This window comes from Streptomyces sp. 2P-4 (assembly GCF_030167965.1).
Classification (GTDB): domain Bacteria; phylum Actinomycetota; class Actinomycetes; order Streptomycetales; family Streptomycetaceae; genus Streptomyces; species Streptomyces globosus_A.
Genome location: NZ_CP095011.1, coordinates 3,711,003 through 3,766,749, shown reverse-complemented (window position 1 = coordinate 3,766,749; position 55,747 = coordinate 3,711,003). Strand labels below are relative to the sequence as shown.

Below are 55,747 nucleotides of genomic sequence, written 5' to 3'. Positions count from 1 at the left end.
GCGAAGCCGCCCAGCAGGTCCGCCGCGATCCTGTCGTCGAGCCCGGTGAAGGCGCGGACGGCACCGGCGATGACGACGAGCATGGCCGGGAGCGCGAAGAGGACCAGAGCGCGGCGGCGGCCGAGGAGGGCCCGGTAGGTGAGCCGGGCCACGGTGGGGTTGTACATGGGTGCCAGCTCCTTCAGGCCGCGACGAGGTAGGAGAAGACCGATTCGAGGGACTCGTCGGAGGGCGAGACCGTCAGGAGCCGGATGCCGTGGGCGCGGGCGACCTGCGGCAGGAGCTCGGTGAAGCGGCCGAAGTCGGAGGCCTGGATGCGCAGGGCTCCTTCCTGGACGTCCACCTCGATACCGGAGGTGGAGGGATCCCCGATCAGGGCGGCGGCGAGGGCCCGGTCGTCGGAGGAGCGGACCAGGTAGCGGTGCGGGCGGTCCGTCATCAGGCGCCGGATCTTGCGGAAGTCCCCGGAGGCGGCGTGGCGTCCGGCGACGACCACCTCGATGTGGGAGGCGAGCTGCTCGACCTCCTCCAGGATGTGGGAGGAGAACAGGACGGTCCGGCCGTCGTCGCCCATGCGCCGCAACAGGTCCATCAGCTGCATGCGCTGGCGGGGGTCCATTCCGTTGAACGGCTCGTCGAGCAGCAGCACGGACGGCTCGTGGACGAGCGCCGAGGCCATCTTCACGCGCTGCCGCATGCCCTTGGAGTAAGTCGCGATCTTGCGGTCCTGGGCGTACTCCATCTCGACGGTGGCCAGCGCCCGCCGGGCAGCGGCGTCGTCGAGGCCGTGCAGCTCGGCGTTGGCGACGACGAACTCCCGGCCGGTCAGGAAGTCGTACATGGCCTCGCGCTCGGGCACGACGCCGATCTGGCGGTACACCTGCTCGTTGCCCCAGATCGGGGTGCCGTCGATGGTGACGGTGCCCGTGGAGGGGGCGAGGAAGCCGCCCATCATGTTGATGAGGGTCGACTTGCCGGCGCCGTTCGGGCCGAGCAGGCCGGTGACGCCCGGGCCGATGCGCATCGTCACGTCGTTGACGGCGACGACGTTCCCGAACCAGCGGGAGGTGTGGTCGATGTCGATGGTGGTCACAGCCCGGCCTTCCGGTAGCGGGCCATCAGGGCGGCGTACGAGCCGGCGATGAGGGCCAGGATGACGAGCAGGTAGACGAAGCCGGCGCCCGTGGAGGGGCCTTCGCCGCCCGGGAAGGCGGAGGTCGCCCCGAGGAAGGCGGTCTGCATGCCGTCGATCAGGGTGATGGGCGAGAAGAGGCCCATCCACTCGATCGGGCCGGTGCTGCCCGCGCTGTAGGCGACGCCCTGGACCGCGGTCACTGCGCCGTACGGGATCAGCAGCATGGCGATGATGGCGGCGACGCCGAAGCCGCGGCGCGGCGTGAGCGCGGCCATGACCAGGCCGAGGCCGGCGAAGAGCACCGAGAGCAGCAGCACGGAGACCAGTCCCTGGGCGAACCCCTTGGTCTGGTCCGCGAAGTCGAATTTGGCCAGCAGCGCGCCGATCCACATGATCAGCAGCGGCGTGGCGGTGAGGATGAACAGGGCGGAGGCCATCGCCGCGTACTTCGCGACGACGTAGTCGACCCGCTCGATGGGGCGCGAGAAGTACAGCGGCACCGTCTTGAAGCGGAGGTCGCGGGAGACGGACTGCGGTGCCTGCGAGGCGAGGAACAGGCCGATGATCATCTGGGTGGTCAGCGCGTACGTCGTGTACTTGATCGGCAGTTCGGTGGAGCCGGGCACGGCGATGGCGACGGCGACGATGATCAGCGCGGGGATGCACATCACCGCGAAGAGGATCATCGGGAGCACCTTGGACTTGGCCGAGCGGCCCAGTCCGTAGGCCCCGCGCAGCGACTGCGAGTACAGCGACTTGCGGGCATAGGAGCGGCCGAGCCGGGCGCCTTCGTAGGACCGGTAGCCGATGTTGTGGATCTGGGTGGAGGTGTCAGGCGCCATCGGTACCGGCTCCCTTCCGCTGGTCGTTGTCGCGGAAGACCTCCGCGATGTGGTGCCGCCGCTGTTCCATGCGGACCAGGCCGAGGCCGAGGCCCGCGACGGTGTCGCGGATGGTGTCGTAGGTGCTCTCCCCGGTGGCCTCGACGAGCAGGATGTGGCCGGCGCCGGGCAGGCCCTGCTCCTCGCCGGCGTGCAGGGCCAGGCCCGCCTCGGTGAGCGCCTTGCGCAGGGCGGCCGTGCCGTCCGGGTGCGCGTCGGAGTCGGTCACCTCGACCGCGAGGGTTGCCGTGATCTGCGTGAAGTCGCTGGTGGAGCTGGAGCGCAGGAGCTTGCCGCCGTCGACGACGACGACGTGGTCGCAGGTCCGCTCCAGCTCGCCGAGCAGGTGCGAGGTGACCAGGACCGAGATGCCGAAGTCGGTGTGGACGCGGCGGATCAGGCCGAGCATCTCGTCCCGGCCGACGGGGTCGAGGCCGTTGGTCGGCTCGTCCAGGAGGACCAGCTGCGGGTCGTGGACCAGCGCCTGGGCCAGCTTGACGCGCTGCTTCATGCCGGTGGAGTAGCCGCCGATGGGGCGGTAGCGCTCCTCGTACAGCCCGACGTGCCGAAGGGTGTCGGCCGTCCTCTCGCGGGCGGCGGCCGGCGGGAGGCCGGACATGCGCGCCATGTGGACGACGAACTCGGTGGCGGAGACGTCGGGGGGCAGGCAGTCGTGCTCGGGCATGTAGCCGACGCGCTCGCGGATGGCGCTGCCGTGCGTGGCGACGTCGAGTCCGAGTACGGCGGCGCGGCCCTCGGTGGCGGGGGACAGTCCCAGCAGGATCTTGATCAGCGTGGACTTGCCGGCTCCGTTGGCACCCACCAGGCCGGTCACGCCCGGCCCGATGTCCACGGAGAGCCGGTCGATGGCGGTCACTCGGGGGTACCGCTTGCTCAGGCTTTCGGTCGCGATGACAGTCACGGCTCCGACGTTAGCGGCGGCGTCCGTGCCGGTCGTCAGACCTGGAGGGCGGTCCGGTGTCAGCCTTCAGGACTACGGACCCTGACGCGAGGCTGATGTGAACCGGACAAGTTTGTCCACAGGCGGCACGCCCGCCCCTTGACGCGGCCTCCGGGCATTGTCACATTCATCAGTGGCAGGTTACGGGCGGTACGGCTTCTGGAGACGGGCGGCTGGCATGGCTGGGGACACCGGGAAGGGCACCACCGCGGCACCGCGCGCCGGGCGGCTCGGCTCCGACCTGCGCGGCTTCCGGGAGGTGCAGCGGCTCGCGTACGCCTGCGCCGAGGCGGTCGCGGCGCAGCTGCGGCCGGGCGTGACCGAGCGCGAGGCGGCGCGCATGCAGCGGGAGTGGCTGCGCGGGCACGGCGTGCGGGACTGGTTCCACCTGCCGTTCGCCTGGTTCGGGGACCGGACGGCCTTCGCGGGCTTCCGCGTGCCGCTCCAGTTCTTCCCGACGAACCGGGCGCTCGAGCCGGGCATGCCCTTCATCCTCGACATGGCCCCGGTGTACCGGGGGTATGCGGCGGACATCGGGTACTCCGGCAGCCTCGGCCTCAACCCGGTGCAGGACCGGCTCCTGTCGGACCTGCGCGCACACCGCGAGCTGATCCTGCGACAGGTCCGCGAGCGCCGGTCGCTGCGCGAGATCTACGAGAACGTGGACCGGCTGATGGTGCGGCAGGGCTACGCGAACCGGCACCGCGCCTATCCCTTCGGCGTCATAGCCCACAAGGTCGACCGGGTGCGGGAGCGGCGCTGGTCGCCGACCGTCTTCGGGTTCGGCGCGCAGTCCCTCAAGGGGCTCGTCGGGGACGCCCTGCACGGACACCGGGAGGGCTGGTCACCGCTCTGGAGCCCGTACCGGTTCTCCGACCACGCGCCGCAGCCCGGCATGTGGGCGGTGGAGCCCCATCTGGGATTCCGGGGGACGGGCGCCAAGTTCGAGGAGATCCTCGTCGTCACGGACTCCCGAGACCCCGAGGAGAGCGCGTTCTGGCTGGACGACGACCTGCCGCACGTGCGGCGCTGGGCCGAGGAGGGGGCAGCATGAACGAGGCGGACGGGACGACCGGCGGCCGGCCGGCGGGACAGGGCCCGGCCGGGGCGCGCGAGCGGCGCGTCAGCACGGGCGGCGTCGAGCTGTGCGTGGTGGAGCTGGGTGAGCGGGACCGGCCGACAGTGGTGCTGGTCCACGGCTACCCGGACAGCAAGGAGGTCTGGTCGGGGGTGGCCGAGCGGCTGGCGGACCGGTTCCACGTCGTGCTGTACGACGTCCGCGGGCACGGCCGCTCGACGGCGCCGGTGCCGCTGCGCGGCGGGTTCACCCTGGAGAAGCTCACCGACGACTTCCTGGCCGTGGCGGACGCGGTGAGTCCGGACCGGCCCGTCCACCTCGTCGGCCACGACTGGGGGTCGGTGCAGGGCTGGGAGTTCGTGACCACCGCCCGGACCGAGGGCCGGATCGCCTCCTTCACCTCCATGTCCGGCCCCTCCCTCGACCACTTCGGGCACTGGATCAGGGAGCGGCTGAGCCGGCCCACCCCGCGGCGGGCCGCCCAGCTCCTCGGCCAGGGCGCCAAGTCCTGGTACGTGTACCTCCTGCACACACCGCTGCTGCCGGAGCTCGCCTGGCGGGGCCCTCTCGGCAAGCGCTGGCCCGAGATCCTCCGGCGCGTCGAGCAGGTCCCGGCCGGCTCGTACCCGACCTCTTCGCTGCCGTCCGACGCCGCGCACGGCGCCTGGCTGTACCGGGACAACGTGCGGGCGCGGATGCGCCGCCCCCGGCCCGACGCGTACGCGCACGCCCCGGTCCAGCTGATCACCCCGACGGGGGACGCCTTCCTGTCCGAGCGGCTCTACGACGGGCTGGAGCGCTGGGCCCCGGACCTGGTGCGGCGCACCCTGCCCGCCAAGCACTGGATGCCCCGCACCCGGCCCGACCAGCTGGCCGCGTGGATCGCCGAGTTCGCCGCCGCCCGGGAGGAGCCCGCCGCCCGCGCCCCGGGCCCGGGGCTCAGGGCGCCCGGCAGGTACGCCGACCGGTTCGCCGGCCGCCTCGTCCTCGTCACCGGCGCCGCCAGCGGCATCGGCCGGGCCACGGCGTACGCGTTCGCCGAGGCCGGTGCCCGGGTGGTCTGCGTCGACCGGGACGCCGAGGGCGCGGCGCGCACCGCCGAGATGGCGAGGCTCGTCGGCGCCGCCGGGGCGTGGGGCGAATGCGCTGACGTCGCCGACGAGGCGGCGATGGAGAAGCTCGCCGCGAAGACCGCCGCCGAGTACGGAGTCGTCGACGTGCTCGTCAACAACGCCGGGATCGGGCTGTCGGGGCCGTTCCTCGACACCACCGCCGAGGACTGGCGGAAGGTCCTCGACGTCAACCTGTGGGGCGTCATCCACGGCTGCCGGATCTTCGGCCGGCAGATGGCCGAGCGCGGCCAGGGCGGGCACATCGTCAACACCGCCTCGGCTGCCGCCTACCTGCCGTCCAAGTCGCTGCCCGCGTACAGCACATCCAAGGCCGCGGTGCTGATGCTCTCGCAGTGCCTGCGCGCCGAACTCGCGCCCCAGTCCATCGGCGTCTCGGCGGTCTGCCCCGGCATCGTCAACACCAACATCACCTCCACCTCCCGTTTCACCGGGGTGGACGGCGCCGAGGAGAAGCGGCGACAGGTGCGCGCGGCGCGGCTGTACCGGCTGCGCAACTTCCCGCCGGAGAAGGTCGCCGACGCCATCCTGCGGGCCGTCGTGCACAACGAGGCGGTGACGCCCGTGACACCGGAGTCCAAGGGGGCGCTGTGGCTGTCGCGGTTCGCGCCCGGTGTGCTGCGGCGGCTCGCCCGGCTGGAGCCGCGCCTGTGACCGGGGCCGCGCCCGGAGTGCCCGATCAGGCGGCGGCCGAGTACCGGATCGAGGACCTGGCGCACCGCAGCGGGGCCACGGTGCGCACGATCCGGGCCTACCAGGACCGGGGCCTGCTGCCGAAGCCGGAGCGGCGCGGCCGGTCGAACGTCTACCGCGACGCGCACCTGGTGCGGCTGCGGCAGATCGCCGGCCTGCTGGACCGCGGCTACTCCCTGGCCTCCATCAAGGAGCTGCTCGAAGCGTGGGACGAGGGGCGCGGGCTCGGCGGGGTCCTGGGCCTCGTCGCCGAGGTGCAGGGACCGTGGACGGACGAGGAGGCGGGCCGGGTCAGCCGGGCCGAGCTGGACGAGCGGTTCGGCGGAACTCGGGACGACGCGGCCGTCGCCGAGGCGTGCGACTTGGGCGTACTGGAGCGGATCCCCGGGTGTCCGGACGAGTTCCTGGTGCCCTCTCCGCAGGAGCTGGCGGTGGCCGCCGAGCTGTATGCGGCGGGTGTGCCGCTGCGGGCCATCGCGGAGCACCTGCGGGAGCTGCGCGGGCAGGTGGAGCACATCGCCTCGCGGTTTCTGGAGTTCACCACCGAGCACGTCTTCGCCCGCTACCTCGGGCAGGTGCCGCCGACGGACGCGGACGCCGAGGAGGCCGCCGAGATGGTCCGCCGGCTGCGCCCGCTGGCGCAGCAGACGGTGGACGCCGAACTGGCCCGTGCGATGAGGCTGTTCGCGACCCGGCACCTCCGGCACCACCTCGGGGCAGCCGGGGGCGCACAGCCGCCCGGGACGGCGGCCGTCCCGCTGCCCGCCGAGACCGTGCGGGCAGTGCAGGAGCTCGTGGGCGCCGAGCATGTGGCGGAGTTCGTCCGCGCCGCGGCCGAGCGGGAACTGCAGGCCCGGCGGATGAACGACCTGGCACGCCGCGGAGCCGGTCGGGGGTCCGACATGGCGTGATCCACAGACTGCCGTGGTCCACAGGGCCGACCACTCGTTTACCGTCAAATCCCACCCAACCGGCTGTGGACAAGCGGGGTTTTCCTGTGGGCAAACCTGTGGACGAAGCACCTTCCCGAGGGCTTGCGCGTCAGCTGGCGATCCCGGCCGCCCTGCCTGCCGCCGGCTCCGCCGCGCCGTCCGCCCGTACGGCGGTACGCCTGCCGCGGCCTCCGTAGAGGAGCGCAGCGAGGGCCAGGCCCAGCGCTCCGCCGGCCAACTGCGCCGCCACGAAGCCGGGCAGCGACTGCGGGGCGATTCCCGTGAGGGAGTCGCTGAAGGCGCGCCCCACCGTGCCGGCGGGGTTGGCGAACGAGCCGGAGGAGGTGAACCAGATCGCGCACGCGAGGTACGCCGCCACCGCTGCGGGAACGAGCCGCGGCCGCCCGGTGCGGTCCAGGCCCCGGATCACCAGCACCAGTCCCGCGGTGGCGACGACCTCGCCGACGAGGAGGTGGCCGCCGCCGCGGACCTGGGTGGCGAAGGCACCGGGCACCCGGCCGAACATCGTCTCGGCGAGGACGGCCCCGGCGACGGCCCCCGCGGTCTGCGCGGCGGCGTAGGCGAGCGCCTCCCGGCCCGGCAGACCGGCGCCGCCGCGGCGGCGCGCCCACCACGAGGCGAGGGTGACGACGGGGTTGAGGTGCGCCCCGGAGATCGGCGCGAAGAGGGTGACGGCCAGGCCGAGGCCGATGGCCGAGGCGAGTGAGTTGACGGCCAGGGCGACACCGGTGTCGCTGCTGAGGGCCGCCGCCTGGATGCCGGATCCGACGACCACCGCGAGGAGGCCCGCGGCGCCCGCGAACTCGGCGGCCGCGCGGCGCGGCAGGGAAGCGTGGATGGTCATGGGTCCTCCCCCGGAGCAGGCAAACAATGGAAAATATATTCCGCATAACGGAACGCATCTACCCTGGGTGCCTCTCGGCCGGAGCGGCCGAAATACGGTGCGGAAGCCGGCCACGCCCCGGCAAGCTGGGCACATGGACGACAGACGCACCGTGAAGGTGTCCAAATACATGTCGAAGCACCTGCGCCACCAGCCCGAGCGCATCGGACTGCACCTCGACCCGCAGGGCTGGGCCGAGATCGGCGACCTCCTGGCCGCGGCCGCCGCCCACGGCTTCCCCGTCACACGAGCCGAACTCGACCATGTCGTCGCCGCCAACGACAAGCAGCGCTTCGCCGTCGACGGGACCCGCATCCGCGCCAACCAGGGCCACACCGTGCCCGTGGACCTGGCCCTCCCGGAGGCCGAGCCTCCGGCGCACCTCTACCACGGCACCGTCGCCGCGGCGCTGGACGCCATCCGCGCCGAGGGCCTGCGCCCGATGGCCCGCCACCACGTCCACCTGTCCCCCGACCGGGAGACCGCCACCCGCGTCGGGGCACGCCGCGGCCGCCCGGTCGTCATCGGCGTCGACGCGGCAGCGATGCGGGCCGCCGGACACGTCTTCCGGATCAGCGCCAACGGCGTCTGGCTCGTGGACGCGGTACCGCCGCGGTTCCTCCGCCTGCCGGGGCCGCACTGAATTTCCCGGCAGACTGTCAGATCATCCCCCTAACCTGTTCCCCATTCCGGGATCCGTGAGGGGGGGGCACCTCGCGATCACCGAACCACCCATGCACCAACGCGAGGTGACTTTCCATGACATCTGCATCCGCTGCCGCGCTCCCCGCCGACCCCGGGGCCAACACCTTCCAGGTGGACCTGCGCGGCCTCGTCGACCTGCTCTCCCACCACCTCTACTCCAGCCCGCGCGTCTACGTCCGCGAGCTCCTGCAGAACGCGGTCGACGCCGTCACCGCCCGGCACGCAGTGGACCCGCAGGCCGCGATCCGCATCCGCCTCGCCGCCTCCGGGGGACGCGTCACCATCGAGGACAGCGGCATCGGCCTGACCGCCGACGAGGCGCACTCCCTCCTCGCCACCATCGGCCGCAGCTCCAAGCGCGGCGGCGAACACGGCCTGGAGAACGCCCGCCGCGAGTTCCTCGGCCAGTTCGGCATCGGCCTGCTCGCCTGCTTCGTCGTCGCCCGCCGGATCCGCGTCACCACCCGCTCCGCCCGCGACCCGCAGGCCGCCCCCGTCGAATGGCTCGCCGCCGACGACGGCACCTACACCGTCCGCGAACTGCCCCACGACGCCCGCCGCGAGCCCGGCACCACCGTCGAGCTGGAGGCCCGCCCCGGCGCCGGGGAATGGATGGCGCCCGCCAAGGTCGAACAGCTGGCCCGCGACTACGGCTCCCTCCTGCCCTACGACATCACCTTCGACAACGGCACGGGCGGCGAGCCGCGGCCGGTCACCGACCGGCCCGCCGTCTGGGACCGCCCCTTCCCCACACCGGCCGCCCGCCGCGTCGCGCTCGCCGGCCACTGCTCCGGACTCTTCGGGTTCACCCCGCTCGACAGCATCGATCTCGACCTGCCGCTCGCCGGAGTCCGCGGCGTCGCGTACGTCCTGCCCGAGCCGACCAGCCCGGCCCACCGCTCCGGCCACCGCGTCCACCTCAAGGGCATGCTCCTCACGGACCGGGCCGACAACCTGCTGCCCGACTGGGCGTTCTTCGTACGCGCCGTCCTGGACACCGACACCCTCCGGCCGACCGCGTCCCGTGAGAACCTGTACGACGACGAGACCCTGGCCGCCGTCCGCGAGGCCCTCGGCGCCCGCATCCGCGCCTGGCTCGCCGAGCTTGCCGCGAGCGACCCGGAGCGCCTGGCCGCGTTCCTGGCCGTCCACCACCTCGGGGTGAAGTCCCTCGCCCGGCACGACCCCGAGCTCCTCGGCCTGATGCTGCCCTGGCTGCCGTTCGAGACCAGCGACGGATCGATGAGCCTCCAGGAGTTCACGGCCGCCCACCCCGAGATCCACTTCACCCGGTCCGTCGAGGAGTTCCGCCAGATCGCCCCGATCGCAGCCGCCCACGGGCTCGGCGTCGTCAATGCCGGATACACCTACGACGCAGACCTGCTCGCCCTGCTGCCTGCCGTACGGCCGGAGCTCAAGGTCGCCGAGCTCGACGCCGGAGCCGTCACCGAGCGGCTGGACCCCGTCCCGACCGCGGCCGAACTGGCCCTCGCCCCGTTCCTGTCCACCGCCCGCACCCGCCTCCAGGCACAGGGCTGCGACGTGGTGCTGCGCGCGTTCCAGCCCGTCTCCGTCCCCGCGCTGTACCTCGACGACCGGCAGGCCCGCCAGGAGCGCGACCGCACCGCCGCCCTCGACAGCGCCGACTCCCTGTGGACCGGCATCCTCGGCGCGCTGCGCGGGTCGGCGCCGCGGGCCCGCCTCGTCCTCAACCACAACAACCCGCTCATCCGGCGCATCGCCTCCCTGCCCGATGAAGGCCTCACCGGCACCGCCGTCGAATCCCTGTACGGGCAGGCGCTGTTGATGTCCCAGCGGCCGCTGCGCGCGGCCGACACCGCCCTGCTCAACCGGGCCTTCCTCGGGCTCCTGGAATGGGCCACCCACCCCGCCGACGCCCTGGAGGACCCGCAGTGACCACGATGACGCCCGACGAGGTCCGGCAGGCCCTCCAGGAGAACCGCAGCGCCCCCAACGGGTCCGCCCGCAACGCCCACGCCGAGGCCCTGGCCGGCGCGGCCGAGGCCACCGGCGACAAGGCGCTCTTCCGCGAGGCGCTGGACAACCTGATCACCTCCTACCTGCACAGCGCCGAGTCCTCGAAGATGCTCGTCCCCTTCGCCCGGCTGCTCCAGGAGTACGACCAGGACCCCGGCTCCTTCGGCCGGTGGGACGTCCACACGCTGTTCTGGCAGTTCAAGTGGATCGGGACGGCCATCGGCGACTCCCCCGAAATCCCCCTGGACTCCGCCCGCGGCTGGCTGGAGGAGATGGAGCGCCGCTACCGGCTCGCCGGCTACAGCGAGCGCCCCGTCCGCGAGGCCGAGATGTGGCTCGCCGACGCCACCGGAGACGACGAGCGCGCCGACCGGGCGATGCGCGCCTGGCTCGCCGCCGAGCGGGACGCCATGAGCGACTGCCACGCCTGCGAGCTCAACAGCCAAGGCCAGTACGCCGCCCTGCGCGGCGACGACGCCCGCGCCCTGGAGCTGTGGCAGCCGGTCCTCACGGGCGGCCTGACCTGCGCGGAGGAGCCGCACCGGGTGCTGGCCGCCTCCCTGCTGCCGCTGCTGCGGCTCGGCCGCCTCGACGAGGCCCGCCGCAACCACATCCGCGGCTACCGGCTGGCGCGCGGCAACGAGAGCCTCCTGCCGTCGGTCGGCCGGCACATCGAGTTCTGCGCCCTCAGCGGCAACGAGTCCCGCGGCCTGGAGATCCTGGCCGAGCACGCCGGACACCTGGGTGCCCTCGCCAACGCCGACGACCAGCTCGACTTCCACGGCGGCGTGCTCGTGCTACTGCGCCGGCTGGAGGAACTGGGACACGGCAGCAGCCCGGCCGTCCCCTACGCGGACGGCCCCCGCACGGTCTCCGCCCTGTACGCGCACCTCCACGCGAGCGCCCTCGACATCGCCCGCCGCTTCGACGCCCGCAACCGCAGCCCCCGCACCTCGGAGCGCTTCCTGGCCCGGGTCGGCCGGCAGCCGCTCGTGAGCGTACTGCCGCTGGGCGTCCGCAGCGCGCCGCTCCCGCAGACCGAAGTCGAGCCCCCGTCCGCGGTGCCGTCCCGGCGGGCCGCCGAAGCGGCGGACGCGGCCGCACCGGCGGAGGGCTTCGCCGAGCTGGTGGAGCGGGCGCGCACGGCACGCGACCAGGGCCACCCCGCAGCGGACGCGCTCTGGGCCGAGGCCGCTGCGCGGGCCGCGGCGCTGCCCGAAAGCGCCGTGGACCCGCTGACCGCAGCCGACCTTGCCGACAGCCGCGCACTCGCCGCCGCCCGCGGGGGAGCCCCGGAGGCGGCGGACCTGCTCGCGGCGGCCCGCGACGGCTACCGGGCCCTCGGACAGGCGCAGCGCGCGGCACTGGCGGAACTGCGGCTGGCCAGCGCTGCCGCGCAGGACGGGGCTGCCCCCGAGCGGATCCGCGCCCTGCTCGCGGCGGGGGCCGAGGCCGCCGAGGCGCTGGAGGCCGGCGAGCCGCTGCGCGGCCGCCGGATCGCCCTGGCGGAACTGGCCGCACTCCGGCTGGAGCCCTACCTTCGGTCCCGTGAGTCCCACGGCGGTGACGGCCCGCCGGAGGACCACGGGCACGGCGCCGAGGTTGCCGCGGAGCAGGCCGCCCGGCTCACGGCCTTCGCCGCCGCCCACCGCGGGTCGCTGCCCGACCTCGCCGCGGAGGCGGAGGAGATGCTGGGCCGCATCGCCCTGTCGCAGGGAGATCCCGAGGGCGCCGCACCGCTGCTCGACGCGGCCGCCGCGCGGGCGGCGGCCGCGGGCCGCCCCTGGCTGGCAGTCGACCCGCTCACGCTGCTCGCCGGTGTGCTGATGGCGCTGGGCCGCCCGGAGGAGGCCGAGCAGGCGGCGCGTACCGGCCTGGAGCACGCGGCGGAGGTGACCGACGCCGAAGCACAGGGCGCGGTCCGCCTCACGCTCGCGGACATCCTGCTGCGCAGGGGCGACGCGGCCTCGGAGGCGGCGGAGCACGCACTGGCTGCGGCGCACTGGTTCGACCAGGCCGGACTGGTCTCCGGCGGTGGGGCGCAGGCCCGGTTCACCCTGGCCCGGGCCCACGCGGTGCAGGGGCACCACGTCGATGCGGCGGAGGTCCTGCGGTCGGCGCTCCCCGACCTCCTGGAGCACGGGGAAGGGCAGGCGGTGGGGGCCCGCGAGTTCCTGGGCGACCTGCTGGCGGAACTGAACGAGCCGCAGGAGGCAGCGGAGCAGTACCTCCTCGCGGCGGAAACGGCCGAGCACTGGGAGGACCAGCGGCCCCACGCACACCTGGCGCACTCTGCCGCCGACCAGCTGGCCCGGACGGGCCTGCCGGAGGAGGCGGCGGCCGCCTGGGAACGCGCCCTGGAGCTGTACCGGCGAGCGGGCGGCGAGCCTGTCTCGGAGGCGCGGATCCTGCGGTCGCTGGCCTGGCAGGCCCTGCGGGAGGAGGTCACCGCTCCCGCGGCGGCGCACGCCCGGTCCCGGATGGACCAGGCCGCCGACGTGCTGCACGCGGCGCTGGCCGGCGCGCCGGAGGACCCCCACCTGCTCGCCGAGCTGGCCCAGACCTGGTACCAGCTGGCCCAGCTGGCCGACCGGCAGGTGGTCAGGTCCGAGGAGTTGGCCGAGGAGTACGACGCCGGCGGCGAGGAGGACGGCAGCGGCGGGCCGCGGCCGGCCGGCCTCCTGGACGCGCAGGAGACCGAGGCACTCAGGCGCGAGGAAGTCGACCTGTGCCGGCGCGCTGCCGCGGTCTACCGGCAGCTGGGGCCGGACCACCTCGCCGACCGCCTGCAGTGCGAGCAGTACGCCGCCTGGACCGAGCAGGAGCTCGGCCGGGAGGAGGCGGGCGCGGCGCGGATCGCCGCGCTCGTCGAGGAGTTCAAGGCCCTTCCCGAGGGGCTCGTCGGCGACCTCCTGGAGCGCGCGGAGTACACGCTCGCCCAGCTGTCCCAGGGCTGACCCGGTCCCCGCCGTCCTGCCGGCGGGGACCTCAGCGGGCCAGCTGGGCCAGTCCCTCCGTGGCGATCTCCTCGAAGACGCGCTCGTCCGAGGCGAAGTCGGAGTCGGGGATCGGCGCGTGGATCACCAGCTCCGTGAACCCGAGCTCCTGGTGGCGGCCCGCGAAGTCGACGAAGGCATCCACGGACCGCAGCAGGGTGTTGCGCTCCGGCGTGAAGCCGGTCAGCAGGATCCGCTCGATCGAGGAGGTGTCCCGGCCGGCCTCGGCAAGCGCCTTGTCGAGGCGGCTCGACTGGCCCCGCAGTGCCTCCAGCGACTGCTCGGGGGTGCCGTCCTCGTACAGCTTCGGGTCGCCGGTGGTCACCCAGGCCTGGCCGTGGGCGGCGGCGAGCTTCAGACCGCGGGGGCCGGTCGCGGCGACCGCGAACGGAAGACGGGGCCGCTGCACGCAGCCGGGGATGTTGCGCGCCTCGTCGGCGGAGTAGTACGCGCCCCGCGCGCTCACTGCCGGTTCCGTCAGCAGCCGGTCCAGCAGGGAGAGGAACTCGGCGAAACGGTCCGCGCGCTCTCGCGGAGTCCACAGGCCCTGCCCCAGCACGGTCGCGTCGAACCCGCTGGTCCCCGCCCCGATGCCGAGCGTCACCCGCCCGCCGGAGATGTCGTCCAGCGTCATGAGCTCCTTGGCGAGGGTCACCGGATGCCGGAAGTTCGGCGACGTCACGAGCGTACCCAAGCGCATACTCCGCGTTACTGACGCTGCCGCCGTCAGCGTCGGGATCGCCCCGAACCACGGACCGTCCCGGAACGACCGCCACGACAGGTGGTCGTACGTGTACGCGGCGTGGAAGCCGAGGTCTTCGGCCCGCCGCCAGATCTTCTGCCCTTCGGCCCATCGGTGGATGGGGAGGATCACCGTGCTCAGACGCATGACCTCGACGATACGCGGGCCTCCCGCTGTCACGGATATGCCGACGGAGCAGATTCGGGAAGCCACACTGACGTCGCGATGCGGGCCGCTACCGTGGCGTCATGGGCACGCTGGACAGGGTCGAGCTTGAGGCCATGATCGAAGAGGCGACTGTCGACGCCTACACCGAGGACGAGCAGCTGACCGGTCCGTTCACCATGCTTGAGGAGTACCTCGACCTGCCCTTCACTGGCGCGGTTCTCGGCGTCGAGGTGACGGTGCACGGTGTCGACCTCACGCCGGACGGGAGGATTGTCGCGTTGTGCTCTCACGGTCGCGTCCGGCAGTCGATCGGGATCCTGGATCTGCCGTTGCCCAGCCCGGCGCCCGAGGGGGCGAATGGGGTCTCCCCTGCTCGAGCGGAGCCGAGAGCTCGGGGAAGGATCGAGGCGTACCGTCACTGGGCCGGTTGAGGCCGGACCCCTCCCACTTCACGCGGAACCGGCTCGTACGAAAGGGCTGAACGTGGCTGAGGCCGCACAGGGCGCCCATCAGGGCACCCATGAACCGTCATTGGCTGATCTCATCGAGCGCAGCGCCGAATTGAAGGGGCGGCTGGTCACCTTCGCGCAGAGTGCCCGCTTCGACCGGTGGTTGACACCCCTCCTGCTGGAGGCTGCTGGGCCTGAACGGCAGTTGGACGAGGGTGAGGCGATCCGGATCACCGACCACTTCATCCTGCGGTACCGGTTGCCGGACGGGTCGACCGTGGTGGACCGGTTCGTCACCGGCCGGAAGGACTTGACCGCGGCCGACCGGGAGATGCTGCTCGGCTGGCGTGACCCGGTCGAGGGCGTCTTCGAGATCCGGCGCAAGGACGGCGATGCCGTCATCCTGCTGAACCTTGTCGACGACCTGGAGTACCGCACCTACTCGAACGTCGGGCGGGCGGCGTTCCGCGGAGTGTCCAAGGGGGGATTCCTCCACACCTGCCTGGTACCCGTCCACTCGGTCGGCGGGGCGTGGTTGGTGTCCGGGGCGATGACGAGCTACCCCAGGTCCAGCGCCACCGAGATCGCCCAAGCAGCCCTGCAACTGGCCACGCACCACCCCGAACTGGTCTTCCGCAACGCCGAGAAGATCGAGCAGGGCTGGCAGCGGATGCGGGAGGACCGGGCAGCGTTCGTCAAGTTCTGCGGTGGCGACGAACTGGTCCTTCCGCCTGCCGAAGCCGAGGACCTCCTCAACGCCTGCTACCGCCACCGCCAAGAGGCAGCCGTCGCCGCACAGCCCGGTCGTGCCCGCCGCAAGCGGCCCCCCGGCCTCGACCTGCCCTTCTTCGAGCTGCCGTCAGAACTGGCGGACTCGGACACCGTCGGCGTCGTCTACGACCAGGTCGACGGGCTCAACTTCTACGCCGACTACGGGATGCTGCGGGACCTCTTCGCAGACCCCGCCCTCACGGGCCGCAGACAGCACCAGGACCTGCTGCGCACGTACCTGCGCGAGGAGTCGATCACGCCACTGCCGATCCGCCGGCTGGCCGCCGCTCACCCGGAGACGGCGGACACCGTGTTCCGGAAACTGCTGAGGAAGCCCGGATTCACCTGGAGCGAGCACGGCGACGCGCTGCTACGCCGGCGCAAGCCCTGGTACTACGAGAGCGACCCGCGCCCCGGGGTGTCCGTGATCGGCGACCGTCTACGCGAGCTGCTCGGTGCGGGGCGGCGCTGAGCTCGTAGGTGGAGAAGCCCGAGAGATGATGCGCATACCGCAGTATGCTGGCTCCATGGCTGACACGACCCGCATCACGGTCACTCTGCCCACCGAGCAGGTGGCGGAGCTGAAGAGGCTCACGGACAACGTCTCCGGCTACGTCGCGGAGGCCGTCGCCCGCCAGATCAGACACCAGCTGCTCGGCGAGGAGCTGCGCCGCTACGAGGAGGAGCACGGCGCGTTCACCGACGAGGAGCTGGCCGCGGCCCAGGCCAGGATCTTCGGCACGGCCGAGCACGAGGAGCCGGCGAGCGCCGCGTGAACCACCGCATCGAGACCGTCGTACTGGACTCCCAAGGACTGTCCGCCTGGATCTCACAGGACCGGGCCGTGCTCGCGATGATCCGATCCTTCCACTCGATGGCTGCCGATCTCGTGGTCTGCGCCAACACCATCGTGGAGGTCATGCACGCCCGGGTGAACACCGCCCGACTGAACTGGGTGCTCTCCCAGGTCAAGGTGGAAGCGGTGACCGAGCAGGCGGCCAGAACCGCTGCCGGCCTGCTGAAAGAGGCCGGCTTGCACGGCCACAAGTATGCGATCGATGCCACCGTCGCCGAGCTCGCGCTCCGCCAGCCAGGCCCGGTGGCCATGCTCACGTCGGACGTCGACGACATGGCCAGGCTGTGCGGCAACCGCGTCCGACTCATCGCGATCTGATCCGCTTCGGGCACGGCCAAGACGCCCCTGACGTATGTTTCCCAGGTCAGGCTGCGATGGGTGAACGAGGCTTGACTGAGGTGACGAGCGTGCCCAGGCGCATGTTCTGCGTGGCTGCTGCTGCCGCCGTCAGCGTGGGGATCGCCCCGAACCACGGCCCGTCCCGGAACGACCGCCAGGACAGGTGGTCGTAGCTGTACGCGGCGTGGAAGCCGAGCTTCTCGGCCCGCCGCCACTTGGCGCGGCCTCCCTCGTGCCAGCGGTCGATCGGAAGGAGCGGAGCGATGACGGGTGCACTGCCGACGGCGTGGCACCCGTCAGTGAAGGGCGCTGCCGAGCGGTGTTCAGCGCAGGACGGTGACGGGTGCCGCGCTGCCTCCGTCCGCGTGAACGACGGCGTACCCGCCGGATTGAAGGATCCACAGGTCGGCGGGGAACCGGGTGTCGGTCTCCCGCGTCGCGACCTCGTGGGTCCGCAGGCCAGTACGGGAGGAGACGGCCGTCAGCTTGCTGCCGCCGATCGCCCAGATCTCGTCCTCATGGCGGATCACCCCCTCGACCTCGGCGTCGGTGTCGACGCTCCAGAGCCGGGTGCCGCTGGTCATGGAGAACCCGGCTATCCGGCCCCGTGTCGACTGGTATCCCGGCTTGTTGCCGCTGGATACCCACCGCCGGTCATCCGGTCGCACCTCGGCAGCCACCAAGGTGTCGCCGACCACGGCGGCTGACCGGACCGGGCGGGCCTCCAGCACATCGAGGTACGCGCTGGAGTATCCGGGCAGGATCCGGATCTCCCCCGTCGGCCCGTCGGTCGGCAACGTGGTGCGGACGTCTCCTCGCTCGTCGTAACCAAGTACTGCGCGGGTACCGCGGAGGTCGCTCTCGTGTACCCAGAGAGTCAGGGGGGCAGCTGAGAGGACCATCAGGAACCGCGGGGCGCCGACAGCAGGCACCTGGCCGCGGCTGAGTCGTCGGCCGTCGCGACCCGCGTACGTAGCCAGTGCGGGAGCGGCGCGCTCACCGCACTCGTCAACGGTGACCACGGTGCGGCCGTCGCTGTCGGAAAGAAGGGGTGAACAGCCTTCCTCGCTCGCGGCCCGCCACCGGTCCGTTCCGTCGGACAGCCCGATGGCTCGCCACCCCCGGGCCTCGGGCAGCACCACGGTCTCACCGGTGACAGCGATCAGGTCGGGCACCTGGTCTGCCAGGACACGGTCCACCGATGCCATGGCGGAGCGCCAGATCTCCCGCCCCGTGCCCAGGTCCAGGGCGATCGCGGCCGAACAGGACTTGCCGTCCGTGGTGTGTCCGAGGACACCGATGCCCCCTGACGTCCGACGGCTCAGTGTGCAGATCCTCTCCCGGCCGGGAGGGCTCCAACTCCACGCGATACCACCGTCGTCGGCTTGGAACGCGGTCGCCGTGTCTTCCCGTACCCGGACGACGACGCCGTCGTCGTACCAACTGCCCACAGCCGACACACCGGCCTGGGTGTCATGGGAGGCCGACCACACGGGCCGTACGGACTCTCCCGATGAGAGGACGGCCGTCGGCGCGACGAGGGCGGCCGCGACGAGAGTGCCGGTCCAGGCCCAGAGGCAATGGGTCCGAACGGCGCGGAGAGACGGCCACCAGGTGATCCACAGGCCGAGTGCGCCTCCGATGGTGTACGCCACCTCGCTACCGTCACCGAGGCCCAGCAACCACAGCACGCCCCCGGTCAGAATCGCTCCTGCCGCCGCCCCGCCCGGCAGGGCGATGAGGGCTGCGACCGGTCCGGCCACCGGCCAAGGGCTTATCGCCCCCGAAGGGCGGACGACGTTGCGTGTGCGTGCCACAGGCTCCCCTCCTGCCGTCGGACGGAGAGCGGCCCGAAGTGCTCTCCGCCCGCTGCCATGATCCGTCTCACGTGCCGGGCGGGGTAGGTCCGATCACGGCCGTTACGACGGCCCCGGGCTGCCGGTGTCCGGCAAACGGTGGTCTCAGGAACGGCGTGCCGGGATCGCGTGCCGGTGCGCACGCCCGGGTGAACACGGCACGACTGAACCGGGTGCTCTCCCAGGTCAAGGTCGAAGCGGTGACCGAGCAGGCGGCCAGAGCGCCGCCGGGCTGCTGAAGGAGACCGGTCTCCACGGCCACAAGTACGCGATCGATGCCACCGTCGCCGAGCCGGCGCTCCGCAGCCGGGCCCGGTGGCCGTACTCACGTCCGACGTCGACGACACGGCCAAGCTGTGTGGCAACCGCGTCCGACTTATCGCGATCTGATCGTCCTCGCGCGGGACCATAATGCCTCCGACGTACGTTTCCCCTGTTCAGGCCGCGATAGGCGAACGAGGCCTGACTGAGGTGGCGAGCGCGCCAGCCGGAGCCGCCCAGTGGCCGCTGCCACTGCCGTGAGGGTGGGAATCGCGCCAAACCAGGGAAGGTCGCGGAACGACCGCCAGGACAGGGGGTCGTACCTGTAGGCGGTGTGGAAGCCCGGTTCTTCGGGGCGCCGCCACTGGTCGCGGCCGCCTTCGTGCCACGGACGTACGGGCAGGATCACCGTGCTCAGACGCAGACTCATGCGATCGAGTGCAGGGCCGGGTGATGTTTCACGTGAAACCGAGCAGGCCGCTGTTTCACGTGAAACATCGCCACCGCGGCCGCTCCGTCAGCGGATCGGGACCTGTCACCGCAGGTGCATGGGCGAAGATGGACCCGTGACCTCGGCTCCCCAGCGCCCGGAAGGGCCCACCCCGACCCCACGGCTCATCGCCACCGACCTCGACGGCACCCTGCTGCGCGACGACAAGTCCGTCTCGCTGCGGACCGTGGCCGCTCTCGCCGCCGCCGAGGAGGCCGGGATCGAGGTCTTCTTCGTCACCGGGCGCCCTGCCCGCTGGATGGACGTGGTCAGCGACCACGTCCACGGGCACGGCCTCGCGATCTGCGCGAACGGCGCCGCTGTCGTCGACCTCCACGCGGGACGCAGCTTCGTCGAGGTGCGGGCCCTGCCCCGGGCCACCGCCCTCACAGTGGTGCAGACGCTGCGCGCCGTCGCCCCCGGTGCGTCGTTCGCGGTCGAGATGACCACCGGCATCAACTACGAGCCCCTGTACCCGCCCTTCTTCCAGGATCCGGGTGCCAACGTCGCGACCGCGGAGAAACTGCTCGACGAGGAGGGGGAGACCGCCGCCCCCGTGCTGAAGCTTCTGGCCCACCACGCCGAGCTGGCCCCGGACGAGTTCCTTGAGCTGGCCCGGACGGCTGCGGGCGGCCACGCCTCGATCACCCGGTCCAGCCCGACAGCCCTGCTGGAGATCAGCGGCCTGGGCGTGTCCAAGGCCAGCACCCTGGAGCTGTGCTGCGCCGAGCGGGGGATCTCGCCGTCCGAGGTGGTCGCCTTCGGCGACATGCCGAACGACGTGGAGATGCTCCGCTGGGCAGGCACTTCTTACGCGATGGGCAATGCACACCCCGATGTCATCGCGGCCGCTTCGGGCCGGACGGTCGCCAACAACGAGGACGGGGTCGCGGTCGTCATCGAGCGCATCCTCGCCGACCTCGCCACACAGCGGGGCTGACGCCGGCGGCACCTCCGGGCCGGCCGATCAGCGGGAGAGGCCGGCCAGCAGGCCGTCGGCCGCCTTCTCCCGCTCCAGCAGCCGGCGCAGGGGGCCGTCCACGGAGGCGAGTTCGGCGTACGGGCCGCGCTGAACGACCGCTCCACCGTCCAGGACGAGCACCTCGTCCACGGCCTCCAGGCCGGCCAGCCGGTGCGTGATCAGCAGGGTGGTCCGCCCCTCTGTCGCCGCCAGCAGGTCGGCCGTCAGCGCGTCGGCGGTCGCCAGGTCGAGGTGCTCGGCGGGCTCGTCCAGGACCAGGACCGGGAAGTCCGCAAGCAGCGCACGGGCCAGGGCCAGACGCTGCCGCTGTCCGCCCGAGATCCGCTCTCCGTGCTCGCCCACCAGGGTGTCGAGGCCGTCGGGAAGCCCCTCGGCCCAGTCCAGCATCCGGGCCCCGGCCAGAGCCCGGCGCAGGTCCTCCTCGCTCGCCGCGGGGCGGGCCAGGCGCAGGTTCTCCCGTACGGAGCTGTCGAAGATGTGGGCGTCCTGGGCACACAGGCCGACCAGGCGGCGGATGTCGTCGCCGCCGAGGGTGCGGGCGTCCGTCCCGGCGAGGGTGTAGGAACCTGCGGCCGGGTCGAGGAAGCGGAGGAGGACGTGGGCGAGCGTGGTCTTGCCGGCTCCGGAGGCGCCGACGACGGCCGTGCGCCGTCCGGCCTCCAGGACCAGGTCCAGTCCGTGCAAGGCATCGTGCTCCTGGCCCGGGTGCCGTGCGGTGAGGCCCGTGAGGCGGAGCGGGAAGGGCGAGGCGGGGGCCTCCGCCGGGCGCTCCGGTTCGGCGACCGGCTCGGGGGCGTCGAGGACCTCGTGCAGCCGCTCGGCGCTGCGGAGCACCCGCTGCCGGGACTGCACCGCCTGCGGCAGCCCGGCAACGGCCTCGAAGGCGGCCAGCGGGGTCAGGACCGCCACGGCCATGGCGACACCGGAGAGCCTGCCGTCCTGGACGGCTCCGGCGGCGAACGCCGCGGCCGCGGCGACCGTCAGCCCGCACACGAGCGCGGAAAGGCCGCTGCCGAGGCCGGTGGCGGCCGCCCCGCGGGCGGCGATGGCCGTCAGGGTCCTGTCGCTGGCCGCGACCGCGTCCTTGCGGCGGCCCAGGGCACCCGCGACGGCCAGCTCCGCGGTCCCGGTCAGCAGGTCGGCGGTCCGGGTGGCGAGCTCGCCGCGGGCGGGGGCCAGCCGGCGCTCGGCGCGACGGGCACAGGCGCCGCTGACCAGCGGCACCCCGATGCCGGCGGCGAGGAGCCCGGCAGCGAGGGCTGCGCCGGCCTCGGGCAGCAGCCAGACGGCGAAAGCGACCGACCCGCTCCCGACGAGGACGGCGGTGCCGACCGGGAGCATCCAGCGCAGCCAGTAGTCCTGGAGGGCGTCCGCGTCGGCGACGAGCCGCGCCAGCAGGTCGCCGCGCCGCTGCCCGCGCAGCCCGGCGGGGGCGATGCGCTCCAGCCGCCGGAAGACCGACACGCGCAGGTCGGCCAGCATGCGCAGGACGGCGTCGTGGGAGACGAGCCGTTCCGCGTACCGGAACACGGCGCGGCCCATACCGAAGGCGCGCGTGGCCGTGACGGCCATCATCAGGTAGAGCATGGGCGGCTGCTCGGAGGCACGGGAGATCAGCCAGCCGGAGACCGCCATCAGTCCGACGCTGCATCCGACGGCCAGTGCGCCGAGCAGCAGTCCGAGCCTGAACCGCCCCTGCCAGGCACGGGCGGCGGCCCTGACCCGGCGCAGGTGGCCTGCCCCTGCGGCGCCGACCGCTGCGGCCGCCGTCGGCTGGTCCGCCGGCTCTGCCGCGCCGGACACTGCGGCACCCCGGAAGCCGCCGTCGCCGGCGGCCCGGGCCGGGGGACCGGCGGCAGCGTCGGGGGCGGGGTCCGAGGGCGCGGCCCCGATCTCGACGACCCGGTCCGCGAGGGCGAGCAGCGCCGGCCGGTGCACGACCAGCAGGACGGTCCGGCCGGCAGCGAGGCGCCGTACCGCCTCCACGACGGCGGCCTCGGTCTCCCCGTCGAGCGCGGCGGTCGGCTCGTCGAGCAGGAGCACCGGCCGGTCGGCGAGGAAGGCGCGGGCCAGCGCGATCCGCTGGCGCTGGCCGGCCGAGAGCCCTGCCCCGCCCTCGCCGAGCACCGTTTCGGCACCCTGCGGCAGAGCAGCGACGAACTCCCGGGCTCCGGCGTCCTCCAGAGCCCGGGCCACGGCCCCGTCGGAGGCGTCGGGCCGGGCGAGGCGCACGTTCTCCGCGACCGTTCCCGCGAAGAGGTGCGGCCGCTGGGGCACCCAGGCGACGTGCCGGCGCCACTGCTCCGGATCGAGGGCGGACAGGTCGGCGCCGCCGACCCGCACCCGGCCCGCGCTCGGCGCGGTGAATCCCAGCAGCACCTGCAGCAGGGTGGACTTGCCGGCGCCGCTCGGGCCGGTGAGGGCGACGCACTCGCCGGGCCCGACGGTGAGGGAGACCGCAGAGGGCGAGTCCGTGCCCCGCCCGGGATACCGAACGGACACCCCGTCGACGTCGAGGGAGAATCCGGCCGGACCGGGTCCGGGGAGGGCGGCCGACACGGCCGGCACCGGCCGGGGCGCCGGCGTTTCGAGCACCTCGAAGACCTCCTCCGCAGCGGCCAGCCCCTCCGCGGCCGCGTGGTACTGGGCACCGACCTGGCGCAGCGGCAGGTATGCCTCCGGCGCCAGGATCAGCACCACGAGCCCGGTGTAGAGGTCGAGCTCGCCGTGGACGAGCCGCATGCCGATGGTCACGGCGACGAGCGCCACGGAGAGGGTGGCCAGCAGTTCCAGCGCGAAGGACGACAGGAACGCGATCCGCAGGGTCCGCAGGGTGGCCCGGCGGTAGTCGCCGGTGATCCGGCGGATCGACTCGGCCTGCGCCTTGGCCCGGCCGAAGACCTTGAGCGTCGGCAGGCCGGCCACGACGTCGAGGAAGTGCCCCGACAGTCTGGACAGCAGCTGCCACTGCCGGTTCATCCGGGACTGCGTGGCCAGCCCGATCAGCACCATGAACAGCGGGATGAGGGGCAGGGTGACCACGATGATCGCCGCAGAGACCCAGTCCTCGGTGACGATGCGGGCGAGGACGGCGGCCGGGACAGCCACCGCCAGGCCGAGCTGCGGCAGGTAGCGGGCGAAGTAGTCGTCGAGGGCGTCCACGCCCCGGGTGGCCAGCGCCACCAGAGAGCCGGTCCGCTGCCCGCTCAGCCACCCGGGCCCCAGGTCGGCGGCCCGGTCCAGGAGCTGTCCGCGCAGGTGCGACTTGACGGCGGCCGAGGCCCGGTGGGCAGCCAGCTCCGTGAGCCACGCAAGCAGGCCGCGCCCCAGGGCCACGGCGGCCAGGAGCAGCAGCGGCGTCTGCAGGTCCCGGCCGTCGAGGCCCTTCTCGAAGGCGCCCACGACGATCTCGGCGATCAGCATCGCCTGGGCGATGACCAGCCCCGCCCCGGCGCACCCGAGGACCACAACGGCCCCCAGGAAGAGGCGGGTGGACCGGGCGTACCGGAGCAGGCGCGGGTCGATCGGTTTCACGTGAAACATCCCTCAGGAGACGGACGGCCGGGCGGGGCGGCAGGCGCCCCACCCGGATCGGGCTCAGTGCGCGTCGGCGATGTGCTGCGTGCCGATCCGCTTGCGGAACACCCAGTAGGTCCATCCCTGGTAGAGCAGGACGACGGGGGTGGCCACCGCCGCACACCAGGTCATGATCTTGAGCGTGTAGGGACTGGACGCCGCGTTGGTGACCGTGAGGCTCCAGGCGTCGTCCAGCGAGGACGGCATCACGTTCGGGAAGAGCGTCAGGAAGAGCATCGCAACGGCCGCCGCGATGGTGACGCCGGACAGGGCGAACGACCAGCCCTCCCGCCCCGCGATGTTGGCACCGAGCGCCCCGGCCAGAGCTGCCACGGCGACGGCCAGGGCGACCAGGCTGGTGCCGTCGCCGTGCGCGGCCTGCGTCCAGCCGAGGAAGCCGACGGCCGCCACCGCGGTGGCGACGCCCAGGCGGGTCGCCAGTGCGCGCGCCCGGTCCCGGATGCCGCCCACGGTCTTGAGCGCGGCGAAGACGGCTCCGTGGAAGGTGAACAGGGCCAGGGTGACGAGGCCACCGAGCACGGAGTATGCGTTGAACAGGTCGAGGACGCCGCCGACGTACTCCTTGTTTTGGTCGATCTCCACGCCGCGCACGGTGTTGGCGAACACCACGCCCCACAGGAACGCGGGGAGCAGGGAGGTCCAGAAGATCGCGTGCTCCCAGTTGGCCTGCCACCGCTCCTCGGTCCGCTTGTGCCGGTACTCGAAGGCGACACCCCGGATGATCAGGCATACCAGGATGGCGAGGAGCGGCAGGTAGAAGCCGGAGAACAGGGTGGCGTACCAGTCGGGGAAGGCTGCGAACGTCGCGCCGCCCGCGGTGAGCAGCCAGACCTCGTTGCCGTCCCACACGGGCCCGATCGTGTTGATCAGGACCCGCTTCTCGGTGCGGCCGCGGGCCAGGAGCTTGGTCAGGACGCCGATGCCGAAGTCGAAGCCCTCAAGGAAGAAGTAGCCGGTCCACAGGACGGCGATGAGCACGAACCAGACGTCGTGGAGTTGCATGGCGGGATCCCCTCAGCCTCAGTACGAGAAGGCCATCGGCCGGTCGGAGGTGCCGTCCCCGCCGATCCGGGTGGGCGGGTTGAGGTCGGCCTCTGTGAGCTCGGGCGGGCCGGCCTTGACGTACTTGACCAGGAGCTTGACCTCGATGACGGCGAGTACGGCGTAGAGGGCGGTGAAGATCGCCATCGAGGTGAGCACCTCGGCCTGGGACACGCCCGGCGAGACCGCGTCCCGGGTGCGCAGCACCCCGTAGACGACCCACGGCTGGCGGCCCATCTCGGTGAAGATCCAGCCCCAGGAACTGGCGATCAGCGGGAAGCCGAGCGTCCAGACCCCGGCGAGCCAGTACAGGCGGGTCAGCCGGGCGCCGAGGGGCGTGCGGAAGAGGACCAGGTGCGGCCGTTCGTCCTCGCCGGTCCGCAGGGCGGCCGGCAGCAGGAACTTCCGCCGGGTCAGCCAGAGGCCGACCGCGCCGATGGCGAAGGAGGCCATGCCGAAGCCGATCATCCAGCGGAAGCCCCAGTAGGCGACCGGGATGTTCGGCCGGTAGTCGCCGGGGCCGTACTTCTCCTGCTCGGCCTTGTTGACGTCGTTGATGCCGGGGACGAAGGAGTCGAAGCGGCTGTCGGCGAGGAAGGAGAGGAGGCCGGGCACCTCGATGGCGACCTTGTTGTGGCCCTTGTCCACGTCCCCGTAGGCGAAGACCGAGAAGGGGGCCCGCTCCTCGCCGTCCCACAGGGCCTCGGCGGCGGCCATCTTCATGGGCTGCTGCTTGAACATGACCTTGGCCAGCACGTCGCCGCTCACGGCGACGAGCGCGCCGCCGATGACGACGGCCACCAGGCCGAGCCGCAGCGAGGTGCGCATCACCGGGATGTGCTTGCCGCGCATCAGGTGGAAGGCGGCGATGCCGACCATGAAGGCGCCGCCGGTCAGGACGGCCGCGGTGAGGGTGTGGAAGACCTGGGCGAGGGTGGTGTTCTGCGTCAGGACCAGCCAGAAGTCGGTCAGCTCGGCGCGTCCGCTCTCCGGGTTGATGCGGTAGCCGACCGGGTGCTGCATCCAGGAGTTCGCCGCGAGGATGAAGTAGGCGGAGAGCACCGTGCCGATCGAGACCATCCAGATGCAGGCGAGGTGGATCTTCTTGGGCAGCTTGTCCCAGCCGAAGATCCACAGGCCTATGAAGGTCGACTCGAAGAAGAAGGCTATGAGGGCCTCGAAGGCCAGCGGGGCGCCGAAGACGTCGCCGACGAACCGCGAGTAGTCGGACCAGTTCATGCCGAACTGGAACTCCTGCACGATGCCGGTGACGACGCCCATCGCGATATTGATCAGGAAGAGCTTGCCCCAGAACTTCGTGGCTTTGAGGTACTTCTCCTTCTCGGTCCGCACCCAGGCCGTCTGGAGGACCGCGACCAGCGCGGCGAGGGAGATCGTGAGGGGGACGAAGAGGAAGTGGTAGACGGTCGTGATGCCGAACTGCCAGCGCGCCAGTGTCTCCGGCGCCAAAGCTACGTCCACGTCGTCATCTCCTTCAGGTCGCCGTGGATGGCCGCTTCCGACCCGTCCGCTTCCGCCGATACCGGGAGGAAGCAGGCGAGCTTGTGAACGCGTTCACATTCACAAGCATTATGGCTCATCCCTTTCGGCGACTTTCAGCCGGGGTCCCCCTGGCGGATGGATTCAACAGATTGTTGAATAACGCGCATGAAGATTCGCATCTCCTGGCCCGCCGGCCACCTCACCGCAACCCTCGAGGAGACCCCGACCAGCAAGGCGCTGGTCGAGGCGCTCCCTATATCCGCCTCGGCCCACACCTGGGGCGAGGAGGTCTACTTCGACACCGGCGTCAGCGTCGCGCTGGAATCCGGCGCACGGCAGGTCGTCGAGCCGGGCACCGTCGCGTTCTGGACCGAAGGGGATGCCCTCGCGCTCCCCTACGGCCCCACGCCCATCTCGCGCAGCGGCGAGTGCCGCCTTGCGAGCCCCTGCAACGTGCTCGGCTCCTTCGACGGCGACCCGCGCCTGCTGGCCACCCTCCGCGCCGGCGACCCCGTCCGGGTGGAGCTCGCATAGGGCGTAAGCCTCCGCCCTGCGGCGCGTGCATCGGCCCTCCGGGCGGCGCCGCACCCCCGAGCGCTCCGCCCGCGGGCGCTACATCTGCTTGAAGAAGGCCTCCGCCGTGTGCAGGAAGAGGTCGTTCGCCTCGGGCTCGCCGATCGTGACCCGCAGGCCCTCGCCCACGAAGGGCCGGACCACCACACCGGCCTTCTCGCAGGCCGCCGCGAAGTCGGCGGTACGCTCGCCCAGCCGCATCCACACGAAGTTCGCCTGCGTGTCCGGCACCGTCCAGCCCTGGCCGAGCAGCGCCTCGTGAACGCGGTCCCGCTCGCACACCAGCGCACCGACCCGGCCCATCAGCTCGTCCTCGGCACGCAGCGAGGCGACCGCCGCGTCCTGGGCCAGCTGGCTGACGCCGAACGGCACCGCCGTCTTGCGCAGCGCCGCGGCCACCCGCTCGTGCGCCACCGCGAAGCCGACGCGCAGGCCGGCCAGGCCGTACGCCTTGGAGAACGTGCGCAGCACGCACACGTTGGGGCGGTCGCGGTAGAGCTCGATGCCGTCGGGCACCTCGGTGTCGCGGACGAACTCGCGGTACGCCTCGTCGAGGACCACCAGGATGTCCGACGGCACCCGGTCCAGGAAGCGCTCCAGCTCGGCGCGGCGCACCGCCGTGCCGGTGGGGTTGTTCGGGTTGCAGACGAAGATCAGGCGGGTCCGCTCCGTGATCGCCTCGTACATCGCGTCGAGGTCGTGCACGTCCCCGTCGGTCAGGGGCACCTGCACGGACGTCGCGCCCGAGATCTGCGTGATGATCGGGTAGGCCTCGAAGGACCGCCAGGCGTACACGACCTCGTCACCGGGACCGGCGGTCGACTGGATCAGAGACTGGGCCACGCCGACGGAGCCGGTGCCGGTGGCGATGTGGTCGACCGGGACGCCGAACCGCTCGGCGAGCTCGTTCACCAGGTCGGTGCACGCCATGTCGGGGTAGCGGTTGAACCGGCCGGCGGCGACCACCGCGCTCTCCAGCACGCCCGGCAGCGGCGGGTAGGGGTTCTCGTTCGAGGACAGCTTGTACGCGACGGCGCCGCCTGCGGCGGCGGGCTTGCCCGGCTTGTAGGTCGGAATGCCGTCCAGCTCGGCGCGCAGCTTCGGGCTCTTCTCGCTCACCTGGGGTCCTCCTCGACCATCCCGTCCGACGTCGCCGTCGACTCAATACTGCTCACCTTATGAGGATTCCGCCGTCCCGAAAATGGCCGCGCCTGGATTGCGGGGGAGCGCACGCATATATGCGTGCGCCGGTGGCCTGCGCCGTGGCGCGCATCCCTCGTACAGGTGAGTTGGTGCAGCGCGCGGGCGCGTCCGTTTTGGCATGCCCGTACCCGACGACAAAGGCCCAGCTCACCCCACGCGGACAAATGCCTTTGTTTCCATGGTCATTGAACGGTTAGAACCATGCAGAAACGTGCCTGTCAACGCGTGCATATGCACCCGGCCCCCCTGCCGTACCGCGCCCTACTATCGGCTCGCCATGACAGCAGCAGGGAAGCACCAGGTGAGCCGGACCGAGACCACCCGGCGGGCCGCCGGCCGACAGGGCCGGGCCGGCATCAGGGACGTGGCCGCCGCAGCGGGCGTCTCGATCACGACCGTCTCCGACGCGCTCAATGGCAAGGGGCGGCTGCCGGACGCCACCCGCCGCCACGTCCGCGAGGTCGCCGACCGGCTGGGCTACCGCCCATCCGCCGCCGCCCGCACCCTCCGTACCGGCAAGTCCGGCCTCATCGGCCTGACCGTGACCACGTACGGGGATGAACCTTTCACCTTCACCGAGTTCGCCTACTTCGCAGAGATGGCCAGAGCCGCCACCTCCGCCGCGCTCGCCCGCGGCTACGCCCTCGTCATCCTCCCCGCCACCTCCCGGCACGACGTGTGGTCCAACGTCGCCCTCGACGGCACCGTCGTGATCGACCCCTCGGACCACGACCCCGTCGTCAGCGAGCTCGTACGCCAGGGCCTCCCGGTGGTCTCGGACGGCCGCCCCGCCGGCACCCTGCCCGTCACCGCCTGGGTGGACAACGACCACGAGGCGGCCGTCCTCAACCTCCTCGACCACCTCGCCGCCGCCGGCGCCCGCCGCATCGGGCTGCTGACCGGCACCACCACGGACACCTACACCCGGCTCTCCACCACCGCCTACCTCAACTGGTGCCAGCGCACCGGCCAGGACCCCGTCTACGAGTCCTACCCCGCCCACGACCCGTGCGCCGGCGCCGTCGCGGCCGACCGCCTGCTCGCCCGCCCCGACCGCCCCGACGCCGTCTACGGGCTCTTCGACCCCAACGGGACCGACCTGCTGGCCGCCGCCCGCCGCTACGGGCTGCGGGTCCCCGAGGACCTGCTCCTCGTGTGCTGCAGCGAGTCCACCGTGTACGCCAACACCGAGCCGCCGATCACGACGCTCTCCCTCAAGCCGCGCCGTATCGGCACCGCAGTGGTGCAGCTCCTCATCGACGCCATCGAGGGCGTCCACACCGGCGGGCCCGTCGAGCAGGTCGTCCCCACGGAGCTGATCGTCCGCACGTCGTCGCAGCGCAGGAGGCCCCGGACCACGGTCAGTGCGCCCAGGTCACCGGCCCAGGACTGACCGCCGCTCCTCCCTGCAGGCGGGGCCGGGGGCCCCGCCGCGCAATTCGACAGTGCCGATTTCGGGAGAAAGCGGCAGGAACGATCGGTTCCGCACAGGATTCACCACCCCTGGTGCGTCACACAGCGCGAGCCGCATTCCTATGATGGGCGCACGACATCACGGATCCTCCGACCCGGAGGCCAGGGGGATCCGCAGGTGTACGGCAGCGCGACGGTGGTGGAGGGGTCGATGACTCAGGGGGCCGGTCAGGGACCCGCGATGCGGACGGAGACGCTGCGGGACTTCCGGGTGCCGGTCGACGAGTCCCATCCGTACGGCGCGCCCGCAGGACGTCCCGAGGATGCACCCGTCTACGGCGAGTACCCCGCCTACTACGGCGAGCCCGCGCCGGGATCCGCGCCGCCCCCGCCCCCGCCCGCGCCACCGGCGCACGCCCCCGCCCCGCCGCCGGCCCCGGCCCCGCCGCCGGCCCCGGCCGTGCCGCCGGCCCCGGCCGTGCCGCCGGCCGGCGGGGCGCCCGCGCAGGGCAGCGGCCACGCCGACTACACGCCCACCCAGCGCGACCTGCCGGTCATCACCCGCGCGGCCGTCGGCGGCCCGGGTGACACCGTCCAGGTCCAGTACGCCCCCCAGGACTCCCCGACCGGGCCCGGGCCGCTCTACGTCGTCGGCGACGTCCACGGCTACCTCGACGAGCTCGTCGCCGAGCTGCAGGCGCAGGGCCTCATCGACGCCGACCGGCGCTGGTCCGCAGGCAACGCCCGCCTGTGGTTCCTCGGCGACTTCACCGACCGCGGGCCCGACGGCATCGGCGTGATCGACCTGGTCATGCGGCTCTCCGCCGAGGCCGCCGCCGCCGGCGGCTACTGCAAGGCCCTCATGGGCAACCACGAGCTGCTGCTCATCGGCGCCAAACGGTTCGGCGACACTCCCGTCGCCTCGGGCGCCGGCACCGCGACGTTCCAGGCGGCCTGGCTGCTCAACGGCGGCCAGCGCACCGACATGGAGCGCCTGGAGGACGTCCACCTCCAGTGGATGTCGCGGCTGGACGCCGCCGTCCTCGAGGACGGCCACCTGCTGCTGCACTCGGACACGACCGCATACCTCGACTACGGCGACTCCGTCGAGGACGTCAACGACACCATCCACGAGCTGCTCAACCGGAACGACGCCGACATCACCTGGGACCTGTTCCGCAAGTTCACCAAGCGGTTCGCCTTCCGCGACGAGGAGACGGGCCCCCAGGCGGTCCGCGAGCTCCTCTCCACCTACGGGGGCAGCCGCATCGTGCACGGCCACAGCCCCATCCCGTACCTGCTCGGCGAGGTCGGCACCGAGGACGGCGACGAGTCCCGCGGCCCCGAGGTGCACGGCCCCCACGTGTACGCGGACGGGCTCGCCATCGCGATGGACGGCGGCGTCACCATGGCCGGCAAGCTCCTGGTGCAGCAACTGCCGCTCGCCGACTGACGCTTGTCACGAGCGGGGCAATTCGCGAAACCCCCTGTCACGGCGCGGCATGGGCCCTCTACCATCGCTCTGTCCGTAGCAGGCTCTCCTCCGTCTGCGCCGGCTGACCCCGAATCCACGCGGGGAAACCGGCCGCCACGGAACATCGGGGGATGCACATGAACAGCGCTCCGCACCTGCTGGCCGAGGACCGCCCCGAATTCGACCGGCTCCTCGACGAGGCGCTGCGCACCGCACACGAGCGGCCCGAGCTCGCCGCGCTCGGCGAGCGGCTGAGCGCCGGACAACTGCGGGCCATGGCGGTCGGGGCCAGCGCCCTGCTGACCGCCGCGGCAGCGGCCGAGTACGACCGCTTCGTACAGGTGCGCGATGCACGACGCACGGAGATCCGCTCGACGCCGCGGTCGGGAGGCTCCGGGGACGCCCCGGAGGAGAGCGGCGCCGGGCTCAGCGCCGTCGTCGCGGTCCTGGCGCCGGTCCTCGCAGCCGCCGCCATGCTCATCTTCCTGCTGGTCGGCTACGTCCTGAAGGCGATCGAGCCCGAACCCGCCCTCGCGGACACCCTGCTGACGGCGGGGTGGTTCTTCGGGGCACTGACGGCGGTCACCCTGCTCGGCGCGGTCGTCGGGCTGCTGGTGACGGCCCTGCGGAACCGGGCGACGGAGGTCGTGGCAGGGGACGAGGACCGGGCCGCGCCCGACGAGGTCTCCCTGGCCCGCGAGGCCTGGCGGCAGGCGCTGCTGGAGCGGGGCATCCTGCCGTTCCTGCGGGACGCCCTGGCCGCCCCCGGCGCGGGGCCGGAGCATGCCGCGCCCGGCACGCCGACGGCCGGGCGCATCCCCGATCTGGGATACACCCGGCCCGACTTCAGCAGTCCGCGGTCCCCTGCGCAGGGGGCGCGGCCCGGCTACACCGCTCCGGACTTCAGCGGCCCGGAGTTCGGCAGTCCGGGGTTCGGCAGCGCGAGCCGCGAGCCGCTCTGACGGAGCGGAGCTGCTCTAGTTCACGTCTGCCGGACGGAGGTTCATGTCCTGCGGTGAGAGGGACTTGTTCGCGAACCGGGCGAGGCCGTTGGCCCCGGCGGCCGGCTGCGGGTCCGCCGCCGTCCACACCTCGTTGCAGGTGAGAGCGTCCGGTGTGCCCGGGTTGATGGTGCAGCTCGTCTCGTAGATCTCCCCGCCGGTGGTCAGCACCTCGATGTTGACGATGTTGGCCTGTGAGGAGACCGACACGGCGCAGGCGTCCGTCGGGTACGTCTCGCCGGTGTCCGTCAGGTCGTACCAGCGCCACGGGGTGGGGGCAGGCGTCAGGTCGCGGATGCCGGCGTAGGTGACCGTGTCGGCGAGCACCGCCTTGACCTCGCGGGCCGCCGCAGGCCGGACGGCGTCCACGTCGAAGCACTGGCCGCTGGCGCCCTGGGGGCCGGTGGCGCCCGTCGGGCCCGTCGCACCGGTCGCACCGGTCGCACCGGTGGCTCCGGTACCGGCCGGTCCCGTCGGACCTGTCGGACCCGTCGGCCCGGTGGCGCCCGTCTTGCCCTTGGGACCGCGCGGACCGGTGGGCCCGACCTTGCACTTGTCACCGCCCGCGGGCTGGGCAGAGACCGCCGGCGGGTCCGTCGCCTTGTTCGCCGTCGCAAGGTCGCAGTGGTCGCCGGTGTCCGACACCACCGCGCCGGAGGGCTGCGGGGCTCCCACGGCGGCAGGGGCGGCGACGGCCGCACCCATGACCAGCGCCAGGGAGGCGAAGGTGCCGCCGGCCAGCCAGCCCGCCCGGCGGGGCAGCGGCCCCAGCGACGATCGGGTCCTGTCCTCAGAACTCATGTAGCGCTCCTCCTGCACATGGGATCGAATGCCTTCCCGAAGCCCTCACGCGAACGCGGACTCCGCGAGGAGACACTCTGTGCAGGCCCCTCCGCCGCCGCAGCCCGGCTCGCCCGCCGGTCATTAAAACGGACGAGCACAAAGGGCCACTTGGCCGCGGGCGGGGCAGCCGCCCGGGGCCGCCGTCCGGCGTGCCGCCCCGTGGAGGCGGTGGCACGTCCCTAGGGTCGGCGGCCGTGAAGCCGACCATCTGCCTCTGCATGATCGTGAAGAACGAGTCCGCCGTCATCGAGCGCTGCCTGGACTCCGTGCGGGACCTCGTCGACACCTGGGTCATCTCCGACACGGGGTCGACGGACGGCACCCAGGACCTCATCCGCAAGGCGCTGCACGGCATCCCGGGCGAGCTGCACGAGGAGCCCTGGACCGACTTCGGCCACAACCGCAGCCTCAACATCGCGCACGCCCGCGGCAAGGCCGACTACCTCCTGCTCCTCGACGCCGACCTCGTCCTGCGGCGCAACGGCCCGCTGCCCGAACTCACGGCGCAGTCGTACATGCTGCGCCACGAGGGCCCGACGGAGTACCGGATCAAACGGCTGGTCCGCGGCGACCTGCCGTGGCGCTACGAGGGGGCCACTCACGAGTACCTGACCTGCGACCGCCCCGGCGAGTACGAGGACCGCCCGGGCGTGCAGGAGAACCTGGACGCGCTCTCCATCGTGGACCACGCGGACGGCGGCTCTCGCCACGACAAGTTCGAGCGGGACGCCCGGCTGCTCGGGGCCGAGCTGGAGCGGGACCCCTCCAACACGCGGGCGGTCTTCTACCTCGCCCAGACGATGCGGGACATGGGGGAGACCGCCGAGGCCATCCGGCTCTACGAGCAGCGCGCCGCCATGGGCGGCTGGGAGGAGGAGGTCTATTACGCCCTGCTCCAGTCCGGCGTCCTGCGCGCCGAGTCCGGTGACTGGCCCGGCGCGATGGACGCCCTCACCCGGGCCTGGGAAACCCGGCCGACCCGGTTGGAGGCCTGCTACGAACTGGCCGCGCGGCTTCGGGTGCAGGGCCGCCACCACGCCGCACACGCGGTCACCACCGCGGTCCTGGACCGGCCGGCCCCGCCGGACCTGCTGTTCGTGCACCCCTGGGTGTACCGCTGGGGACTGCTCTTCGAGCACTCCATCACGGCGTACTGGGTCGGCGACATGGACGCCTCGCTGCGCGCCTGCGACCGCCTGCTGGCGCTACCCGACCTGCCGGAGGTCTACCGCCGGCAGACCGAGGCGAACCGCGGCTTCGCGCTGGCGGGCGGCGGCTCTCCTGATCCTGTTTCACGTGAAACATCGCCCCGGCAGCCGACCGGGGTCTGAGCCGCCTCACCCGGGTCGCCCGACCGGCGGCCCCGGGGACCGCCGGGACGACGGCGCGGGGCAGGCCCGCGGCTCCCCCCCATGGGTCGCGGGTCCGCCCCGTCGGTCCGGCGGGGGTCAGTCCGCGAGCGGGAGGTACACCCTGTTGCCGCTCGCCGCGAACTCGGCGGACTTCTCGGCCATGCCCGCCTGGATCTCCTCGGCCTTCAGGTCTCCGCCGTGCTCGCGGCGGATGTCCTGCGAGATCTTCATCGAGCAGAACTTAACTAGAAGTGCCACATGCTAGATTGCTGGCTCCGTTCCGTCAGGAAGCAGAGTGGGGCCAGTGGCCACGAGAGACGAGGTAGTCAGCAAGCTGCGCGGGGTGCCGGCCGAGGTGCCGAGCGTGCCCGAGGTCATGGCGATGCTCGCCGCGAACCCGAAGATGAGGTGCGTGGTCTGCTACGCCCGCATCTCGTTCGACGGCCGAGCCAAGGACGCACACGGCATCGAGGACCAGCACCGCGAGCTTGGCGAGAAGGCCAACGGCTTCGAATGGCTGGTGGTCTACCGGTACACCGACAACGACAAGAGCGCGAGCAAGGAAGAAGTCGTGCGCGACGACTTCGAGCAGATGCTCACGGACCTCACGGCGGGCCGGACGCCGGAGGGCTACCCCATCCACGGTGTCATGGCGATCAACGATGACCGGCTCTACCGGCGCCCGGGGGACTGGGAAAGGTACCTCCGCGCCTTCACGGCCCACCCCGATCGGGTCTACTACGACTCCAACGGACACCAGGACCTGTACGCCGAGGGCTTCGAGGTCAAGGGACTGGTGGGGGTGGCCATGTCCCTCGCCGAGACGCGGAAGAAGCAGCGCCGAAGCCGCACCAGCCACCGCAACCGCGCGATCCGCGGACAGTCGGTGTCCGCGTGGCGGCCGTTCGGCTGGGACGACGACAAGGTATCGCTCCGGCCGGCGGAGGCCGACGCCATCCGGAAGGCGGTCAAAGACGTGCTCGCAGGGGCGTCCCTCAGCGAGGTGACGGCCCAGTGGAAGGAAGCCGGGTTCACCACCAGCCGGGGTAACGCGTTCCAGTACGCCACCGTGAAGCAGGTGCTGCTGAACGCCCGGCTCTGCGGATACCGCGAGATCGTCGGAGAACTGGTGCGCGACGAGGACGGGCAACCGGTCGTCGGCGAGTGGGAGGCGATCGTCACGCCGAAGGAGTGGTTCGCCGTGGTCGCCACCATCAGGGAGCGAGGCCGGGGCAAGGGCCAGTCACCCGGCGGTGTCGTCCACAAGTACCTGCTGACAGGTGTGCTCCGGTGCGGCGCCGTTCGGGAGGACGGTACGGCCTGCAACAACAAGATGACCGGCGTGAAGGCAAACGACTGGGTCAGCTACAGCCACGGGTACCTGTGCAAGAAGACCGTAGATGGCGGCTGCAACAAGACGTACAAGCGCGGCGACGAGACGGACAAGCACGTCTCGACCCTTGTCAGGGCCAAGCTCAAGCGGGATGCCGCCGCAGCCGCCAAGGACGTGCCGGAGTGGACCCGGGACGAGGAGTTGGAATCGGCTGTGGCCCGCCGCCGCGCTCTTGAGCAGCGCTGGCAGACGGGCCAGATTGATGACGAGACGTTCTTCCGCAATCTCTCGCCGATGGACCAGTTGGTGAAGGAGCTGCGGGCCGACCAGGCCAAGCACCTCGCGATGGTCGCGGCAGCCGAGGCTGCGACGGCCGACATAGATACGGAGTGGGAGGCGAAGACGCTGACGCAGAAGCGGGAGATGATCCAGAATGCGTTGCTCGCCGTGATAGCCGAGCCGGGTGGAAAGGGCCGGAAGCCGTTCGACGTGACGCAGCTCAGGCCGGTGTGGCGGTCGGCTTCCGCGTAAGGGTGACGCCGAGGATGTCCCCGATCCGGCGAAGCTGAGCGTCCCCGAGCGGGGGCGCGTCGCAGACGCACCGTTCGATCCAGGCGTCCACCTTGGCTTCGTCACAGGTGAGCGTCTGAGCTGCGCAGCTCATGCCCATACCTCCCCTTCGGTCTTGGCCCGTTCCTTGTCGGCGCGGGCTTGGTTGATTTCGTGGCGTGTCTGGTTGGCGAGGAGTTCTTCGCCGGGGCGGTAGCCGGAGGCGAGGTAGGCCCAGGAGGACTCGGTGACGAGCACGGTGTCCGGGCCGGGGGCGGGGTGGCCGGAGCGCGCGCGGGCGGCCTCTGCCTGAGCAGTGCGCCAGGCGCGGCGGACATCGCGGAGTGCGCCGAGGGTGGTGAAGTAGGCGCGGGACTTGGTGGAGAAGTGGCCGCGGAAGCCGAGCATGTGTGCCCACTTGCAGAGCTTGAGGTCTGCGAATTCGGACAGGCCGCCCAGGTCCCAGGCGGTACGGATCATCTGCCGGACGTGGCTCTGTACCCGAAGGTTCTTGATCGGCTCTGCCTGGCGGGTGCCGTGGCAGTCGGGGCACAGGTCGCGGATCGTGCCGCCGACAGTGCCACGGCCGGAGCAGGTACGGCAGACCATCGTCCGGTCCACGGTGCCGGAGTCCTCAGCGCTCTTCGTGGCGTACTTCGCGACGTACCCGGCAACAGCGACGTCGGTGAGTTCGCCGTCACCGAGTGCGGTGATCTCCCGGACATCGAACTTCCTGCCCCAGCGGATCTCATGGTCCCCCACCGTGTCGGAGACCACCGCGAGCGCGGTTGCTTCGACGGCAGTCCCGATGGCTTCGTTGAGGGCGGCCACGGTGGCGAAGGCCGGCGGGGCGCTGGTGTGTCCGTCGGGGCCATCGAAGCGCACGACCGCGTGGAAGTGGACCAAGCCCCGCTGCTGATACTCGGCGACCTTCGCGAAGGAGACCCGCAGCACCTCTTTCATGGCCTTCTGCGTCATGTGCAGATGCGCGGCCAGCGCCCGGCGCAGGTTGAGGGTGAAGCGTGCCCACAGCGCGCCCGCGTGGGCGTTCCACAGCACGGCCCCCGTGTAGTCGTACGTCTTCGGGTCGAGTGGGGTACCAACCTCTGGGGCGCCCTCGGGGTGCCAGGTTCCGCAGCGGCAGGGGTAGGGCTTGCCGGTGTTGGTGGTGGGGCGGTTGTGGACCGGGCCGAAGGAGGGGGCGGTGAGGGTGAGGAACACGCGGGGGTGCGTGCGGACGGTTTCGGGGACGTTCTTGCCGCCGCACAGTCCGGCGCGGACGAGGTGGAACGTGTCGGCGGCGTGGCCCCCTGAACATGCCCGACCCCAACCCAAACAGGACACCGGCCAAAGCCGCTCCGGCCGACCGCGATGCACAGGTGCGGCAGTCATCGCCAACTGCCAAAGCAGGAACGGAGTTGACGCACGCGAGTTCCAGCGCGGAGGGGGTGTGCCGGGGCTCATGTAGGAGGCGCCGATCAGGCGTTCGGATGAGCGGGGGACGGGGCCGGAGGACGGACCCCCGTCAGGTCCTCCGCATGTCGGCTATCGCCATCCCATCGCACCGCCGAAGGCGAGCCTGAGCATTCTGAGATCCCTTGGTCAAGGCCCGCCGCCCGTCGCGTGTCAGCGGTACCTTCGCGTCAGAAGCGTGGTCTCAGATCGGGGTGGTGGGTGTGAGCGGGTACATCGAGGAGCAAGAGCGAATCGGACAGCGGGTACGGCGTCAGCGGCTCTCCGTCGGGATGACTCAGGCCGATCTCGCCGCAGCGCTCGGGCGGACTCAGGGCTGGGTGTCCAAGCTGGAGAAGGGCCGGATCGAGCTGGACCGGGCCGGGCTGATCAACGCCGTGGCCGCCGCCCTGCACTGCCACCCAAACACCCTGATCGAGCGCCCCTACACAGGCGGCGGAGCCGAGACCAAGTGGCAGGTCTCGGCAGCCTCGATCCTGCGGGAACTGCGCCGCTACGACCTGACGCCCGTCTTCGACGGTACCCCGCGCCCGTCCGAGGTGCTGTGGCAGGACATGAAGCGTCTGCTCCGCCTGCGGGACGCGGCGGCGAACGGCGCTGTGCTGGCCGAGCTGCCGGACATGCTGCGGGAGGCCCGCGCCCTCGCCGAGGTGTCCACCGGCCATGAGCGTGAAGAGGCGTTCGCGATCTACGCGGTGGCATGCAAGTTCGCGCACACCGCCGCCCACGCCCTCGGACACCCCGAGCTGGTCGCCATGGCTTGCGAGCGGGCGACGTGGTCGGCGCAGCTCTCCGGCGACCCGGTGATGCCCGCAATGGCGCTCTGGATGCGGATGTGGGACACATGGGCCTCCGCCGACTGGGACGACGCGCTCGCCCTCGGGGACAAGGCCCTCGCCGGCATCGAGACGGAATACGAAGCCGGTGACCCACTCGCCCTGCGCATGTGGGGCGCCCTGCACCTGCGGGCCGCGATCTCCTGCGCCCGGGCAGGGAACCCAGCCGGGTCGGACGAACGCATCGCCCTGGCCCGGACCGCGGGCGAGCGGGTCAACTCCTACGTCGGACCCGAGATCCATGATCGGCACTCGGTCACGTTCAGCCTCGGCAACGTCATCATCCACAGCGTCAGTGCCGCCCTGGAGATGAGCGACCAGACGAAGGCGCTTCGCCTCAACCGTGAGGCGGACCCCGCACACATTTCGGTTCTGCCGAACTCCCGTCTCGGGCACCACCACATGGACCTGGCCCGCGCGTGGCTGTGGGACGGCAACCGGGACCAGGCCCTGACCGAGCTGGAGACCGCCGAGCGCATCGCCCCCCAGCTCGTCCGCAATCACCCCGTCGCTCGGGCGACTCTACGGAAGATCGTCTATGCCGAGCGGGTCGCTACCCGCCAGCGGCTGCGGGGCATGACCGGACGTTTTTCGCTGGATTGATCTGCGGGTATTCCACAGAATCATATTCGTGGGTAGCGGGCTGCATACGGTCCGCTACATGACCTCTACGCGTCGCACTGACCATGACCGCGTACGACGGCAGGCAGACGATACTGACCCCCGCTGGCCCCTGCGCGGCGATCTCGCGTACGACACCGCCACCTCCCGCACGGGTGTGGTCATAGACGTCCCCAACGACACCGGCACCACGGTCTACCGCCTGTGTCCCGAGGGCGGCGGCGTCGCGGGCTGGTCCGCCAGTCTCGACACCCTCGTGCCTGCCGAGGACGCGGCCCCACAGTCCATCCCCCGCCGGCCGCCCGCCAACGAGCCCCAGGGTCAGCCGGAGTACGCGCCCTGGGACGCATCCAGCAGTCCCGACCCCAGTCCGGGCCTGCGGGCCCGTGCCGAGCGGGGCATGGAGCGATTTTCGAAGTCGGCCGACGAGGACGACCAGGCCGGGAGTACCGCATGAGCCGCCTGCCTCGCTGGCTGCACGAGGGTGCCCGGGTCCTGGACCCCGCCGAAGACCGCGAGGGGATCGTGCAGTTCATCGGCGAGTGGGTCGATCCCACCACACGGAGGGCCATCCCCCGCGCGATCTTCTTGCGGCCCGAGGGCGGCGGCCGGGAATGGGTCGTAGCCGACCATCAGGCCCTACGCGAGGCGGACCCCCGATGAACGCCCGCCCAGGGGAGTTACCGCCGCCCGGCTGGGGCATGATCGCCTCCCTCCTCTTGATCGGTCTCGCTGGTCCCGCCATCGTCCTCAGCGGCCAGGTCCTGAACCTGGACCAGTCGGCGAGTACACCCCCTCCGGCCACCGTGCCGGACGTCGAACCGCCCTCGTAGGCGACCCACAAGCTCCCCGCCCTGGTGGTCGCGCAGGCACCACCCGGGTGGGGGCACCACTCCGCCCGCCCCTTCCCGCGCCAGCCGGGCGGAGCACGGCGCCGGGGGTTCTGATCCCCCATGCACCCCCGGCGCCATCCACACACCACTCGCTCACACCGAGAGGAGCACGATGCACAGTGCCTTACGGCTCGCGACCGTCCCCCGGTCCGTGATCATGCAGCCGACCACGCAGTGCCTCCCCATGGACTGCACGTATTGCTACCTGCCGTTCCGGAAGATGAAGAACCTGATGCCGGTGGCCGTCGCCGAGGCCGTGGCCACGTCCGTCAACCCGTGGGCTGCCGACGATCCGGCGTTCGAGGTGGTGTGGCACGGCGGCGAGCCGCTGGCCACCGGCCGCGAGCACCTGACGGCCCTCATGGCCCCATTCAGGGGCGTGAAGCACTCCGTGCAGACGAACGCCGCACTCATAGATGACGCATGGTGCGCGTTCCTGCTGGAGCACGACGTGCACGTGGGCGTCAGCATCGACGGCCCCGCGGACATGAACACCCACCGCATCACCCTCGCCGGCCACCCGGGATTCCGCGTCACCATGCGGGGAATCGAGCGACTACGGCACCACGGCATCCCCTACTCCGCCATCGCTGTGGTCTCCGATCCCGACCCGGCCGACGCCGCCCGCTTCTACGAGTTCTTCGCCGAGCTGGGCGTGACCACCCTCGGCGTCAACGTCGAAGAGGAAGAGGGAGTCAACACCGGCTCCAAGGACGCCGACCCCGTGCGGGCGTCCGAGTTCTGGGCGGCCCTCACGGATGCCTGGCACGGTAACCCCGTCATACGGCTGCGCGAGGTGCAGCGCGTACTCAACTTCGCCGGTGCCGTCCTACAGGGCCACGAGACCGCCCCCATGCCCGCGTCCTCGCCGTGGGATCCGCTGCCGACCGTCGCCCATGACGGCGGCGTGGTCATGCTCTCCCCGGAGCTGGCCGGGTTCACCGACCCTCGGTTCGGTGACTTCACCACCGGCAACGTGCTCAAGGACGACTTGGACGTTCTGGTAGCCGAAGCCGAGGAGCGCACCCCCTGGATCACTGAGTTCTGGGACGGCGTGGACGCCTGCCGTGCCACCTGCCCCACCTTCGCCTTCTGCGGAGGTGCACACCCCGCGAACCGGTACTTCGAGCACGGGGGCCGCATGGACGGCACCCGTACCTCGTACTGCACCACCTCGAAGATCGCCCTACTTGAAGGAGTGACGCGACATGTCCGCACACACCGCCCCTGACGCCACCACGCTCGTGATGGACTCGGCACCGGGATTCACGTCTCTGCTGGAGGCCGCCGGCACCGCCGCCATCGCGCGCTGGGGAAACACCTGGAGCAACGCCGACTTCGAGAACTACCTGTCCGCGACCACGTTCGACAACCGGCCGACGTGGGACAACCCCACCCCCGTGTTCGACAACAGGCCCACCTGGGACAACTGGAAGAACAAGTAGCGCCGCCCACACCGAACGGGGCGGCCCTGTCAGCCGCGCAGGGCCGCCCCGGCACCACCAAGGAGGAGCACACCATGGCCACCCGCACCTTCGGCCACGTCACCGTCACCACGCCCGACCTGGACGAGCCCGGCCTATACCTCTCGACCGTCGACACCCTCGACAGCCCGCGCGGCGCCCTCCAGGACTTCACGTTCGGTGACGCCGACCTGCGGGCGCTTGGCCTTGCAGATACCCAGCTCGTCACCGGCCGCATCACGGGCCTGCGCTCCAAGCGGGTCGAGTTCGAGGCCTTGAACCTGCACGGGGTGGAAATCACCGGCAGCGACCTCGGGGCGGTCCGCTGGAACGAGAGCAAGCTGACCCGCACGCTCGTCCGCGACTGCAAGCTGATGGGGGCCGCCCTGGACGGCCTGGTGCTCGATGACGTGCTGTTCGAAGGCTGCAAATTCGACTACGCGACCTTCGAAAAGGTCCGAGCAACGGGGCCCGTCGCGTTCGCCGGCTGCACCTTCACCGAGGCCACATTCACCGACTGCGACCTGTCCGACGTCGTGTTCTCCGAATGCACGTTCAGGCTCACCGAGTTCGGCACCGGTCGCTACCGGGACACCGACCTGCGCGGCAACGATCTCTCGACAATCCGCGGCGTCTCCAACCTGTCCAAGATCCGCATCGGGCACGTCCAGCAGAGCGACATCGCCCAGGCCCTCGTGAACGAACTCGACATGACCCTCGGCGACGACTGAGCCAGGAGGACCAGTGCCCTTACACGTAGCCTTCACCGACCGGGGCGGCTTGCGGGGGCGGTGCGACGTCGCTGCGGTCCGCACCGTCATCGGGGATCCCGCCTTCGAAGACGGGGCGGTCGTACCGTCCGGGCTGTGGCAGCCGCTCAGCGAGTCTGCCGCCCAAGCGCTGAACGCCCCGCCGTGGACCCCGCCGAGCACGCTGGTGGAGATCGTCCGGCCGCCAGCACCGAACGGCGGGAAGCTGGAAGACCTGGCACAGCAGATAGGCGACGAACAGGCCCAGTACCTGGGTCAGGCCCTCGCCAAGCCCGACATGATCACCACCACCGAGAACTACCAGGACGGCCGCCTCATCGGCCTCCATCTCGACAACTGGGACAAGCTCAATTACGGGCAGAAGACGACCGGCCGACGCCGCCTCGCCCTCAATCTGGGCCCCGGAACCCGGTACATCCTTCTGGGCGCCCTCGACGCCCAAGCCGTCTGCCGGGCAGTCCACCCCGAGGACTATGCGTACCGCTGCCCCAGCACGGACGACTACCGCGCCCACGTCGCCGCAGGGCACCCCATCCGATGCATCCGGATCCGACTTGCACCCGGCGAGGGCTACATCGCCCCCACGGAGTACCTGCTACACGACGGCTCCACCGATAACCAGGACCAGCCGTCGGCCATGGCCTTCTGGCTCGGCCGCTGGCAGCGCGGCACCCTGCCGTCCCTCGTCTGATCGCGACGCCGCCACCTCGGTCACATCGACCCCGCGCGGGTGGACTACCGCTTCAGGTCGTCTGGCCTGGGGCGCCGGCCGGAGGGGCTGACACACATGGTCCCGGTTCGAAGTGGCGGAACCGGGGACCATGTGCTGAAGGACGATCTATCGTCTGAAGATCAGTCCACAGAACAAACGAAGGCTGACCGACGACTCCCCCCGGATGCCGTCGGTCAGCCCTATTTACGCAGGTCAGTCAGCCAGCGGCAGGTACACACGGTTACCCGAGGCCGCGAACTCCTTCGACTTCTCCAGCATCCCGGCCTCGACCTCCTCCGGAGTGGCGTCCGCTTCACCGCCGAACTGCTCTGTGATGCTTCTGCTGATCTTCATCGAGCAGAACTTCGGACCGCACATGGAGCAGAAGTGCGCGGTCTTGGCCGGCTCGGCCGGGAGGGTCTCGTCGTGGAACTCGCGCGCCGTGTCCGGGTCGAGGGCCAGGTTGAACTGGTCCTCCCACCGGAACTCGAACCGCGCGTCCGACAGGGCGTCGTCCCACTCCTGGGCGCCCGGGTGGCCCTTGGCCAGGTCGGCCGCATGGGCCGCGATCTTGTACGTGATGACGCCCGTCTTGACGTCGTCGCGGTTGGGCAGCCCCAGGTGCTCCTTGGGCGTGACGTAGCAGAGCATGGCCGTGCCCCACCAGGCGATCATCGCGGCGCCGATGCCCGAGGTGATGTGGTCGTAGGCCGGTGCCACGTCCGTGGTCAGCGGGCCGAGCGTGTAGAACGGCGCCTCCTCGCAGATCTCCTGCTGGAGGTCGATGTTCTCCTTGATCTTGTGCATCGGTACGTGCCCGGGACCCTCGATCATGGTCTGCACGTTGTGGCGCTTGGCGATCGTGTTCAGCTCGCCGAGCGTCTTGAGCTCCGCGAACTGCGCCGCGTCATTGGCATCCGCGATGGAACCGGGGCGCAGGCCGTCACCGAGCGAGTAGGTGACGTCATACGCCGCGAGGATCTCGCAGAGCTCCTCGAAGTTCGTGTAGAGGAAGTTCTCCTTGTGGTGCGCCAGGCACCACGCCGCCATGATCGAGCCGCCGCGGGAGACGATGCCGGTCTTGCGGCGGGCGGTCAGCGGGACGTACGGCAGCAGCACGCCGGCGTGGACCGTCATGTAGTCGACGCCCTGCTCGGCCTGCTCGATGACCGTGTCCTTGTAGATCTCCCAGGTCAGCTCCTCGGCCTTGCCGTCGACCTTTTCCAGCGCCTGGTAGAGCGGCACGGTGCCGATCGGCACGGGGGAGTTGCGCAGCACCCACTCGCGCGTGGTGTGGATGTTGCGGCCGGTGGAGAGGTCCATCACCGTGTCGGCGCCCCAGCGGGTGGCCCAGGTCATCTTCTCGACCTCCTCCTCGATGGAGGAGGTGACGGCGGAGTTGCCGATGTTGGCGTTGACCTTCACCAGGAACCGCTTGCCGATGATCATCGGCTCGATCTCCGGGTGGTTCACGTTGGCCGGCAGCACGGCCCGGCCCGCCGCGATCTCCTCGCGCACGACCTCGGGGGAGACGTTCTCGCGGATCGCGACGTACTCCATCTCCGGGGTGACCTCGCCGCGGCGCGCGTACGCGAGCTGCGTGACTGCCTGGCCTCCGCGGCCCCGTCGGGGCAGGCGCGGGCGGCCGGGGAACACCGCGTCGAGGTTCTTGAGGCCCCCGCGCGGCGACGTGTGCTTGATGCCGTCGTCCTCGGGGCGCACCGGGCGGCCCGCGTACTCCTCCGTGTCGCCGCGGCCGATGATCCAGTTCTCGCGCAGCGGCGGCAGCCCGCGGCGCACGTCCGTCTCGATCTGCGGGTCGGTGTACGGCCCGGACGTGTCGTAGAGCGTCACGTCCTTGCCGTTGGTGAGGTGGACCTGGCGAACCGGCACGCGGATGTCGGGGCGGGAGCCCGCGACATAACCCTTGTGCCAGCCCGGCTGGCGCTCGGTCTGGCCGTCGGCGTCCCGGCCGGCGGCAGGCGTGCGTGCGTCCTGAATGGTCATGAGACCTGATCTCCCTACGCCGGCATTACCCGGTAACAGGTTCGGCGGTCGGCGCAGCCTCCTCCCGTACGCATGTCCGCGCGTACGGTGATCAGCGCCCTCTCAGCCCGGTGCTCCGAGCTCCCGCGTTGTGCAAAGGTGCCCCCACGCTAGCGTCATCTGTGGCGTGCTGAACAGTGGGCCCCCTCATCTCTTGCGATGATCAGCCGGTGACGCCCTCGACGATGCCCTCCGGCGAGCCCACCGATCCGCACGAGCCCCCGCCCTCGGACGGCCGCGCGCCGAACGGCCGCGGCCGCTCCCCCGAACCGGGCCACTCCCACGGCCACGGGCACGTGCACAGCCACGCGCACGGGCCGGCGGCGCCCGTCTCGAAGCACCTGCGCAAGGTCATCGCGGCCGTGCTGATCCCGTTCGCCGCCGCCGTGTTCGTCGGCATGGCCGTGCTCTGGCCGAACGGCGCTCCCGCGCACGAGCGCTCCGGGGTGGGCTTCGACCGCCAGACGGAGCAGGCGCGCGTGGTCGCGGTGGAGAGGGTCGACTGCAAATCGGTGAACGCCTCCCAGGTGCCGCCGACCGGCGACACCTCCACGCCGTCGGGTCGCGAGGCGGTCGCCGGGCAGAACGGTTCCTGCAAGAAGGCCACGGTCGAGGTCGGCACCGGGCCCGACAAGGGACGGACCTTCTTCGAGATCGTCCAGCCGGGCGCGCCGCGCCAGTTGGCCGAGGGGCAGGAGGTCGTCGTGGCGTACGCGCCGGACGCGCCCCGCGACCTCCAGTACTCGGTCATCGACGTCAACCGCAAGCTGCCGCTGGCCGTGCTCGCCGGCCTCTTCGCGCTGGTCGTGGTCCTGGTGGGCCGTATGCGCGGGCTGTTCGCGCTGATCTCGCTCGCCATCAGCTTCACCGTGCTGACGCTGTTCATCCTGCCGGCGATCCTGCAGGGCGCCAATCCGCTGCTCGTGGCGGTCATCGGGGCCAGTGCGATCATGCTGGTCGCCCTCTACATGTGCCACGGCCTGACCGCCCGGACCTCGGTCGCGGTTCTGGGCACGCTCGTGTCCCTGCTGCTGATCGGCCTGCTGGGCTCGGTGTTCATCGACTGGGCGTTCCTCAGCGGCAACACCGACGACAACACCGGGCTGATCCACGGCCTCTACCCGGAGATCGACATGAGCGGCCTGCTGCTCGCAGGCGTCATCATCGGATCGCTGGGCGTGCTCGATGATGTGACGGTCACACAGACGTCGGCGGTGTGGGAACTCCACCAGGCGGACCCGTCGATGGGGCCGCGGGCCGTCTACCTGGCGGCCATTCGCATCGGCCGGGACCACATCGCGTCGGTGGTCAACACGCTGGTCCTGGCCTACGCGGGCGCGGCGCTGCCGCTGCTGCTGCTGTTCTCGATCGCGAACAGCAGCATGGGGTCGGTGGCGAACAGCGAGCTCGTCGCGGAGGAGATCGTACGGACCCTGGTGGGGTCGATCGGCCTGGTGGCCTCGGTCCCCGTGACGACAGCCCTGGCGGCGCTGGTCGTCTCCGCGGACCGGCCCGGCTCCCAGGCCGCCGGCGGCGCCCCCGCGGCGGGCCGGGGCGGGCGGGGGCGCCGGCGCAAGCGCTGATCCGGCCGCGGCACTAGCCCGCGTTCTGCTCGTTCTGCCGCGCCTCGGACAGGATCCGGTCGAGGGCCTCTTCCAGGCTCCCTTCGAAGTCGCCGAGGCTGCGCTCCTGGCCGAGCGGAACGATCCGGTCGGTGCGGTCGAGGAAGGCCACGAGCGGGGCGGCGCCGGCCCGGAACAGCGCCCGGTCGCTGCCGACCTGGAGCCGGATGTGGACGTCCGACAACTCGTCGGGGGAGGTGGGGGCGACGTGCACATCTCCCTCGCCGCACGGCTTGTTGATGCCGTCGAGGAGGAGTTCCCGCCCGAATGCCCAGGTCACCGGCGCATCCCCGGGAAGGTGGAAGGTCAGGCGCACCGCATACGGGTCGCCGGCGTCATACCGGAGCTCCACCGGGATCCGGAACGAGAGCTCCTCGGAAACGAGGAAGCTCATCATGACCTCTGCCTGAACCGATTCGCGCATTGCCTACCCCGCTGTCGTGGAAGTGGCCAGGAATGACCCCCCGAGACCCTCTTGACAAGGGTGGTGGAAGCTGTCGCGGATCACAAGGAGTGAGTTTTCAGATACTGATAGAGAACGAGAGGGTGCTCAACAGCGCGCCTACTTCACTCCGTAGTCGTGCGACTACACACGGCAACTTCTCCGCCTGGTGCAAGGGGAGAGAAATCGCCATGGTCGCCGCGGTGTCCCCCGCGGTGATCGGGATGGCCGCGCACACCGTGCCCAGCGCGTACTCCTGGTGCTCCGTCACCGGCTGCATGCGGCCCAGCGATCCGATGCGCTGCTCCAGCGCGCGCTGGTCCCGCACCGTGTACGGCGTGATGGCCTCGACGGGGTGCCGGTCGTAGTAGTCCCGGCGGGTCTCCTCGTCCAACTGGGCCAGCAGGCACTGCCCGATCGCGTGGGCGTGGCCGGTGGCGCGGAAGTCCGCCCACTCCTCCACCGCCGGGTCGGAGGGCGTGTCCGAGACGCCCACCACCTCGATCTCCCCGTCCCGGAACACCGCGAAGTACACCGGGGCGCCGACCGCGTCGCGGAAGTGGGCCAGCGAGTCGAGAATCATGCTGCGACGTTTCTGCTGCACCCCGCCGCCGGCCAGCCGTCCGGCCGCGGCCCCGAGGACGAACACGCCGCCCTCGCGGCGCAGGTATCCCTCGTAGGTGAGCGTGCGCAGCAGGTGGTATGCGGTGGGCAGCGGGAGGCCGGCCTCACGCGCGAGCTGCTTCGCCGGGGCTCCCCCGCTGTGGGAGCCCGCTGCTTCGAGCAGCCGCAGCGCCCGCTGCACCGAACCGATCAGCGTGGACACACCGGCATTGTGAACCGGAGACACAGCTCACCCCCAGGCCTGGCGGCGGGCCAGAGGGCCCGCCCTGCGGGGGCCGCCCCCGCCACACGCCGCGGGTCCTGGGGGTCATGCTCGGGCCATGAGTGGCGTAGCCGCAGGTCACAGCGGTGCTTTCGGCGTTCGCTCCCAGGAGCGGCACAGGCGCGACTCTATCCACCGTCGCGCGCGCCGTGAGCTTCCGCATGCCCCACGTTCCCCCACTCGGGTTAACCTCGGCGGACCCTGCAGCCGCTCCGCCGCAGCGGCGCCGCCCGTCGCTACCAGTCGCGCGAGGAGGACTTCGTGCTGCTCCCGCCGAACTTCTTCACCAGGAAGACCAGTCCGCCGACGAGCGCCACGAACAGCAGCAGCTTGAAGGCGAACCCGATCAGGGCACCGAGGATGCTTGTGATGACGCCGCCGAAGACGAACAGCACCAGAAGGGGGATCGCAACCCACTTCACCCACCAGGGCATGCCGGCGAACGTTTCTCGGATGCCGTCCATGGCTCGACCTCTTCCTCTACCGCCCGCGTGTCCGCGTGCGCGTCGCATGTCGTCGTACGGTCGTGTTTCCTGACTCGATGCTAGGAGGCCGAGGACGCCGACGGGGGCCCGCGAGCCCCCGGAGTCCCCTGATCCGGCCCTTAGGGGACTCCGGGGGCCGCCCCGGAGCCGGACCCTCCGCGGGCCCGGTGCCGCGCGGTCAGGCCTCCGGCGGGGAGAACACCACCAGCACCTTCAGGTCCTCGCTGATGTGGTGGAACTTGTGCGGGACCCCGGCCGGCACGTAGACGACACTCCCCCGGGCCACCGTCGTCGTCTCCTCCCCGACCGTGATCGAGGCGCGGCCGCTCACGACGAAGTACACCTCGTCCTGGCGGTGCGGCTGCTGCGGGTCGCTCTGGCCGGCGTCGAGCGCGTACAGGCCGACCGACATGTTCGGCTCGCGCAGGAACTGCAGGTAGGCGCCGTCGTTCGCGAGGCGCTCCGCCTCGAGCTCGTCCAGCCGGAAGGCCTTCATCGTCGTTGTGCCCCTCGTGTTCTCGTGTCCCGGCATCAGCGGATCCGCCGATGTCCCACCGGGATCTTCTCTGCCACGATCAGACACATGACGAATTTCGTAGTCAAGACGCTGGCGAACGCCGCCGCCCTCGCCGTGGCCATCTGGCTGGTCTCCGGCATCACGCTGGACGACCACTCCAGCTCCCTGGGGCACAGGACGCTGACCCTGGTGCTGGTCGCCCTGGTCTTCGGACTGGTCAACCTCATCGTCAAGCCGGTCGTGAAGTTGCTGTCGCTGCCGCTCTTCGTCCTCACCCTGGGCCTGTTCACGCTCGTCGTGAACGCCCTCATGCTGCTCCTGACGTCCTGGCTGGCCAAGCAGCTCGACCTCAGCTTCCACGTCGATGGCTTCTGGAGCGCCCTGCTCGGCGGCCTGATCATCTCCGTCGTGTCGTGGGCCGTGAACCTGGCCCTGCCCGACAAGGACTGACCGGCCGCAGGGCCCGCCCACCGTGAAGGAGCACACCGCATGAACGGGAACGACCGCACCGGGGGCCGGGCCTCCGCGCCCACCGCGGCGGGGGAGGGCACCCGCGCCGTGCGGGCAGGCCTTCCGGAGCCGGTGAAGAACGAGCCGCCGCTGCCCGGCCCCGTCTTCGCCGCCCACTTCCACCTCCCCGGGGAGGTGGAGGGCCCGTACACCTACGGACGGGACACCAATCCCACCTGGACCCTGCTGGAGCAGGCCATCGGCGAACTGGAGGCCCCCGGCGCGGACGGCGCGCAGACCGTGGTCTTCGCCTCCGGCATGGCCGCCGTCTCCGCCGTCCTCCTCTCCCAGGCCCGGGCCGGCGACACCGTCGTCCTGCCCGACGACGGCTACCAGGCGCTGCCCCTGGTCCGCGAGCAGCTCGCGGCCTACGGGGTCCGCGTCCGCACAGCCCCCACCGGCGGCGACGCCCAGCTCGCCGCCCTCGACGGTGCCCGGCTGCTGTGGATCGAGACGCCCTCCAATCCCGGACTGGACGTCTGCGACGTACGGCGCCTGGCCGAGGCGGCACGGGCGGGCGGCACCCTGGTGGCCGTCGACAACACGCTCGCCACCCCGCTCGGGCAGCGGCCGCTGGAGTTGGGCGCCGACTTCTCCGTGGCCAGCGGCACCAAGGGGCTGACCGGCCACGGCGATGTCCTGCTCGGCTACGTCGTCTGCCGCGACCCCGGACTCGCAGCAGGCATCCGGCGCTGGCGCAAGGTCATCGGCTCCATCCCGGGCCCCATGGAGGCCTGGCTCGCCCACCGCTCCCTGGCCACCCTCCAGCTGCGCACCCGCCGCCAGTGGTCCAACGCCCTGGCCGTCGCCGAGGCGCTGACCGGGCGGGCCGAGGTCACCGGTCTCCGCCACCCGGGACTGCCCGGCGACCCCTCGCACGCCACGGCCGCACGCCAGATGCAGGGCTTCGGCTCCGTCGTCTCCTTCACGCTGCCCGACCGGGCCCACGCCGAGCGGTTCATGGCGGCGCTGCGCCTGGTCGAGGACGCGACGAGCTTCGGCGGTGTCCGGTCCACTGCGGAACGGCGGCGCAGGTGGGGCGGCGACGCCGTCCCGGAGGGCTTCATCCGCTTCTCCGCCGGCATCGAGGACGAGGACGACCTGGTCGCGGACGTGCTGGGGGCCCTCGACGACGCGGCCGCGGCCGGTCCCTGAGCAGGCGCGGAAGGCGGTCCGAGCCTCCCCCCTCCTGGCTCGGACCGCCTCCGGGTTCCACGCAAGAACCACGCGTCCCAGGCTAGTTGACCGTGCGTCAGAGTCCAATCACCGTAGCGACAGGGGCCTATCGGCATATTTATAGTGGAAGGCCCACCGAGAGGGGCCGCCATGGACCTGGCCCTGCTGCGCACCTTCGTGGCCGTGCACCGGGCGGGCTCGTTCACCCGGGCCGCCGCCCTGCTCGGGCTGTCGCAGCCCGCCGTCACCTCGCAGATACGGACGCTCGAACGCCAACTGGGGCGCCCCCTGTTCCACCGGCGCTCCCGCGGTGTCACCCCGACCGCCGTCGGTGACGAGCTCGCCCACAAGGCCGCGCCGCACCTCGACGCCCTGCTGCGGATCACCGAGGCCGAGCGGGAGGCGGCCGGCGCCCAGCGGACCCTGCACCTCGCCGGTCCGCCCGAGTTCCTCTCCCTGCGCGTCCTGCCCGCGCTCGCCCCGCTCGTCGGCCAGGGCCACGCCCTGCGCACGGCGCTGCGGACCGACGCCGCAGAAGCCCTCGACGGCCTCGCCTCCGGCCACCACGACCTCGTCACGACCACCGTCCGGCCGCGCGGCGGGCTCTTCACGGCCACCGCCCTCTGCGACGAGGAGCACCTCCTGGTCGCCGCCCCGTACTGGGCGGCGCTCGTCGACCCGGACCGGCTGCGCGAGGCCGGGCCGGCCACCCTCGACGGCATTCCGCTGGTCGAGGTGCACGAGAGCATGCCGCTGGCCACGCGGTACTGGGCGGCCGTGTTCGAGAGCCGGCCCGACACCCGGCCCGACGCCGCGACCGTCGTCGTCCCCGACCTGCGGGCCGTGCTGGAGTGCGTGCGGGCGGGCGCCGGACTCGCCGTACTTCCCCGTTACCTGTGCCGGGAGGCCCTCGACCGCGGGGAGGTCGTCGCCCTGCCCGAGCCTCCCGTCCCCCCGCTGCGCACCTGGTTCCTCGTCGTCCGCACCGGAAGCCTCGCACTCTCCCACCTGGCCCGCGCCCACGAGCTGCTGGTGGGTGCGGCGGCGCGCTGGTGAACCGGCGCATTCCGGCCGACAGCGCGTTTCAGAACCGGAGTCCCGGGCCACTCTTTCCCCATGACCGAACGTCCCGTGGTCAAACGCACCGCCCGCGCGATTCTGCTCGACGGTGACGACCTGATCCTCATCAAGCGCACCAAGCCCGGCGTCGACCCCTACTGGCTCACTCCCGGCGGCGGCGTCGAGCCCACCGACGCCACCGTCGTCGACGCCCTCCACCGGGAGGTCCACGAGGAGCTCGGAGCCAAGATCACCGATGTGGTGCCCTGCTTCGTCGACACCGTCGAGCACATCGCCGAGGGCGGGGTTACGGGGGTGAAGGTGCAGCACTTCTTCGTCTGCCGCCTGGCCTCGATGGACCCGGGCCAGCGGCACGGCCCCGAGGTCGACCAGCCCGAGGGCGAGTACGAGATCGTCCGCGTGCCGTTCAGCCGGGTCGGCATCGCCGCCGTCCACCTCGTCCCGCTGTCCCTGCGCCACTACCTCGACGGCAACATCGAGGGGGTCCGGGCCATGCACGCGCCCGATCTGGGCTGAGCCCACGCGAACCCGCCGGTTCGGGGGTCTCGGGCGTCAAACGGCCGCGCCCACCAGGTCGCCGACCGCGTCGTAGCGGATACGGTCCTGCGGGATCCCGATCCGCCGCAGTTCGTCCACCCCGCTGCGGATCATCGCCGGCGGCCCCGAGACGAACGCGTCGTACGAACTCCACGGGCCGTGCTCGCCCACGGCCTGGGGGAGCTGCCCGGCCAGCCCCTCGCCGACCACCGGGCGCACCGACAGCCAGGGGTGCGAGCGCTGGAGCCCCAGCAGGGTGTCCTTGTCGTAGAGGTCCCCGTCGCTGCGCGCCCCGAAGAAGACCTCCACCGGCCGGCGCTCGCCGTGCTCCGCCACGTCCTCGATCAGGGCCTTGATCGGGGCGATCCCCGTGCCGCCGCCCAGGCAGAGCATGCCGTTGTCGGTGCTGTGGTCGACCACCATGGACCCGGCGGGGGGACCGAGCCGGAGCACGTCGCCGGGCCGGGCGTGACGCACCAGGGCATTGGAGACCCAGCCCGCGGGGACGGCTTTCACGTGGAAGGAGAGCAGCCCGTCGGCACGCGGCGCGGAGGCGAAGGAGTAGTGGCGCCACACCCGGGGCCACCACGGGGTCTCCAGGCTCGTGTACTGGCCCGCCAGGAAGGGGTACGGCTGGTCGGGGCGGACCGTCAGCACCGCAATGTCCTGGGTGCGCAGCTCGTGGGAGACGACCTCCGCGTGCCACCAGGCCGGGGATGTCCGCTCGTCTTCGGCAGCCGCGTCGATCATCGTCTGGGAGATGGCGGTGTACGCGCGCACCCAAGCCGCCTCCGCCTCGGCTCCCCAGGTGGCCGTCGCATAGCGGGCCAGCGCGCCGATCAGCGCCTCGCCGACCACCGGATAGTGGCCGGGCTGCGTGCCGTACTTCCGGTGGCCCGTGCCGAGGCGCCGCAGGTAGGAGGTGAGCACACCGGGGTCGTCGATGTGCTCGGCGGCGGTGAGCAGCGCCTTGAGGAGCCGGTCGCGCTGGGTGTCCATCGCGACCGGGAACATGTCCCGCAGTTCCGGGTGCCGGGTGAAGACCAGTGCGTAGAAGTAGGACGTCACCCGGTCGGCGACGGGGGCGATCTCCTGCAGCGTCCGGCGGATGAGCACCGCGTCCGGGGACGGTTCGGTCCGACCGCTCCCGGGCGATATCCGGGTCGCGGGTCTGGCCGGTCTGGTGGGCGGAGCGTCCATGCGGTGCCTCGCTTCGAGCGTCTCGGTCGACAAGCACGCCACGGCCTTCTATCCGTGGTTCCGGGTCCCACAGCCTGCCAGTCGATCGAAAACACCCGCGGGGGATTGGGGAAAGTCCGCGTTCCCGGCGCTCTTTCCTCCTAAGATGCTGCGACTCCCGGGCGTGCCGCGGCAACGAGCTGGTAGGCCTCCCGGAGGTCCCGGCCCTCGTACACGTGCGTCGCCCGTTCGGCCAGGAACGGGCGCGCGTTGACCGCCACCGACACCGGCACGGCCCCGAAGAGCACCTCGTCCGTCGCCGAGTCCCCGTATGCCACGCAGTCGGCCCGGGACAGCCCGAAGCGCTCGCACAGCCGGTCCGCCACCGAAACCTTGTCCTTGGGCGTCAGGATGCCCGCGACGTCCATCGGGCCGACGAACGGCACCTGCGGGAAGAGCGAGCCGTGGGCGGCGTGCGCGCCCCACTCCAGCAGCAGTTCCACGAAGAACGACGGCGACAGCGAAACCACGGCGCAGAACTCGCCGCGCTCCCTGATCTCCGACCACACCTCACGGATGCCCGACAGCCAGGGGGAGCCGTCGAAGGCTGCGCGGACATGCGCCGTCGTCAGCTCCGCCCACAACGCGTGCACCGCGAGGGAGAACTGCGGCGGGTCCAGCTTGCGAGCACTGAAGGCCCGCTCCAGCGCCGCGATCTCCGCCCCCAGGCCGAGTTGCCGGGAGATCTCGACCGGAGCGGCCGATCCGTACATCAGGGTGCCGTCGAGATCGAACAGGTGCAGGCGCGTCATGGCAGGGAGGCTAACGGCTGGTTTCACGTGAAACGGCGGGTTCCGCCGGAAACCCCGGCGTGGTTTCACGTGAAACACCGCCAGGTTTCACGTGAAACATCAGCCGGTTCACCGGCGAACTTCGGCCGAATTCCCCTGGACGCCCCTCCCGCGATGATCCAGTCTGGCCGGGTGACACCACCACACCTCACCGACCTGCCGATCCGGGCGCTGACCGTGGACGACCTCCGCCGCTGCGCCGACCTGTCCCAAGACCGCGGGTGGCCGCGCGAGGACCACAAGTGGGGGCTCCTCCTCGCCGCAGGCTCCGGTTACGGCATCGACGCTCCCGATGGAGCCGGGCTCGCCGCGGCCTGCGTCGTCACCTCCTACGGACCCGCCCCCGATGAGCCCGAACTGGCGGCGATCGGAATGGTCCTGGTGGCCGACCGGTACGCCCGCCGCGGCCTCGGCCGCCGACTGATGACACATGTGTGCGACGACGTTCTGAAGGGGGTGCCGCTCACCCTCCATGCCACACCCCACGGCCAGCCCCTGTACGAGGAGCTCGGATTCGCCGCGACGGGGCGGGCCGAGATGCTGAGGGGCTCCTTCCGGCCCGGTCCGGCAGGGCCGGATCCGGCCGCGGCAGTGGTGCGCCCGGCCACCGGCGAGGACATCCCGCGGATCGTGCGCCTGGACACCGAGGTCTTCGGAACCGACCGCACTCACATGGTCACGCGGCTTCCGGCGTTCGCGGACCGCCTGCTCGTCGCCGAGGACGGAGCGGGCCGGCTCATCGGCTACGCGGCCATGTGGCCCAACATGGAGACACATGTGATCGGCCCGCTGATCGCACGGGACACCGAGGGCGCGAAGGCCCTGACGACCGCGCTCGCCGCCCTGACCGACCGGCCCCTGCGCACGGATGTCGATGTGCGCCACGAGGAGTTCACCGCCTGGCTCAGGGAGCGCGGCCTGGAGACCGTCGCCTTCAACGCGGTCATGACCCGCGCCCTGCCCTCCCTTCCCGGAGACTGGACCCGCCGCTGGGCCCCGCTGACCGTGGCCGCCGGCTGAGAAAGGAAGGCACCGTGTCCGACCTGTCCGAGGCCGTCATCCGCCCGGCATCCGAAGAGGACCTTCCGGCCATCGTCGCCATGCTGGCCGACGATCCCCTGGGCGCCGCACGCGAGTCACCGGACGACCTCACCCCCTACCGGGCGGCCTACCGGCAGCTCGCCGCGGACCCGAACCAGCACGTGATGGTCGCGGTCCGCGACGGCCGCGTGGTGGGCACCCTCCAGCTGACCTTCATTCCGGGCCTGTCCCGCCAGGGCGCCATGCGCTCGGTCATCGAGGGCGTCCGCGTCCACGCCGATGAACGGGGCAGCGGTCTCGGCACCCGGTTCATCGAGTGGGCGGTCGAGCGGTCCCGGGAGGAGGGCTGCCGGCTGGTGCAGCTCACGTCGGACGCGACGCGAAAGGACGCCCACCGC

At 71.6% G+C, this 55,747-nt stretch carries 53 protein-coding genes and 3 pseudogenes (2 of these 56 only partly in view); 33 read left to right on the top strand and 23 right to left on the bottom strand.

The features are described from left to right. The 4 genes in view from MUK52_RS16550 to MUK52_RS16535 are tightly spaced (at most 14 nt apart) and all read right to left on the bottom strand, a layout consistent with a single transcriptional unit that may run on beyond the window. Nucleotides 1-167, bottom strand: partial view of an ABC transporter permease gene (locus tag MUK52_RS16550; RefSeq protein ID WP_284577493.1) — the 5' portion only. The gene continues 553 nt to the left of window position 1, outside the view; only the first 167 of its 720 coding nucleotides appear in the window; it begins with the start codon at nt 165-167; its stop codon lies off the left edge, out of view. A gap of 14 nt (nt 168-181) precedes the next feature. Next, nucleotides 182-1,093, bottom strand: coding sequence for an ABC transporter ATP-binding protein (locus MUK52_RS16545; RefSeq protein WP_284577491.1), 912 nt, complete (start codon nt 1,091-1,093; stop codon nt 182-184). After that, nucleotides 1,090-1,977, bottom strand: a complete 888-nt coding sequence (locus tag MUK52_RS16540) for an ABC transporter permease subunit (protein ID WP_114058280.1) — start codon at nt 1,975-1,977, stop codon at nt 1,090-1,092. The genes MUK52_RS16545 and MUK52_RS16540 overlap by 4 nt, the downstream gene beginning before the upstream one ends. Next, nucleotides 1,967-2,938 (bottom strand): ABC transporter ATP-binding protein, encoded by a 972-nt coding sequence (locus tag MUK52_RS16535; RefSeq protein ID WP_114058281.1) that lies wholly within the window; start codon nt 2,936-2,938, stop codon nt 1,967-1,969. The genes MUK52_RS16540 and MUK52_RS16535 overlap by 11 nt, the downstream gene beginning before the upstream one ends. A 217-nt stretch (nt 2,939-3,155) precedes the next feature. Here MUK52_RS16535 and MUK52_RS16530 point away from each other — a divergent pair, with 217 nt between their 5' ends. From MUK52_RS16530 to MUK52_RS16520, 3 genes are read left to right on the top strand one after another with little or no spacing between them, the layout of a single operon-like run. Continuing rightward, the gene (locus MUK52_RS16530) at nt 3,156-4,031 is read left to right on the top strand and encodes a M24 family metallopeptidase (protein ID WP_114058282.1); all 876 of its coding nucleotides are present in this window, start codon (nt 3,156-3,158) and stop codon (nt 4,029-4,031) included. Further along, complete coding sequence (locus MUK52_RS16525; RefSeq protein WP_284577488.1) at nt 4,028-5,839, top strand: SDR family oxidoreductase; 1,812 nt, start codon at nt 4,028-4,030, stop codon at nt 5,837-5,839. The genes MUK52_RS16530 and MUK52_RS16525 overlap by 4 nt, the downstream gene beginning before the upstream one ends. A gap of 17 nt (nt 5,840-5,856) precedes the next feature. Next, on the top strand, nt 5,857-6,789 hold the full coding sequence (locus MUK52_RS16520; RefSeq protein ID WP_284581717.1) for a MerR family transcriptional regulator: 933 nt from the start codon (nt 5,857-5,859) through the stop codon (nt 6,787-6,789). A 130-nt stretch (nt 6,790-6,919) separates the two neighbouring features. Here the strand turns inward: MUK52_RS16520 and MUK52_RS16515 are convergent, their stop codons facing one another. Next, nucleotides 6,920-7,675 carry an aquaporin gene (locus MUK52_RS16515; protein WP_284577485.1) on the bottom strand — a complete coding sequence of 252 codons (756 nt, stop codon included), beginning with the start codon at nt 7,673-7,675 and terminating at the stop codon, nt 6,920-6,922. Between the two features lie 133 nt (nt 7,676-7,808). On the opposite strand from MUK52_RS16515, the gene MUK52_RS16510 reads away from it, so the two are divergent. The 3 genes from MUK52_RS16510 (at nt 7,809) to MUK52_RS16500 (ending at nt 13,374) form a co-directional block, all read left to right on the top strand. Then, nucleotides 7,809-8,357: an RNA 2'-phosphotransferase gene (locus MUK52_RS16510; protein ID WP_114058285.1), complete on the top strand. Its 549-nt coding sequence runs from the start codon at nt 7,809-7,811 to the stop codon at nt 8,355-8,357. Between the two features lie 116 nt (nt 8,358-8,473). Beyond that, the gene (locus MUK52_RS16505; RefSeq protein ID WP_284577482.1) at nt 8,474-10,336 is read left to right on the top strand and encodes an HSP90 family protein; all 1,863 of its coding nucleotides are present in this window, start codon (nt 8,474-8,476) and stop codon (nt 10,334-10,336) included. Further along, the gene (locus tag MUK52_RS16500) at nt 10,333-13,374 is read left to right on the top strand and encodes a tetratricopeptide repeat protein (protein ID WP_284577480.1); all 3,042 of its coding nucleotides are present in this window, start codon (nt 10,333-10,335) and stop codon (nt 13,372-13,374) included. The genes MUK52_RS16505 and MUK52_RS16500 overlap by 4 nt, the downstream gene beginning before the upstream one ends. 31 nt (nt 13,375-13,405) lie before the next feature. On the opposite strand, the gene MUK52_RS16495 is transcribed toward MUK52_RS16500, so the two are convergent. After that, the gene (locus tag MUK52_RS16495) at nt 13,406-14,302 is read right to left on the bottom strand and encodes an LLM class flavin-dependent oxidoreductase (RefSeq protein ID WP_114058288.1); all 897 of its coding nucleotides are present in this window, start codon (nt 14,300-14,302) and stop codon (nt 13,406-13,408) included. 101 nt (nt 14,303-14,403) lie between these two features. Here MUK52_RS16495 and MUK52_RS16490 point away from each other — a divergent pair, with 101 nt between their 5' ends. The 4 genes from MUK52_RS16490 to MUK52_RS16475 all read left to right on the top strand — a co-directional run bounded on the left by MUK52_RS16490 (nt 14,404) and on the right by MUK52_RS16475 (nt 16,717). After that, entirely contained in the window at nt 14,404-14,754 is a 351-nt protein-coding gene (locus tag MUK52_RS16490; protein WP_284577477.1) for a hypothetical protein, read from the top strand. 100 nt (nt 14,755-14,854) lie between these two features. Then, nucleotides 14,855-16,015 (top strand): hypothetical protein, encoded by a 1,161-nt coding sequence (locus MUK52_RS16485; protein WP_284577474.1) that lies wholly within the window; start codon nt 14,855-14,857, stop codon nt 16,013-16,015. 55 nt (nt 16,016-16,070) lie between these two features. Further along, complete coding sequence (locus MUK52_RS16480) at nt 16,071-16,319, top strand: type II toxin-antitoxin system CcdA family antitoxin (protein WP_114058291.1); 249 nt, start codon at nt 16,071-16,073, stop codon at nt 16,317-16,319. Further along, nucleotides 16,316-16,717: a DNA-binding protein gene (locus MUK52_RS16475; protein WP_114058292.1), complete on the top strand. Its 402-nt coding sequence runs from the start codon at nt 16,316-16,318 to the stop codon at nt 16,715-16,717. The genes MUK52_RS16480 and MUK52_RS16475 overlap by 4 nt, the downstream gene beginning before the upstream one ends. 55 nt (nt 16,718-16,772) lie before the next feature. On the opposite strand, the pseudogene MUK52_RS16470 reads toward MUK52_RS16475, so the two are convergent. Continuing rightward, nucleotides 16,773-17,003, bottom strand: a pseudogene (locus MUK52_RS16470) (LLM class flavin-dependent oxidoreductase); the annotation flags it as partial. A 58-nt stretch (nt 17,004-17,061) separates the two neighbouring features. Then, a complete protein-coding gene (locus MUK52_RS16465; RefSeq protein WP_284577471.1) occupies nt 17,062-18,555 on the bottom strand; it encodes a PQQ-binding-like beta-propeller repeat protein in 1,494 nt (497 codons plus the stop codon). A 176-nt stretch (nt 18,556-18,731) separates the two neighbouring features. On the opposite strand from MUK52_RS16465, the pseudogene MUK52_RS16460 reads away from it, so the two are divergent. Beyond that, a pseudogene (locus MUK52_RS16460) lies at nt 18,732-18,984 on the top strand (DNA-binding protein); the annotation flags it as partial. A gap of 94 nt (nt 18,985-19,078) precedes the next feature. On the opposite strand, the pseudogene MUK52_RS33175 reads toward MUK52_RS16460, so the two are convergent. Continuing rightward, nucleotides 19,079-19,285, bottom strand: a pseudogene (locus tag MUK52_RS33175) (LLM class flavin-dependent oxidoreductase); the annotation flags it as partial. A gap of 118 nt (nt 19,286-19,403) precedes the next feature. Here MUK52_RS33175 and MUK52_RS16455 point away from each other — a divergent pair. Then, nucleotides 19,404-20,285, top strand: a complete 882-nt coding sequence (locus MUK52_RS16455; RefSeq protein ID WP_114058295.1) for a Cof-type HAD-IIB family hydrolase — start codon at nt 19,404-19,406, stop codon at nt 20,283-20,285. 27 nt (nt 20,286-20,312) lie between these two features. Here MUK52_RS16455 and cydD read toward each other — a convergent pair whose 3' ends face one another. From cydD to MUK52_RS16440, 3 genes are all read right to left on the bottom strand, one after another. After that, nucleotides 20,313-23,861, bottom strand: coding sequence for a thiol reductant ABC exporter subunit CydD (gene cydD, locus MUK52_RS16450; RefSeq protein WP_502963576.1), 3,549 nt, complete (start codon nt 23,859-23,861; stop codon nt 20,313-20,315). Between the two features lie 63 nt (nt 23,862-23,924). Beyond that, nucleotides 23,925-24,926 carry a cytochrome d ubiquinol oxidase subunit II gene (gene cydB, locus MUK52_RS16445; RefSeq protein WP_284577466.1) on the bottom strand — a complete coding sequence of 334 codons (1,002 nt, stop codon included), beginning with the start codon at nt 24,924-24,926 and terminating at the stop codon, nt 23,925-23,927. Nucleotides 24,927-24,944: 18 nt separating this feature from the next. Continuing rightward, nucleotides 24,945-26,447 carry a cytochrome ubiquinol oxidase subunit I gene (locus MUK52_RS16440; RefSeq protein ID WP_114058298.1) on the bottom strand — a complete coding sequence of 501 codons (1,503 nt, stop codon included), beginning with the start codon at nt 26,445-26,447 and terminating at the stop codon, nt 24,945-24,947. Between the two features lie 186 nt (nt 26,448-26,633). Here MUK52_RS16440 and MUK52_RS16435 point away from each other — a divergent pair, with 186 nt between their 5' ends. Further along, nucleotides 26,634-27,002 (top strand): cyclophilin-like fold protein, encoded by a 369-nt coding sequence (locus MUK52_RS16435; protein WP_114058299.1) that lies wholly within the window; start codon nt 26,634-26,636, stop codon nt 27,000-27,002. Nucleotides 27,003-27,080: 78 nt separating this feature from the next. Here the strand turns inward: MUK52_RS16435 and hisC are convergent, their stop codons facing one another. Continuing rightward, nucleotides 27,081-28,160 carry a histidinol-phosphate transaminase gene (gene hisC / locus MUK52_RS16430; RefSeq protein ID WP_284577464.1) on the bottom strand — a complete coding sequence of 360 codons (1,080 nt, stop codon included), beginning with the start codon at nt 28,158-28,160 and terminating at the stop codon, nt 27,081-27,083. 361 nt (nt 28,161-28,521) lie between these two features. Here hisC and MUK52_RS16425 point away from each other — a divergent pair, with 361 nt between their 5' ends. From MUK52_RS16425 to MUK52_RS16415, 3 genes are all read left to right on the top strand, one after another. Further along, nucleotides 28,522-29,637 carry a LacI family DNA-binding transcriptional regulator gene (locus MUK52_RS16425; protein ID WP_114058301.1) on the top strand — a complete coding sequence of 372 codons (1,116 nt, stop codon included), beginning with the start codon at nt 28,522-28,524 and terminating at the stop codon, nt 29,635-29,637. A gap of 261 nt (nt 29,638-29,898) precedes the next feature. Then, nucleotides 29,899-31,110 (top strand): metallophosphoesterase, encoded by a 1,212-nt coding sequence (locus tag MUK52_RS16420; protein ID WP_502963575.1) that lies wholly within the window; start codon nt 29,899-29,901, stop codon nt 31,108-31,110. Between the two features lie 152 nt (nt 31,111-31,262). Then, nucleotides 31,263-32,093, top strand: a complete 831-nt coding sequence (locus MUK52_RS16415) for a hypothetical protein (RefSeq protein WP_114058302.1) — start codon at nt 31,263-31,265, stop codon at nt 32,091-32,093. 15 nt (nt 32,094-32,108) lie between these two features. On the opposite strand, the gene MUK52_RS16410 is transcribed toward MUK52_RS16415, so the two are convergent. Further along, nucleotides 32,109-32,933 (bottom strand): hypothetical protein, encoded by an 825-nt coding sequence (locus MUK52_RS16410; RefSeq protein ID WP_162793319.1) that lies wholly within the window; start codon nt 32,931-32,933, stop codon nt 32,109-32,111. 236 nt (nt 32,934-33,169) lie between these two features. On the opposite strand from MUK52_RS16410, the gene MUK52_RS16405 reads away from it, so the two are divergent. After that, complete coding sequence (locus tag MUK52_RS16405; RefSeq protein ID WP_246042749.1) at nt 33,170-34,306, top strand: glycosyltransferase; 1,137 nt, start codon at nt 33,170-33,172, stop codon at nt 34,304-34,306. A 117-nt stretch (nt 34,307-34,423) separates the two neighbouring features. Here the strand turns inward: MUK52_RS16405 and MUK52_RS16400 are convergent, their stop codons facing one another. Next, entirely contained in the window at nt 34,424-34,558 is a 135-nt protein-coding gene (locus tag MUK52_RS16400; RefSeq protein WP_281277964.1) for a hypothetical protein, read from the bottom strand. 73 nt (nt 34,559-34,631) lie between these two features. Here MUK52_RS16400 and MUK52_RS16395 point away from each other — a divergent pair, with 73 nt between their 5' ends. Then, a complete protein-coding gene (locus MUK52_RS16395) occupies nt 34,632-36,191 on the top strand; it encodes a recombinase family protein (RefSeq protein ID WP_246042750.1) in 1,560 nt (519 codons plus the stop codon). Nucleotides 36,192-36,320: 129 nt separating this feature from the next. On the opposite strand, the gene MUK52_RS16390 is transcribed toward MUK52_RS16395, so the two are convergent. Beyond that, entirely contained in the window at nt 36,321-37,544 is a 1,224-nt protein-coding gene (locus tag MUK52_RS16390) for a replication initiator (RefSeq protein ID WP_284577457.1), read from the bottom strand. 341 nt (nt 37,545-37,885) lie between these two features. Here MUK52_RS16390 and MUK52_RS16385 point away from each other — a divergent pair, with 341 nt between their 5' ends. From MUK52_RS16385 to MUK52_RS16350, 8 genes are all read left to right on the top strand, one after another. After that, the gene (locus MUK52_RS16385; RefSeq protein WP_114058303.1) at nt 37,886-39,121 is read left to right on the top strand and encodes a helix-turn-helix domain-containing protein; all 1,236 of its coding nucleotides are present in this window, start codon (nt 37,886-37,888) and stop codon (nt 39,119-39,121) included. 58 nt (nt 39,122-39,179) lie between these two features. After that, the gene (locus tag MUK52_RS16380) at nt 39,180-39,596 is read left to right on the top strand and encodes a hypothetical protein (protein ID WP_284577454.1); all 417 of its coding nucleotides are present in this window, start codon (nt 39,180-39,182) and stop codon (nt 39,594-39,596) included. Beyond that, entirely contained in the window at nt 39,593-39,802 is a 210-nt protein-coding gene (locus tag MUK52_RS16375; protein ID WP_114058305.1) for a hypothetical protein, read from the top strand. Before MUK52_RS16380 ends, MUK52_RS16375 begins: the two co-directional genes overlap by 4 nt. Then, nucleotides 39,799-39,972, top strand: a complete 174-nt coding sequence (locus MUK52_RS16370) for a hypothetical protein (protein WP_162793321.1) — start codon at nt 39,799-39,801, stop codon at nt 39,970-39,972. Before MUK52_RS16375 ends, MUK52_RS16370 begins: the two co-directional genes overlap by 4 nt. Before the next feature lie 172 nt (nt 39,973-40,144). Then, nucleotides 40,145-41,263 (top strand): cyclophane-forming radical SAM peptide maturase AmcB, encoded by a 1,119-nt coding sequence (gene amcB / locus MUK52_RS16365; RefSeq protein ID WP_114058306.1) that lies wholly within the window; start codon nt 40,145-40,147, stop codon nt 41,261-41,263. Then, entirely contained in the window at nt 41,241-41,477 is a 237-nt protein-coding gene (gene amcA / locus MUK52_RS16360) for a multiple cyclophane-containing RiPP AmcA (protein WP_114058307.1), read from the top strand. The genes amcB and amcA overlap by 23 nt, the downstream gene beginning before the upstream one ends. Before the next feature lie 74 nt (nt 41,478-41,551). Further along, a complete protein-coding gene (locus MUK52_RS16355) occupies nt 41,552-42,226 on the top strand; it encodes a pentapeptide repeat-containing protein (protein ID WP_284577448.1) in 675 nt (224 codons plus the stop codon). 13 nt (nt 42,227-42,239) lie between these two features. Then, nucleotides 42,240-42,956, top strand: a complete 717-nt coding sequence (locus MUK52_RS16350; RefSeq protein ID WP_114058309.1) for a hypothetical protein — start codon at nt 42,240-42,242, stop codon at nt 42,954-42,956. Between the two features lie 234 nt (nt 42,957-43,190). Here MUK52_RS16350 and thiC read toward each other — a convergent pair whose 3' ends face one another. Then, entirely contained in the window at nt 43,191-44,984 is a 1,794-nt protein-coding gene (gene thiC, locus MUK52_RS16345) for a phosphomethylpyrimidine synthase ThiC (protein WP_284577446.1), read from the bottom strand. 224 nt (nt 44,985-45,208) lie between these two features. Here thiC and MUK52_RS16340 point away from each other — a divergent pair, with 224 nt between their 5' ends. Further along, nucleotides 45,209-46,606, top strand: a complete 1,398-nt coding sequence (locus MUK52_RS16340) for a YibE/F family protein (protein WP_502963625.1) — start codon at nt 45,209-45,211, stop codon at nt 46,604-46,606. 13 nt (nt 46,607-46,619) lie between these two features. On the opposite strand, the gene MUK52_RS16335 is transcribed toward MUK52_RS16340, so the two are convergent. The 4 genes from MUK52_RS16335 to MUK52_RS16320 form a co-directional block, all read right to left on the bottom strand. Beyond that, on the bottom strand, nt 46,620-47,069 hold the full coding sequence (locus tag MUK52_RS16335) for an SsgA family sporulation/cell division regulator (protein ID WP_114058312.1): 450 nt from the start codon (nt 47,067-47,069) through the stop codon (nt 46,620-46,622). Between the two features lie 97 nt (nt 47,070-47,166). Then, a complete protein-coding gene (locus MUK52_RS16330; protein WP_246042752.1) occupies nt 47,167-47,913 on the bottom strand; it encodes an IclR family transcriptional regulator in 747 nt (248 codons plus the stop codon). A gap of 296 nt (nt 47,914-48,209) precedes the next feature. After that, nucleotides 48,210-48,437: a DUF5326 family protein gene (locus MUK52_RS16325; protein WP_114058314.1), complete on the bottom strand. Its 228-nt coding sequence runs from the start codon at nt 48,435-48,437 to the stop codon at nt 48,210-48,212. Between the two features lie 199 nt (nt 48,438-48,636). Next, entirely contained in the window at nt 48,637-48,954 is a 318-nt protein-coding gene (locus MUK52_RS16320; protein ID WP_114058315.1) for a cupin domain-containing protein, read from the bottom strand. An 87-nt stretch (nt 48,955-49,041) separates the two neighbouring features. Between MUK52_RS16320 and MUK52_RS16315 the strand changes: the two genes are divergently transcribed. From MUK52_RS16315 to MUK52_RS16300, 4 genes are all read left to right on the top strand, one after another. Next, a complete protein-coding gene (locus MUK52_RS16315) occupies nt 49,042-49,425 on the top strand; it encodes a phage holin family protein (RefSeq protein WP_114058316.1) in 384 nt (127 codons plus the stop codon). A 39-nt stretch (nt 49,426-49,464) separates the two neighbouring features. Next, nucleotides 49,465-50,640 (top strand): cystathionine gamma-lyase, encoded by a 1,176-nt coding sequence (locus tag MUK52_RS16310; RefSeq protein WP_284577437.1) that lies wholly within the window; start codon nt 49,465-49,467, stop codon nt 50,638-50,640. 171 nt (nt 50,641-50,811) lie between these two features. After that, nucleotides 50,812-51,717: a LysR family transcriptional regulator gene (locus MUK52_RS16305; protein WP_114058318.1), complete on the top strand. Its 906-nt coding sequence runs from the start codon at nt 50,812-50,814 to the stop codon at nt 51,715-51,717. Nucleotides 51,718-51,777: 60 nt separating this feature from the next. Beyond that, nucleotides 51,778-52,257, top strand: a complete 480-nt coding sequence (locus MUK52_RS16300; protein ID WP_114058319.1) for an NUDIX domain-containing protein — start codon at nt 51,778-51,780, stop codon at nt 52,255-52,257. A 36-nt stretch (nt 52,258-52,293) separates the two neighbouring features. Here MUK52_RS16300 and MUK52_RS16295 read toward each other — a convergent pair whose 3' ends face one another. Both MUK52_RS16295 and MUK52_RS16290 read right to left on the bottom strand, forming a co-directional pair. Further along, nucleotides 52,294-53,394, bottom strand: a complete 1,101-nt coding sequence (locus MUK52_RS16295; protein WP_284577434.1) for a globin domain-containing protein — start codon at nt 53,392-53,394, stop codon at nt 52,294-52,296. 224 nt (nt 53,395-53,618) lie between these two features. Further along, entirely contained in the window at nt 53,619-54,269 is a 651-nt protein-coding gene (locus tag MUK52_RS16290) for an HAD family hydrolase (RefSeq protein ID WP_114058320.1), read from the bottom strand. Nucleotides 54,270-54,440: 171 nt separating this feature from the next. Here MUK52_RS16290 and MUK52_RS16285 point away from each other — a divergent pair, with 171 nt between their 5' ends. Together MUK52_RS16285 and MUK52_RS16280 are read left to right on the top strand one after the other, a co-directional pair. After that, nucleotides 54,441-55,328, top strand: coding sequence for a GNAT family N-acetyltransferase (locus MUK52_RS16285; protein WP_284577431.1), 888 nt, complete (start codon nt 54,441-54,443; stop codon nt 55,326-55,328). Between the two features lie 23 nt (nt 55,329-55,351). Beyond that, nucleotides 55,352-55,747 carry the 5' portion of a GNAT family N-acetyltransferase gene (locus MUK52_RS16280; RefSeq protein ID WP_114059028.1) on the top strand. Its footprint extends 57 nt past the window's final position, so the window shows 396 of its 453 coding nt (coding positions 1-396); it begins with the start codon at nt 55,352-55,354; its stop codon lies beyond the right edge, outside the window.

What these genes read in the sequence shown, in the direction of transcription:
- MUK52_RS16540 (WP_114058280.1), bottom strand. Translation starts at nt 1,977, where the DNA reads ATGGCGCCTGACACCTCCACCCAGATCCACAACATCGGCTACCGGTCC.
- MUK52_RS16530 (WP_114058282.1), top strand. Translation starts at nt 3,156, where the DNA reads ATGGCTGGGGACACCGGGAAGGGCACCACCGCGGCACCGCGCGCCGGG.
- MUK52_RS16525 (WP_284577488.1), top strand. Translation starts at nt 4,028, where the DNA reads ATGAACGAGGCGGACGGGACGACCGGCGGCCGGCCGGCGGGACAGGGC.
- MUK52_RS16515 (WP_284577485.1), bottom strand. Translation starts at nt 7,675, where the DNA reads ATGACCATCCACGCTTCCCTGCCGCGCCGCGCGGCCGCCGAGTTCGCG.
- MUK52_RS16510 (WP_114058285.1), top strand. Translation starts at nt 7,809, where the DNA reads ATGGACGACAGACGCACCGTGAAGGTGTCCAAATACATGTCGAAGCAC.
- MUK52_RS16505 (WP_284577482.1), top strand. Translation starts at nt 8,474, where the DNA reads ATGACATCTGCATCCGCTGCCGCGCTCCCCGCCGACCCCGGGGCCAAC.
- MUK52_RS16495 (WP_114058288.1), bottom strand. Translation starts at nt 14,302, where the DNA reads ATGCGTCTGAGCACGGTGATCCTCCCCATCCACCGATGGGCCGAAGGG.
- MUK52_RS16490 (WP_284577477.1), top strand. Translation starts at nt 14,404, where the DNA reads ATGGGCACGCTGGACAGGGTCGAGCTTGAGGCCATGATCGAAGAGGCG.
- MUK52_RS16480 (WP_114058291.1), top strand. Translation starts at nt 16,071, where the DNA reads ATGGCTGACACGACCCGCATCACGGTCACTCTGCCCACCGAGCAGGTG.
- MUK52_RS16455 (WP_114058295.1), top strand. Translation starts at nt 19,404, where the DNA reads ATGGGCGAAGATGGACCCGTGACCTCGGCTCCCCAGCGCCCGGAAGGG.
- cydB (WP_284577466.1), bottom strand. Translation starts at nt 24,926, where the DNA reads ATGCAACTCCACGACGTCTGGTTCGTGCTCATCGCCGTCCTGTGGACC.
- MUK52_RS16435 (WP_114058299.1), top strand. Translation starts at nt 26,634, where the DNA reads ATGAAGATTCGCATCTCCTGGCCCGCCGGCCACCTCACCGCAACCCTC.
- MUK52_RS16425 (WP_114058301.1), top strand. Translation starts at nt 28,522, where the DNA reads ATGACAGCAGCAGGGAAGCACCAGGTGAGCCGGACCGAGACCACCCGG.
- MUK52_RS16420 (WP_502963575.1), top strand. Translation starts at nt 29,899, where the DNA reads ATGCGGACGGAGACGCTGCGGGACTTCCGGGTGCCGGTCGACGAGTCC.
- MUK52_RS16415 (WP_114058302.1), top strand. Translation starts at nt 31,263, where the DNA reads ATGCACATGAACAGCGCTCCGCACCTGCTGGCCGAGGACCGCCCCGAA.
- MUK52_RS16410 (WP_162793319.1), bottom strand. Translation starts at nt 32,933, where the DNA reads ATGAGTTCTGAGGACAGGACCCGATCGTCGCTGGGGCCGCTGCCCCGC.
- MUK52_RS16400 (WP_281277964.1), bottom strand. Translation starts at nt 34,558, where the DNA reads ATGAAGATCTCGCAGGACATCCGCCGCGAGCACGGCGGAGACCTGAAG.
- MUK52_RS16380 (WP_284577454.1), top strand. Translation starts at nt 39,180, where the DNA reads ATGACCTCTACGCGTCGCACTGACCATGACCGCGTACGACGGCAGGCA.
- MUK52_RS16375 (WP_114058305.1), top strand. Translation starts at nt 39,593, where the DNA reads ATGAGCCGCCTGCCTCGCTGGCTGCACGAGGGTGCCCGGGTCCTGGAC.
- MUK52_RS16370 (WP_162793321.1), top strand. Translation starts at nt 39,799, where the DNA reads ATGAACGCCCGCCCAGGGGAGTTACCGCCGCCCGGCTGGGGCATGATC.
- amcB (WP_114058306.1), top strand. Translation starts at nt 40,145, where the DNA reads ATGCACAGTGCCTTACGGCTCGCGACCGTCCCCCGGTCCGTGATCATG.
- amcA (WP_114058307.1), top strand. Translation starts at nt 41,241, where the DNA reads ATGTCCGCACACACCGCCCCTGACGCCACCACGCTCGTGATGGACTCG.
- MUK52_RS16355 (WP_284577448.1), top strand. Translation starts at nt 41,552, where the DNA reads ATGGCCACCCGCACCTTCGGCCACGTCACCGTCACCACGCCCGACCTG.
- thiC (WP_284577446.1), bottom strand. Translation starts at nt 44,984, where the DNA reads ATGACCATTCAGGACGCACGCACGCCTGCCGCCGGCCGGGACGCCGAC.
- MUK52_RS16340 (WP_502963625.1), top strand. Translation starts at nt 45,209, where the DNA reads ATGCCCTCCGGCGAGCCCACCGATCCGCACGAGCCCCCGCCCTCGGAC.
- MUK52_RS16335 (WP_114058312.1), bottom strand. Translation starts at nt 47,069, where the DNA reads ATGCGCGAATCGGTTCAGGCAGAGGTCATGATGAGCTTCCTCGTTTCC.
- MUK52_RS16325 (WP_114058314.1), bottom strand. Translation starts at nt 48,437, where the DNA reads ATGGACGGCATCCGAGAAACGTTCGCCGGCATGCCCTGGTGGGTGAAG.
- MUK52_RS16320 (WP_114058315.1), bottom strand. Translation starts at nt 48,954, where the DNA reads ATGAAGGCCTTCCGGCTGGACGAGCTCGAGGCGGAGCGCCTCGCGAAC.
- MUK52_RS16315 (WP_114058316.1), top strand. Translation starts at nt 49,042, where the DNA reads ATGACGAATTTCGTAGTCAAGACGCTGGCGAACGCCGCCGCCCTCGCC.
- MUK52_RS16310 (WP_284577437.1), top strand. Translation starts at nt 49,465, where the DNA reads ATGAACGGGAACGACCGCACCGGGGGCCGGGCCTCCGCGCCCACCGCG.
- MUK52_RS16305 (WP_114058318.1), top strand. Translation starts at nt 50,812, where the DNA reads ATGGACCTGGCCCTGCTGCGCACCTTCGTGGCCGTGCACCGGGCGGGC.
- MUK52_RS16300 (WP_114058319.1), top strand. Translation starts at nt 51,778, where the DNA reads ATGACCGAACGTCCCGTGGTCAAACGCACCGCCCGCGCGATTCTGCTC.
- MUK52_RS16290 (WP_114058320.1), bottom strand. Translation starts at nt 54,269, where the DNA reads ATGACGCGCCTGCACCTGTTCGATCTCGACGGCACCCTGATGTACGGA.